The organism is Paraburkholderia aspalathi (assembly GCF_900116445.1).
Taxonomy (GTDB): domain Bacteria; phylum Pseudomonadota; class Gammaproteobacteria; order Burkholderiales; family Burkholderiaceae; genus Paraburkholderia; species Paraburkholderia aspalathi.
The window spans coordinates 401,965-452,180 of sequence record NZ_FPBH01000005.1; the positions used below are offsets into that span (position 1 = coordinate 401,965).

The 50,216-nt window shown below is 61.6% G+C and carries 42 protein-coding genes and 1 pseudogene (1 of these 43 running past the window's edge); 30 read left to right on the forward strand and 13 right to left on the reverse strand.

Features of this window, described 5'->3' with window-relative positions; translation table 11 throughout:
* From BM438_RS11565 to BM438_RS11605, 9 genes are all read left to right on the forward strand, one after another.
* On the forward strand, nt 1–215 hold the 3' portion of the coding sequence (locus BM438_RS11565) for a sugar ABC transporter substrate-binding protein (protein WP_093634395.1). Its footprint begins 835 nt before the window's first position; 215 of the gene's 1,050 nt are visible here — the last part of the coding sequence; the start codon falls outside the window, past its left edge; the stop codon is at nt 213–215.
* On the forward strand, nt 212–1,732 hold the full coding sequence (locus BM438_RS11570; RefSeq protein WP_093634396.1) for a sugar ABC transporter ATP-binding protein: 1,521 nt from the start codon (nt 212–214) through the stop codon (nt 1,730–1,732). Before BM438_RS11565 ends, BM438_RS11570 begins: the two co-directional genes overlap by 4 nt.
* A complete protein-coding gene (locus BM438_RS11575; protein WP_093634397.1) occupies nt 1,722–2,777 on the forward strand; it encodes an ABC transporter permease in 1,056 nt (351 codons plus the stop codon). Before BM438_RS11570 ends, BM438_RS11575 begins: the two co-directional genes overlap by 11 nt.
* A gap of 25 nt (nt 2,778–2,802) precedes the next feature.
* Entirely contained in the window at nt 2,803–3,156 is a 354-nt protein-coding gene (locus BM438_RS11580) for a UxaA family hydrolase (RefSeq protein ID WP_234487781.1), read from the forward strand.
* A 42-nt stretch (nt 3,157–3,198) separates the two neighbouring features.
* A complete protein-coding gene (locus BM438_RS11585; RefSeq protein ID WP_093634454.1) occupies nt 3,199–4,515 on the forward strand; it encodes a UxaA family hydrolase in 1,317 nt (438 codons plus the stop codon).
* A gap of 166 nt (nt 4,516–4,681) precedes the next feature.
* The gene (locus tag BM438_RS11590) at nt 4,682–5,722 is read left to right on the forward strand and encodes an aldo/keto reductase (RefSeq protein WP_093634398.1); all 1,041 of its coding nucleotides are present in this window, start codon (nt 4,682–4,684) and stop codon (nt 5,720–5,722) included.
* Between the two features lie 7 nt (nt 5,723–5,729).
* Nucleotides 5,730–6,560: an amidohydrolase family protein gene (locus BM438_RS11595; RefSeq protein ID WP_093634455.1), complete on the forward strand. Its 831-nt coding sequence runs from the start codon at nt 5,730–5,732 to the stop codon at nt 6,558–6,560.
* A gap of 55 nt (nt 6,561–6,615) precedes the next feature.
* Nucleotides 6,616–7,359, forward strand: a complete 744-nt coding sequence (locus BM438_RS11600) for an SDR family oxidoreductase (protein ID WP_093634399.1) — start codon at nt 6,616–6,618, stop codon at nt 7,357–7,359.
* A 62-nt stretch (nt 7,360–7,421) separates the two neighbouring features.
* Complete coding sequence (locus BM438_RS11605; RefSeq protein WP_093634400.1) at nt 7,422–8,270, forward strand: ureidoglycolate lyase; 849 nt, start codon at nt 7,422–7,424, stop codon at nt 8,268–8,270.
* A gap of 134 nt (nt 8,271–8,404) precedes the next feature.
* Here the strand turns inward: BM438_RS11605 and BM438_RS11610 are convergent, their stop codons facing one another.
* Nucleotides 8,405–8,839: a PaaI family thioesterase gene (locus BM438_RS11610; protein ID WP_054034920.1), complete on the reverse strand. Its 435-nt coding sequence runs from the start codon at nt 8,837–8,839 to the stop codon at nt 8,405–8,407.
* Between the two features lie 267 nt (nt 8,840–9,106).
* Between BM438_RS11610 and BM438_RS11615 the strand changes: the two genes are divergently transcribed.
* Nucleotides 9,107–10,729 (forward strand): methyl-accepting chemotaxis protein, encoded by a 1,623-nt coding sequence (locus tag BM438_RS11615; RefSeq protein ID WP_093634456.1) that lies wholly within the window; start codon nt 9,107–9,109, stop codon nt 10,727–10,729.
* Between the two features lie 112 nt (nt 10,730–10,841).
* Here the strand turns inward: BM438_RS11615 and BM438_RS11620 are convergent, their stop codons facing one another.
* On the reverse strand, nt 10,842–11,045 hold the full coding sequence (locus tag BM438_RS11620; protein ID WP_007178724.1) for a cold-shock protein: 204 nt from the start codon (nt 11,043–11,045) through the stop codon (nt 10,842–10,844).
* Nucleotides 11,046–11,263: 218 nt separating this feature from the next.
* Between BM438_RS11620 and BM438_RS11625 the strand changes: the two genes are divergently transcribed.
* Complete coding sequence (locus tag BM438_RS11625) at nt 11,264–11,539, forward strand: hypothetical protein (protein WP_054034765.1); 276 nt, start codon at nt 11,264–11,266, stop codon at nt 11,537–11,539.
* A gap of 54 nt (nt 11,540–11,593) precedes the next feature.
* Here BM438_RS11625 and BM438_RS11630 read toward each other — a convergent pair whose 3' ends face one another.
* Nucleotides 11,594–12,703, reverse strand: a complete 1,110-nt coding sequence (locus BM438_RS11630; RefSeq protein ID WP_093634401.1) for an AGE family epimerase/isomerase — start codon at nt 12,701–12,703, stop codon at nt 11,594–11,596.
* Nucleotides 12,704–12,870: 167 nt separating this feature from the next.
* On the opposite strand from BM438_RS11630, the gene BM438_RS11635 reads away from it, so the two are divergent.
* The 6 genes from BM438_RS11635 to BM438_RS11655 all read left to right on the forward strand — a co-directional run bounded on the left by BM438_RS11635 (nt 12,871) and on the right by BM438_RS11655 (nt 17,779).
* Nucleotides 12,871–13,557, forward strand: a complete 687-nt coding sequence (locus BM438_RS11635; protein ID WP_093634402.1) for an MgtC/SapB family protein — start codon at nt 12,871–12,873, stop codon at nt 13,555–13,557.
* 132 nt (nt 13,558–13,689) lie between these two features.
* Entirely contained in the window at nt 13,690–15,063 is a 1,374-nt protein-coding gene (locus BM438_RS11640; RefSeq protein ID WP_093634457.1) for a hypothetical protein, read from the forward strand.
* 255 nt (nt 15,064–15,318) lie between these two features.
* Complete coding sequence (locus tag BM438_RS11645) at nt 15,319–15,627, forward strand: hypothetical protein (RefSeq protein ID WP_093634403.1); 309 nt, start codon at nt 15,319–15,321, stop codon at nt 15,625–15,627.
* Between the two features lie 192 nt (nt 15,628–15,819).
* Nucleotides 15,820–15,978: a hypothetical protein gene (locus BM438_RS45465; protein ID WP_166618131.1), complete on the forward strand. Its 159-nt coding sequence runs from the start codon at nt 15,820–15,822 to the stop codon at nt 15,976–15,978.
* Nucleotides 15,979–16,413: 435 nt separating this feature from the next.
* Nucleotides 16,414–16,716: a hypothetical protein gene (locus BM438_RS11650; protein ID WP_093634404.1), complete on the forward strand. Its 303-nt coding sequence runs from the start codon at nt 16,414–16,416 to the stop codon at nt 16,714–16,716.
* Between the two features lie 109 nt (nt 16,717–16,825).
* Nucleotides 16,826–17,779, forward strand: a complete 954-nt coding sequence (locus BM438_RS11655) for a 3-hydroxyacyl-CoA dehydrogenase family protein (protein WP_208620648.1) — start codon at nt 16,826–16,828, stop codon at nt 17,777–17,779.
* A 14-nt stretch (nt 17,780–17,793) separates the two neighbouring features.
* On the opposite strand, the gene BM438_RS11660 is transcribed toward BM438_RS11655, so the two are convergent.
* Together BM438_RS11660 and BM438_RS11665 are read right to left on the reverse strand one after the other, a co-directional pair.
* Complete coding sequence (locus tag BM438_RS11660) at nt 17,794–19,170, reverse strand: type II toxin-antitoxin system HipA family toxin (protein ID WP_093634405.1); 1,377 nt, start codon at nt 19,168–19,170, stop codon at nt 17,794–17,796.
* Between the two features lie 2 nt (nt 19,171–19,172).
* Nucleotides 19,173–19,568, reverse strand: coding sequence for a helix-turn-helix transcriptional regulator (locus BM438_RS11665; protein WP_093634406.1), 396 nt, complete (start codon nt 19,566–19,568; stop codon nt 19,173–19,175).
* Between the two features lie 260 nt (nt 19,569–19,828).
* Here BM438_RS11665 and BM438_RS11670 point away from each other — a divergent pair, with 260 nt between their 5' ends.
* Together BM438_RS11670 and BM438_RS11675 are read left to right on the forward strand one after the other, a co-directional pair.
* Nucleotides 19,829–20,440: a flavin reductase family protein gene (locus BM438_RS11670; RefSeq protein ID WP_093634407.1), complete on the forward strand. Its 612-nt coding sequence runs from the start codon at nt 19,829–19,831 to the stop codon at nt 20,438–20,440.
* A gap of 182 nt (nt 20,441–20,622) precedes the next feature.
* The gene (locus BM438_RS11675) at nt 20,623–21,057 is read left to right on the forward strand and encodes a cupin domain-containing protein (RefSeq protein ID WP_093634459.1); all 435 of its coding nucleotides are present in this window, start codon (nt 20,623–20,625) and stop codon (nt 21,055–21,057) included.
* Nucleotide 21,058: 1 nt separating this feature from the next.
* On the opposite strand, the gene BM438_RS11680 is transcribed toward BM438_RS11675, so the two are convergent.
* Nucleotides 21,059–22,516 (reverse strand): polyhydroxyalkanoate depolymerase, encoded by a 1,458-nt coding sequence (locus BM438_RS11680; protein WP_093634408.1) that lies wholly within the window; start codon nt 22,514–22,516, stop codon nt 21,059–21,061.
* Nucleotides 22,517–22,735: 219 nt separating this feature from the next.
* Between BM438_RS11680 and BM438_RS11685 the strand changes: the two genes are divergently transcribed.
* Nucleotides 22,736–23,389, forward strand: coding sequence for a glutathione S-transferase family protein (locus tag BM438_RS11685; protein ID WP_054034774.1), 654 nt, complete (start codon nt 22,736–22,738; stop codon nt 23,387–23,389).
* 65 nt (nt 23,390–23,454) lie between these two features.
* Here BM438_RS11685 and BM438_RS11690 read toward each other — a convergent pair whose 3' ends face one another.
* A complete protein-coding gene (locus BM438_RS11690) occupies nt 23,455–25,428 on the reverse strand; it encodes a methyl-accepting chemotaxis protein (protein ID WP_093634409.1) in 1,974 nt (657 codons plus the stop codon).
* A gap of 141 nt (nt 25,429–25,569) precedes the next feature.
* The gene (locus tag BM438_RS11695) at nt 25,570–28,104 is read right to left on the reverse strand and encodes a heavy metal translocating P-type ATPase (RefSeq protein WP_093634410.1); all 2,535 of its coding nucleotides are present in this window, start codon (nt 28,102–28,104) and stop codon (nt 25,570–25,572) included.
* Nucleotides 28,105–28,471: 367 nt separating this feature from the next.
* On the opposite strand from BM438_RS11695, the gene BM438_RS11700 reads away from it, so the two are divergent.
* Together BM438_RS11700 and BM438_RS11705 are read left to right on the forward strand one after the other, a co-directional pair.
* Nucleotides 28,472–29,893 (forward strand): DUF1254 domain-containing protein, encoded by a 1,422-nt coding sequence (locus BM438_RS11700; protein ID WP_093634411.1) that lies wholly within the window; start codon nt 28,472–28,474, stop codon nt 29,891–29,893.
* 297 nt (nt 29,894–30,190) lie between these two features.
* Entirely contained in the window at nt 30,191–33,943 is a 3,753-nt protein-coding gene (locus tag BM438_RS11705) for a DUF748 domain-containing protein (RefSeq protein WP_093634412.1), read from the forward strand.
* 25 nt (nt 33,944–33,968) lie between these two features.
* Here the strand turns inward: BM438_RS11705 and pdxR are convergent, their stop codons facing one another.
* Complete coding sequence (gene pdxR, locus BM438_RS11710; RefSeq protein ID WP_093634413.1) at nt 33,969–35,522, reverse strand: MocR-like pyridoxine biosynthesis transcription factor PdxR; 1,554 nt, start codon at nt 35,520–35,522, stop codon at nt 33,969–33,971.
* A 130-nt stretch (nt 35,523–35,652) separates the two neighbouring features.
* Here pdxR and BM438_RS11715 point away from each other — a divergent pair, with 130 nt between their 5' ends.
* From BM438_RS11715 to BM438_RS11750, 8 genes and pseudogenes are all read left to right on the forward strand, one after another.
* On the forward strand, nt 35,653–36,750 hold the full coding sequence (locus BM438_RS11715; protein ID WP_093634414.1) for an ABC transporter ATP-binding protein: 1,098 nt from the start codon (nt 35,653–35,655) through the stop codon (nt 36,748–36,750).
* 123 nt (nt 36,751–36,873) lie between these two features.
* The gene (locus BM438_RS11720; protein ID WP_054034777.1) at nt 36,874–37,923 is read left to right on the forward strand and encodes an ABC transporter substrate-binding protein; all 1,050 of its coding nucleotides are present in this window, start codon (nt 36,874–36,876) and stop codon (nt 37,921–37,923) included.
* A 169-nt stretch (nt 37,924–38,092) separates the two neighbouring features.
* On the forward strand, nt 38,093–39,361 hold the full coding sequence (locus BM438_RS11725; RefSeq protein ID WP_200617752.1) for an ABC transporter permease: 1,269 nt from the start codon (nt 38,093–38,095) through the stop codon (nt 39,359–39,361).
* A 24-nt stretch (nt 39,362–39,385) separates the two neighbouring features.
* A complete protein-coding gene (locus tag BM438_RS11730) occupies nt 39,386–40,225 on the forward strand; it encodes an ABC transporter permease (RefSeq protein ID WP_093634416.1) in 840 nt (279 codons plus the stop codon).
* A gap of 150 nt (nt 40,226–40,375) precedes the next feature.
* Complete coding sequence (locus BM438_RS11735) at nt 40,376–41,437, forward strand: OmpA family protein (protein WP_093634417.1); 1,062 nt, start codon at nt 40,376–40,378, stop codon at nt 41,435–41,437.
* Nucleotides 41,438–41,730: 293 nt separating this feature from the next.
* Nucleotides 41,731–41,841 (forward strand): annotated as a pseudogene (locus BM438_RS11740) (LuxR C-terminal-related transcriptional regulator); the annotation flags it as partial.
* A gap of 645 nt (nt 41,842–42,486) precedes the next feature.
* The gene (locus tag BM438_RS11745) at nt 42,487–43,557 is read left to right on the forward strand and encodes a sensor histidine kinase (RefSeq protein ID WP_244179348.1); all 1,071 of its coding nucleotides are present in this window, start codon (nt 42,487–42,489) and stop codon (nt 43,555–43,557) included.
* Nucleotides 43,554–44,561 (forward strand): hypothetical protein, encoded by a 1,008-nt coding sequence (locus BM438_RS11750; RefSeq protein WP_093634418.1) that lies wholly within the window; start codon nt 43,554–43,556, stop codon nt 44,559–44,561. The genes BM438_RS11745 and BM438_RS11750 overlap by 4 nt, the downstream gene beginning before the upstream one ends.
* A 109-nt stretch (nt 44,562–44,670) precedes the next feature.
* Here the strand turns inward: BM438_RS11750 and acnA are convergent, their stop codons facing one another.
* The 4 genes from acnA to BM438_RS11770 form a co-directional block, all read right to left on the reverse strand.
* A complete protein-coding gene (gene acnA / locus BM438_RS11755; protein WP_054034783.1) occupies nt 44,671–47,388 on the reverse strand; it encodes an aconitate hydratase AcnA in 2,718 nt (905 codons plus the stop codon).
* 40 nt (nt 47,389–47,428) lie between these two features.
* Nucleotides 47,429–48,880, reverse strand: a complete 1,452-nt coding sequence (locus BM438_RS11760; protein WP_093634419.1) for a bifunctional 2-methylcitrate dehydratase/aconitate hydratase — start codon at nt 48,878–48,880, stop codon at nt 47,429–47,431.
* A gap of 25 nt (nt 48,881–48,905) precedes the next feature.
* Entirely contained in the window at nt 48,906–49,406 is a 501-nt protein-coding gene (locus BM438_RS11765; protein ID WP_093634420.1) for a hypothetical protein, read from the reverse strand.
* Between the two features lie 105 nt (nt 49,407–49,511).
* Nucleotides 49,512–50,216: citrate/2-methylcitrate synthase (locus tag BM438_RS11770; protein ID WP_279630546.1), on the reverse strand; the 705-nt coding region annotated here is incomplete at its 5' end.

Consider the following 50,216-nt stretch of genomic DNA (forward strand, 5'->3'; position numbering starts at 1 on the left):
CCACCATTTCGCAGCCTGCCGATTCCTACGCGAAATACGGTCTCTTCTACATCAAGGCAGCGTTGGCCGGACAGACCTTCAAGCCGGGCCCGACGGATCACGGCAGCAACATCGTCCAGTTGGCGCCGGGCATTCTCGAAGATCAATTGCCCGCACCGCTCGTCACGAAGGCGAATGTCGACGACAAAGCCTTGTGGGGCAATACCGTTAAATGAACGAGCCGACGCCCTCCGTGCCGGTCGTCGAAGCGTTTGAGGTCACCAAACGCTTCGGCTCCACGGCCGCGCTGAAAGACGTGAGCATCCGGGTGATGCCTGGCGAGTCGCATGCGCTCGTCGGGCGTAACGGTGCGGGCAAATCGACGCTGGTGTCGATCCTCACCGGCCTGCGCAAGCCCGATACCGGCGAGGTGCGTTTTGGCGGCACGGCCGCGCCGTCGATCGCGGACCGTGATGCGTGGCGCGAGCGTGTGGCCTGCGTTTATCAACATTCGACGATCATTCGCGATCTGAGCGTCGCGGAGAATCTGTTCATCAACCGGCAGCCGTCACGCGGGGGCGTGATCGATTGGCGCGCCATGCGCCGCGATGCACGTGAGTTGCTCGATCACTGGAAGATCGACGTACGCGAAGATGCGCGCGCCGGCGATCTGAGCGTGGAAGCACGGCAACTCGTGGAGATTGCGCGGGCGCTGTCGTACGGCGCGCGCTTCATCATTCTCGACGAACCGACCGCGCAACTCGACGGCGACGAAATCAAGCGCCTGTTCCGCCGCATCAGCGAGTTGCAGCGCGAAGGCGTGACGTTCCTCTTTATTTCTCATCATCTGCAAGAGGTCTATGAAATCTGTCAGGCGGTGACGGTGCTGCGCGACGCGCGACATATCGTCAGCGCGCCGGTTTCCGCGTTGCCGCGCGAGCAATTGATCGAAGCGATGACCGGCGAGCGCGGCGGCCTGGCCGTCGCTGACGCGGCGGCGCGCGATGCGTTGCCGGCGGACACCGCCATTGCGCTGGAAGTCAAAGATCTGGTGGGTTCCGATTACGAAGGTGTGTCGTTCACGGTGAAGCGCGGCGAAGTGGTCGGGCTGACCGGCGCAACGAGCAGCGGCCGCACCAGCGTGGCCGAAGCGATTGCCGGTTTGCGTGCGGCCAGGCGCGGCTCGATCAGCGTGGATGGCACGACGCTGCCACCCGGTGATGTACCCGCTGCGCTGGCTCACGGCATCGGCTGCGTGCCGAAGGATCGCCATCACGAAGGCCTGGTGCTGACGCAATCGGTTGCCGAAAACGCCTCGATGACGATCGCGCGCCTGCTCGGCAAATTCGGCATTGCGCCGCCGGCGAAGAAGAACGCCTTCGGTCAGAAGATGATCGACGCGCTCGGCATCGTCGCGCAAGGCCCCGAGCATGTCGTGTCAGGGCTCTCGGGCGGCAATCAGCAGAAGGTCGTCATGGCCCGCGCACTCGCCACCGATCCGAACGTGCTTGTATTGATCGACCCTACGGCAGGCGTCGATGTGAAATCGAAAGAAGCGTTGCTGTCAGTGGTGGATCGCGTGCGAGAGGAGGGCAAGGCCGTGCTGGTCGTGTCCGGCGAACTCGACGATCTGCGTACCTGTGACCGTGTGCTGGTCATGTTCCGTGGCCGTGTCGCGGCCGAATTTCCCGCGGGTTGGCAAGACCACGACCTGATCGCATCCGTTGAAGGAGTGAGTCTCCATGAAGAATAGTGTGCCCAGCCCTGCATTCGGCACCGCGCAAGCTCAAGCGCAACCGCAGCCGATCGCGGCGGCCTCAAGCGGCAAACGTGCCCGCAGCGAACTCGCCCGGCTGCGCGAACTGGCCTTGCTGCCCGCGCTTGCGTTGCTGCTCGTGGTCGGCGCGTTCGTCAGCCCGAGCTTTCTGACGAAGGCAAATCTGATCAGCGTGCTGGGGGCGTCCGCGGCATTGGCATTGGTTGTGCTCGCCGAATCGCTGATCGTGTTGACCGGCAAGTTCGATCTGTCGCTCGAATCGACGGTGGGCATTGCGCCGGCTATCGGCGCGATGCTGGTGATGCCGGCGGCGTCCGCGGGCTTCGGGTTGCAATGGCCGGCGGCGGCGGGTTTGCTGGCTATCCTCGTGGTTGGCGCGGTGATTGGCTTCGTCAACGGTTTCCTGGTGGTGCGTTTGCGATTGAACGCCTTCATCGTTACGCTGGCGATGCTGATCGTGCTGCGCGGCATGCTGGTCGGTGCGACCAAAGGCGGCACGCTGTTCGATATGCCGCCGTCGTTCTTCTCGCTCGCCACCACGATCGTGCTCGGTTTGCCGTTGTCGGTATGGCTTGCGGCGGCAGCGTTTGCCATCGCTGCGTTCGTGCTGCGCTATCACCGCCTGGGTCGCGCGTTGTACGCGATCGGCGGTAATCCGGAAGCGGCGCGCGCAGCTGGGATTCGCGTGGAGCGCATTACGTGGGGCGTATTCGTGCTCGGCAGTATGCTGGCCTCAGTGGGCGGTCTGATCGTGACTGGCTATGTTGGCGCGATCAACGCAAACCAGGGTAACGGCATGATTTTCACGGTGTTCGCGGCGGCGGTGATCGGCGGCATATCACTCGACGGCGGCAAGGGCTCGATGCTCGGTGCGCTCACCGGCGTGTTGCTGCTCGGCGTCGTGCAGAACCTGCTGACGCTGGCCCAGGTGCCGTCGTTCTGGATTCAGGCGATCTACGGCGCGATCATTTTGGGCTCGCTGATGGTGGCGCGGCTCGCCAGCGGCGAAGGCCAGAACTAATGCACACGCATCACGGAGAACGCACTTGACCAGCAGCTCAACGCAAACCGCGCAAACGCCCCAAACGTTGCAAACCGACCCACGCCTGATCCTGCTCAGCCCCGCGGACAACTGCCTGATCGCGGCGGCGCGTCTCGACGCAGGCACGCAAGTCGAGATCGAAGGTGAGCGCGTGACGCTCACCAAAACCATCGACCTCGGCCACAAGGTCGCGCGCCATGAACTCGCGAAAGACGACAAGGTGCTGCGTTACGGCGCAGTGATCGGTCACGTGACCGAGGCGGTGGCGCGCGGTGCGCATTTGCATACGCACAACCTCGAAAGCGATTACCTGCCCACGTATACGCACGACGCGGGCCACGAGTTCGTCCATCACTGAATTGAGCACATTGACGTGGCCTTGCGCCGCGCTGGAATGATCATGACTGACACTTCCGTAGCATCCGCCGCCGCGCAGCATCAGCCCTTGTTGCAGGGCTATCCGCGCAAGGATGGCCGCAAGGGCATCCGCAATGTGGTTGCGGTGGCGTATCTGGTCGAGTGCGCGCATCACGTCGCGCGCGAGATCGTCACGCAGTTCCGCGAACCGCTCGACGCGTTCGACGATCCTTCCGCCGAGCGCGAGCCGCCCGTGCATCTGATCGGCTTTCCCGGTTGCTATCCGAATGGGTACGCCGAAAAGATGCTCGAGCGCCTCACCACGCATCCCAACGTAGGCGCGGTGCTGTTTGTGTCGCTCGGGTGCGAGAGCATGAACAAGCATTACCTTGTGGACGTGGTGCGAGCGAGCGGTCGTCCTGTCGAAGTCCTGACGATCCAGGAAAAAGGCGGCACACGCAGCACGATTCAATACGGCGTCGACTGGATTCGCGACGCCCGCAAGCAACTTGCTGCGCAGCAGAAAGTGCCGATGGCGCTGAGCGAACTGGTGATCGGCACGATCTGCGGCGGCTCGGACGGAACCAGCGGCATCACCGCAAACCCGGCCGTGGGCCGTGCGTTCGATCATCTGATCGACGCCGGCGCGACCTGCATCTTCGAAGAAACCGGCGAACTGGTGGGCTGCGAGTTTCATATGAAAACGCGTGCCGCAAGGCCGGAACTCGGGGATGAAATTGTCGCGTGTGTTGCGAAGGCGGCGCGCTACTACTCGATCCTTGGGCATGGCAGTTTTGCGGTCGGCAATGCGGACGGTGGGCTCACCACGCAGGAAGAGAAATCGTTGGGCGCGTATGCGAAAAGCGGCGCGTCGCCGATTGTCGGCATTATCAAACCCGGCGACGTTCCGCCGACCGGTGGCCTCTATCTTCTCGACGTCGTCCCTGACGGCGAACCGCGCTTTGGCTTTCCGAACATCAGCGACAACGCGGAAATCGGCGAGCTGATCGCATGCGGCGCGCATGTGATTCTGTTCACGACCGGACGCGGATCGGTTGTCGGCTCGGCGATTTCGCCGGTCATCAAGGTGTGCGCGAATCCCGCGACCTACCGCAATCTCGTCGGCGATATGGACGTCGATGCAGGGCGCATTCTCGAAGGCCGCGGCACGCTCGACGAAGTCGGCCGCGAGGTGTTCGAGCAAACGGTGGCGGTGTCGCTCGGGGCGGCGTCGAAATCGGAAATGCTCGGTCATCAGGAATTCATCCTGACGTACAAGACTTTCGAACCGGTGGGCCCGGCTTGTTTGCCGTCGAGCGCTGCACCGCCGCATCGGGTTGTTGCGATCGAGCCGCACTGAGCGGGCTTAGCGTCCTCAGCGATCAGTACGACCGCAAGCCCGAGCCGTAATCGATTTAGCAACTTTCGGTGCAGCCATTAGCGTGCCAAGGCCGTCGCTAGTAGCGCGGCAGCGGGCAAACATCGCCGGCACGTGCTAAAACATTAACAAATGGGAGACGTGGTCCATGACGGCAAAGATCGGTTCGAAGATCGAACAGCGGCGCAATATCGGCCGTCGTGCATTGCAGGTATCCGGATTGGGGCTCGGTACGGCGCCGTTGGGTGGTCTGTACCGCGATCTGTCCGAAGAAGAAGCGCATGCGACTATCGCCGCCGCATGGGACGTCGGCGTGCGCTTTTTCGATACCGCGCCGCACTACGGTCACACGAAAGCCGAGCACCGTCTAGGCGACGCGTTGCGCGGCTACCCGCGTAGTGAATACGTGCTGTCCACCAAAGTCGGGCGCCGCTTCGTACCGCGCACCACGCCCTACGACGGCAGCGAAGGCTGGCAAGACCCGCTGCCGTTCCAGGCGATCTTCGACTACACGCACGACGGCATTCTGCGTTCGTTCGAAGACAGCCAGCAGCGCCTCGGCATGGTCGATATCGACATTCTGCTGGTGCACGATATCGGCGTTGTCACGCATGGCGACAAAAACCCCCATTACTGGCGGCAACTCACTGAAGGCGGCGGCTTTCGTGCGCTCGATGATCTGCGCTCCTCAGGCGCGGTCAAGGCTGTCGGGCTCGGTGTCAACGAAGGCGCGGCAATACTCGACGTGATGGCCGAATTCGATATCGATTGCGCGTTGCTCGCGGGCCGTTATACGCTCCTCGAACAGACCACGCTCAACGATCTGCTCCCAGCATGTGAACAACGCGGCGTCAGCATTCTGTTAGGCGGCGCGTTCAACTCAGGCATTCTGGCGCGCGGCGTCGCGGGCGATCTGAAATTTAATTACGGCGACGCGCCGAGCGAAATCATCGAACGCGTCGCGCGGCTGGAAGCGGTGTGCCGGGTGCATGGCGTGCCGCTTGCCGCCGCAGCTTTGCAGTTTCCGTATGCGCATCCGGCGGTCGCAACCGTGTTGACCGGCGCGCGCAGTGCCAATGAATTGCGCGAGAACGCCGCGTCGTTCGAGCAGCCGATCCCGGCGGATCTGTGGTCCGCGTTGCGTGACAAGGGCTTGCTCGACAGCCGCGCGCCCGCGCCGGAGGATTGATTTGACGATACGTATCGACGCCCACCAGCACTACTGGGACCCCGCTCGTGGCGACTACGAGTGGCTCACGCCGGAACTGAAAATCCTGTACCGGCTGTTCGGTCCCGACGATCTCAAACCACTGCGAGAAGCAGCGGGCGTCGAACGGACGGTGGTGGTCCAGGCAGCGCCGACCATCGATGAAACGCGCTACTTGCTGGACATCGCGCGGCATGAGCCATCGATTGCCGGTGTGGTCGGCTGGGTGCCGTTGCTGTTACCCACGGCGCCGGCCGTGATTGGAGCGCTGGCGCATGAGCCGAAGTTCAAAGGCGTGCGGCCGATGCTGCAGGATCTGCCCGACGATACGTGGATTGCGAATCCCGATCTCGCGCCCGCAATCGAAGCGCTGATCGAGCACGACCTCGCGTTCGACGCGTTGATTTACGCGCGGCACGTCGAGCCTTTCGAAACGTTCGCGGAGCGGTTCCCTACGCTGCGCATCGTTGTCGATCACGGTGCGAAGCCGCCAATCCGTTACGGTCGCGCGGGTTGGCAATCATGGGCCGACGCAATCACGCGGCTCGCAAAGTTGCCGCAAGTGCATTGCAAGCTGTCGGGACTCGTCACAGAAGCGTCGCCTGGCTGGAGCGAAGAAACGCTTCATCCGTATGTCGAGCATCTGCTGAAGTCATTCGGCCCCTCGCGTTTGATGTGGGGCAGCGACTGGCCCGTGCTCGATCTGAACGGCGACTATCAGGTCTGGCACTCGGTGGCGAACACCTTGCTCGCGTCCTTGAGCGACGCCGAGCGTGACGCGGTTTTCGGCGGCAACGCCGCTGCGTTTTATCGACTTTGATGTGACGAAGACGAGTTACGAAGACAAGAGAAAGCCCATTCAACTGGAGTCGTAGATGACACAAAGACTGGCCGGCAAGACGGCCCTGATCACCGCTGCAGGACAAGGTATCGGTCTCGCCACCGCGGAAATGTTCGCGCGCGAAGGCGCGCGCGTGATCGCCACCGATATCCGCATCGACGGACTCGCCGGCAAGCCGGTCGAAGCGCGCAAGCTCGACGTGCGCGACAACGCGGCGATCAAGGCGCTGGCCGCCGAGCTCGGCGCGATCGACGTGCTGTTCAACTGCGCGGGCTTCGTGCACGCAGGCTCGATTCTCGAATGCAGCGAAGAAGATTGGGACTTCGCCTTCGACCTGAACGCGAAGGCGATGTACCGCATGATCCGCGCGTTTTTGCCGGCCATGCTGGAGAAGGGCGGCGGTTCTATCATCAATATGTCGTCAGCGGCCTCTAGCGTGAAGGGCGTGCCGAACCGCTTTGCCTACAGCGCGTCGAAAGCCGCGGTGATCGGGCTGACCAAGTCCGTCGCTGCAGACTTCATCACACGTGGTGTACGCTGTAACGCGATCTGCCCGGGCACGGTGCATTCGCCGTCGCTCGAACAGCGGATCGTTGAGCAGGCCAAGGCGCAGGGCGCGACGCTCGACGTCGTGCAGGCGGCTTTTGTGGCGCGTCAGCCGATGGGCCGCATCGGCAAGCCGGAAGAGATCGCCGCATTGGCGCTGTATCTCGCGTCCGACGAATCGTCGTTCACCACCGGCCACGCGCATGTGATCGACGGCGGCTGGTCGAACTGACGCACACTGATCGACGCTGACACACGAACCGAATACCACTGAACGGAAAGGGAAGTGCAACGATGAAACTGCTTCGTTATGGGCCGAAAGGCCAGGAAAAGCCGGGCCTGCTCGACGCGCAAGGCAAGATTCGCGATCTGTCGAAGGTGGTTGGCGATATCGACGGCGCCGCGCTGACTGACGAAGGCCTCGCCAAGCTGCGCTCGCTCGATCCGGCTTCGCTGCCGTTGGTCGAAGGCAATCCGCGCATGGGACCGTGCGTCGGCAAGATCGGCAAGTTCATCTGCATCGGGTTGAACTACGCGGACCACGCCGCCGAATCGAATCTACCGGTGCCGGCGGAACCGGTGATTTTCAACAAGTGGACGAGCGCGATCAGCGGCCCGAACGACGACGTCGAAATTCCGCGTGGCTCGAAGAAGACCGACTGGGAAGTCGAACTGGGCGTGGTGATCGGCAAGCCCGCGAAATATATCGACGAAGCCAACGCGCTCGATTACGTTGCCGGCTACTGCGTGATCAACGACGTGTCGGAACGCGAGTGGCAGATCGAGAAGGGCGGCACGTGGGATAAGGGCAAGGGCTTCGATACCTTCGGCCCGATCGGCCCGTGGGTCGTGACGCGCGACGAAGTTGCCGATCCGCAGAACCTGAGCCTGTGGCTCGAAGTGGATGGCCATCGCTATCAGAACGGCAGCACGAAGACGATGGTGTTCGGCGTCGCGAAGCTGGTGTCGTATGTGTCGCAGTGCATGAGCCTGCAACCGGGCGATGTGATTTCGACCGGCACGCCGCCGGGCGTCGGCATGGGCGTGAAGCCGAATCCGGTGTATCTGAAGCCGGGCCAGACGATCCGCCTCGGTATTGAAGGTCTTGGCGAACAGACGCAGAAGACTTACGCGGCGGAATAAGCGATGCAGTAAGCCGCGCAATCAGCGCTGTTCAGAATGAAAAACCGCGCCTGCTTCCCAGCAGGCGCGGTTTTTTTATGTACCCTGGTGCGAGCCGCATGACTCGCCATCCCATCTCTAGTGCACGGTTCCGGTCAGCCCGCCGGCTCGTGCTCGCCGTTCTCGCTAATGCGATTGATCGTGCCTTGCGCAACGGCGACGAGTTTCTCGCGCTGGCCGTCCATCACATACACGTTGCACTGGCAGGTTGCCTGATGCCGCCCTGCGTAGACGACCTTCGCCCGTGCGATTAGCGTGCCGTTCATCACCGGCCGCAGATAGTTGATCTTGTACTCGCCGGTCACGACCTTCGGCCCCAGCGACAGCGCGCCGGCGAACGTCAGCGCATTGTCGGCGAGATAGCTGATGACACCGCCATGCACGAAGCCGTGTTGTTGCCGCAACTCGTCGCGGATCGGCAGACACAGCGTCAGTTCATTGGTGCCGGTGTGCATGAGTTCGGTGCCTAGCAGCATGCTGAACGGCTGGGCATGCAGTGCGCCGCGCGCCCGGTCGAGGATGTCGGTCATCGTGAGTCCTTCGGGCTTGGCCCGCAGTGGCATCTGCACCGGCGTCCATTGTGCAGTCCCTACCCACTCTAGGAAGCGCTGACGCATCGCGTCAAGGTGAATCCAAAATATCTGTGGAGCATTGTTGCGGAAAATGACGGGAATTGCGAAGTTGGCCGATGAAATGGGGACGTAAGACGATTTTTGGCGACATTGATCTCAAGCAAAGTTTGGCCTTGCCGTTAACCCGGACGTAGGTCCCGTCATTCTTTGCTTTAGGTGTTCACGATGTTCAGCAAGATCAAGGTCGCATCCGGCCTGTTGTGTGTTCTGGCCGCGTTCTGCGTTTTCCAGCTTGTCACGGTGGGTTTGGGGTTCTGGTCGCTCACACGCACGCATGACGACGTGGGGGATCTGTCGAATGTCGCCTTGAAGCAGGTGGACGCGGTCAATGAAACGACCCAGCACCTGATGGATGCGCGCATCAACCTGTCGCGCGCCAGTACGCGCATGGTGCGCGGCGGCGCCGAGCCGGCCGATATCGTGCAGCATGCCCGCGACCAGCTGACGGCAGCTGATCAGTCGTTCGGTGCGTTCATGAGCGCGCAGAAGACCAGCGACGAAAACAGCACCCGCGCCGCCGCGCTCGCCGAGCGCTACAAAAAGTTCCACGACGCGCTCGCGGAGCTGGTGCAGTTTCTTGACGCGAACAATATTCAGGCTTTTCTAGACCAGCCGACTCAGGGCTTCCAGGACGCCTATCTCGCCGAGTCGCACAACTTCGTGCAATTCGGCGCTGCTGCGAGCCAGGCATCGCTTGATTCGATCGACGCACGCATGGCCACATTCCGCGCCGTCAGCGTCGCGATCCTGCTGGTGCTGGTAGCGGGCACATTCGGCGTGTACGCGGCGCTCCGTAAGGGCGTGGTGGCGCCGCTGGAAGAAGCCGGTCGTCACTTCGACCGCATCGCGCAAGGGCGTCTCGACCAGCCGATCGCTTCGCGCGGCACCAATGAGATCGGCCGCCTGTTCTCGGGTCTCGCGAAAATGCAGGCGAGCGTGGCGCGCACCGTGCAAACCGTGCGCGAATCCGCTGACTCGATTCACCTCGGCGCGGACGAAATCGCCACCGGCAACGCCGATCTGTCGGCACGCACGGAAAACCAGGCGGCATCGCTCGAAGAAACCGCGTCGAGCATGGAGGAATTGACCGCCACGGTGCGCCAGAACGCCGATCACGCCCGTGAAGCCAATGCCCTCGCCGAAACCGCCTTGGAGGCGACCTCGCGCGGCAGCGAAGTGGTCAACGAGGTGGTCGACAAGATGCGCGGCATCGCGCAAAGCTCGGACAAGATCGCCGAGATCATTTCGGTGATCGACGGCATCGCGTTCCAGACCAATATCCTCGCGCTGAACGCGGCCGTCGAAGCGGCGCGTGCGGGCGAACAGGGCCGTGGCTTCGCCGTGGTGGCGGGCGAGGTGCGCGGGCTTGCCCAGCGCAGCGCGCAGTCGGCGAAGGAAATCAAGACGCTGATCAGCGAATCGGTCGCCGAGATTCAGGGCGGTTCGACGCTGGTCGAGCATGCCGGTGAGGCGATGAGGAACGTTTCCGCATCGATCTCCCGCGTCACGCAGATGATGGCGGAAATCAGCGCATCGTCGCTCGAGCAGAGCACGGGCATTGAGCAGGTCAACCAGGCGGTGGTGCAGATGGATGAGATGACGCAGCAGAATGCGGCGCTCGTCGAAGAAGCTGCCGCAGCGGCAGCCTCGCTGCATCAGCAGACGCAGCAATTGAAGGACGCCGTTTCTGTGTTCGAAATTTCTGAGACTGTGTTGCGAATGCAACAAATGGACGACCTGCACGGGCAAACGGCGGCGTTTGCGCTGTCAGGGATGCGGGCGATCTAGGCCGCGAACGTGCCCAAAAAGAGGGCATCTGCAATAGAAAATGGCCCGCCAAAGCGGGCCATTTTGCATTAGACGCAAGCGCCTAAGGGTGCCTCAACGTACCTGAAGGTACTTAGGCCGGCTGGATGTTCGCAGCTTGCTTGCCCTTCGGGCCTTGCTTGACTTCGAACGTCACTTTTTGGTTTTCCTGCAGGGACTTGAAGCCGCTGCCTTGAACTTCCGAAAAGTGTGCAAACAGGTCTTCGCCGCCGTCGTCCGGGGTGATGAAGCCAAAGCCCTTTGCATCGTTAAACCACTTCACAGTACCTGTTGCCATTTTTAATCCAGTAAATGTTGTGTGTTGCATTCGCGACCGCTATTTCTCAACACGAGATCGAGCGCGAAGTACGAGTTGTATCACGTCTTTATGATGGACGCCAATCAACAAGTATTCGGGTATTCCCCTGATTGGACCCTTTTGAGGTCCGGAAACCATTTTCCAAGGGGGCCCAGCCGGTAGGGTAAACTGCTTGTATTACTCTTCCAGGAAAAACATTGACACATTATTTGCAAGATGAACTTACCTCATTCTGGAGTCGTTTGACCCCCTATCTCGCGATATTGGAGTCGAAATCACCTCAAGAAGGCGCCCCGGATCCGGTCGGCCGAATCACGGTCGATACCGAAGAGCACCAGGCTTTCGCCCTTCACACCACCGATAAAAAACCGCACGGCGATACATCGGATACCCCCACCGGACACAGCGCGACCTACACGCGATTCAAAACTGCCGACGCCGATTGGGGACCCTGGCAACGCGAAGAATACTGATTGACCGGTCAGTCGGCTTTTGACGCCGATGCACGGGGAGACGGCGGCCGGCGCTTAGCCCGGCAAGGCGTCATAGGCGGTCGCGAGGTGATAGGGGGTGGTCGACGGCATGTCGGCACGCACCACGTCACCGGCGGCCGTTTTGCATTCGAACCAGCCTTGCGGACGCAGGAAGCGTTGCCGGAAGAGCTCAATTTGCCGCGGCAGCGCGGCGTGCGCAGCCGGGTCGTCATGGCTCGCCAGTGCGCGCAGATACTCGGTTTGCGCCCAGATCCGCTGGATGGGGTCCTTGATGCGTCCGGTTTCGTCGAGCGAGGCGTACACGCCGCCCGTTTGCGGGTCCACGCCATATTGCTGCGCGAAGCTGAACGCGCGCGTCAGCGATTCGTTGAGACCTGAGGCTTCGAACAATGCACCCGCCTGCTTGACCAGCCAGAACCATTCGAACTGATGCCCCGGTTCCAGACGGTTGTCGTCCGCGCCAATCGGCAATTCGGCGACGCAGCCGGTCGGCGCATGCACGAAGTGATGCGCGATGGCGCCGGCAAGACGGCCCAACGCGGCGTCGAAGGCGTTGTCGCGTGTGACTTCGCGGGCGGCCAGCCACGCTTCGGTGAGATGCATCAAGGGATTCTGGATGGGCGTGCCGGTCACACTGGCGAAGTCCGCGGTGAGCGCGGCGTTGAACAGATCACCGTCGGCCACGAAGTGCGACTGGATCAGTGCCGACGTGCGATGCACGACTTCCAACGCGTCGCGGTTGCCGGAACGGCCGGCATATTCCGCGCAGGCGAACACGACGAACGCGTGCGTGTACAGGTCTTTGGTCGTGTCGAGCGGCGCGCCCTGCGCATCCACGCTATAGAACCATCCGCCGTTGCGGGTGTCCTGAAAGGTGTGCATCAGCGAATCGAACAGCACCTGGGCATGCGCCGCATCGCCTGCTTGCGAGAACACGAACAATTGTCGCGCGCACGCCATCGCCCGGTAACGCTCCGCGGGCAACGGTTCAGGGCCCTCGGCGCTGACCGCTTCGTAGGGCAGCTTCAGCGCGGGGTTGAAACCGGGCCCGCGCCACAGCGGCAGCACCACGTGAGCGAAGTGGTCACGCAGTGTGTTGGCAAGCGGGATCGTGGAAGCGGTGAAAGGGGTCATGCTCTGCATAGTTCGGTTGGTCAAACGCGGTCATTCGAAGCGCCTGCGGATTTTGGCTCTCGCCGCAGCGAGGCCGCTGGCGACGTGCGGCCAAGCATAAAGCAAACGGCTGCCGCTGGCACTCCGTCACAGCTGCGAAATACGCTTCAAATAATTTCAGAAGAGGAGGAAAAACAATGTTGGGGAACCTTGAACTCATTTCCCGTCTGATGCTGGCCGCTGCGCTCGGCAGCGTCATCGGCTTCGAGCGCGAACGGCTTTCATGGGCCGCGGGCTTGCGCACGCATATGCTGGTCTGCGTCGGTTCGACGCTCATCATGATCGTGTCGGCCTATGGTTTTGCCGAAGTGCTGTCGGGCGATCACGTCGTGCTCGATCCGTCGCGGATGGCCGCGCAGGTGGTCTCCGGAATCGGCTTTCTCGGCGCCGGTTCGATCCTGCTGCGGGGCGAAATCGTGCGCGGGTTGACGACGGCGGCCAGCCTCTGGTCGGTCGCGGCGATCGGGCTGGCGGTTGGCGGTGGGCTGTACACGGCGTCGATCGCCGCGACTATCATCATTCTGATCATCCTCGCCGGGATCAAGCCACTCGAGCGCCGCTTCATCACCGTGAAGCAACGGCGCCAGCTGACCATGATCGTCGAGCGCGGCGCCATGACATTCCATTCGCTGCACGACGAACTCGGCGCCGCGAGCCCGCGCGTCAAACAATTCGTGATGCAGCAAAGCGATGACGCGCCGGAGTGCGACGAAGTGATAATCACGTTGCACCGCGTGTCGAATACCGAATATGAAGCGATCTGCTCGCGCTTGCGTCAGTTGCACGGCGTCAAGCAGTTCCGGCAGGACGAGGCGTCGTCTTAAAAACGGAAAAACCTCGGCGAATGGCTTCGGCAGGGGCGGGCGGCCATGCGACAATGCGGTCTCGAAAAATTCCAATGGCATTGACGAGCGGTGCTCGGCGCCCGCTTTCTGGCGACGACCGCTTTTTTCTCTATGGCAGATTCCGCAGCATCCACGCAGTCCCGGCCTCAGCGCGCCGCTTCGAAGAAGCGGCGCCAGGCCACCGTCTCGACCGAAACTGAAAACAAGCTGGCGCGCGCCGCGCGCTCGGCACAACGTCTCGCGCAACTGAGCGATGCCTCGCGCGACGACAGCACCCTCGACCTGTTCCCCGACGATCCCACCCGCGCCACGCTGGAGGCGATGAATATCGACGTCCGGCAAGGTACGCTGCATGGCTTTGAATTACCCGATGTCGTGCTGGCCGCGGTTGGCGTGATCGATGCCGACGGCATGTCGCCCGAGGCAAGGGCGGCGCGCCGCGCGCCTCGCGCTGCGAAATCCGATGAACCGGTGCCGGTGAATGCGCAATTGAGCGGGCTGGAGACGGAGGCCGTGGAGGCAGCGGCATCGCCGGTCGGCGAGTTGGCTTTCGGCGATGTGAAGGCGGCGGCAGAAGCGTCGGCCGAAGAGAAGCCGGCGGCATCGGCACGTGACGCGGCTGCGCCGCTTACGTCTGCGATGGCGGCCGCGACTGTGGCGCGCAGCGTGACTGCGCTGCGTCAGGCTGCTGAGCCGGGTGCAGCGACGGCGGATGCAGCGGTTGCGTCGACCTCGGGTGGTGCCAAACCGGCTGTGCCGCCGCAGCGTTTCGCGGCGACTTTTGCCAAGGCGACGACGGCTTCGAGAGAAGCGGCCGGCGTGGAAGGCTCGGATGCGGGAGCGGAGGGTGTTTCGTCTTCCTCTTCCTCCGAGTCTGGGGTTGATTCCGGTGCGGTGGTTGCTGAGCCGACGTCGGCCGTGAAGCCGTCGGGCAACGTGTCTGCATCCGCGTCGTCAGCGTCGGTATCCTCCGCGCACACAAACGCGTCTTTCTCTGCACCTTCTTTCCGCGAAGCCCAGCGTGCCGAAGCAGCCGCGGCAGCACTGCGCGCCGCGCCTGAGCTCGACCGCGCCCGTGCGACAGCCTTCGCCGATACCGTCGACGCCCTATACGGCGTGATCGCCGATCAACGCCTCGCCGCGACCGATCATTCACGCCGCATGAAATGGATGCTGTCGATCGTGGTGGGCGCGTTGCTGATGACGGTCGCGATCGGCATCACGCAGACCGTGCTTCTGATGCGCCTGACGCGTGAAACCACCGCCCAGCAACACCGCATCGAACAGATGATGCAGAACCAGCAGGCCGCCATGGCCAGCTTGCTCGACACGCACATCGCGATGGCCAACGCAGCGGCAGCCAATGCGGCTTCTGACGCAGCCGCAACCGCGGCGCCTCAGGCAGCCGCGGCCACGCCCGCTCATAGCAAACGCGGCACGCGCGCACAGCACGCGCACAAGCCGAAAGCTGCCAATTCGCACTGATTCTCAGTGACTGCCGCGCCGGCGTTAGCTGGCCGCGGCAACTCGTTTTGCCCGCGCAAACAAACAGCCGGGCGCCTACTTCCGCCCCCAGCTCCCCGGCTTCCAGTCTCACCCTCGCTCCCTGCCTCCCAGGATAGGCGCCGTAAGGAACCACCCGCCGCCAACGCCTCGCAAGCCAAACTTCACGTTTTAAACTCTCGTTGCTGTTGCGAAGCCGGAACGGATACGCCAGCGCATCTTCCGACGGGAGCCATCATGCCGACCAGCACGCACAAATATTCGATCGAGGACCTGCTAGCCGCGCTTCTGCGCGATCAGGGCATCCACGAAGGGCACTGGGCGTTGAATGTCGAGTTTTCGGCGACGGGCGCGTCCGTCAAGCCGCAAGAGAACCCCGCGCGGACCTTGCCGGGGCTGATCGTCTCCGTCAACAGCGCGACGCTGATGCGTGCGGACAGCACAGCAGAGGGCGCCGTCGATGCCGCCGTAGTGAACCCTCGCAAAACCACGACGAGCGCGAAACCCACGCGCAGCAGGAAGCCACAGTCGACCACGCTTCAGTAGACGGAAGCTTTTGACCCTGAAATATAAAAAACGGGGACGTTGTCATGGTGCGACGCACCATGGATAAAAACCCTGTGACAACACACCACACCCGAGAAATTGCTGCATTGCACTAGCTTTTGCCTAGGGAAAACCCTATAATTCTTCTTAAGGGAAAACCCTAGCTAATGCAGTAACCAACCGGGAGTCGCCATGAGCTTCATTTTTGCATTGTTCCAAAAGGTCAGCGACCTCTTTGCGTCGCCCCATCTGCCGCTGGATTCGGACTACTCGTACGCAGCACGTAGCCGCGAAGCAGAGCGCATGCGCAAAGCGCAATCCACGTTGTTCGGCATCAAGCTGAGCGACTAATAAAGCAAAGCTGTACGGCCTGAGCGCGGACCATCGCGCATGAGCACGCACGTCGAGTGCGTCCGCATCATTGAAGCCACTGCCCGCGAAACGCGTGCCGTGGCTTTTGTTTTTTGTGCGGTTACCGCCCAATTCCCCGTTTTTCCGAATATTTCCTGGCCGAAATGAATGTAACGGCAGCTCACACGGCGCCGTAGTGTCGTTCAGTTGATTCACCGCGCATGCGCAGTAGACGGGCGGCGAAGGTCCAAAACACGGCCATTCATCAGTCCCTTTCATTGAAATGTGCGCTTACAAGTGCTCACGTCTTCATGCGGTTTGCGCCGCTAAAGTTGGTCTCAAGCGTACGGCGTCTGGTCCGAACCCAAAATCGCGGTTCGATGTTGGCCGAACACGGGCGCTGGCTTGATACAAAACTTTGCATGGGAGGTCACTATGAAAACCTTTAACAAGACGTCGCGTTCGATCGTTGCAACCTTGTTGGCGGGCGGCGCGCTGCTCGCAGCCGGCAGTGCTTTCGCCCAGGAACGGGTGGTTATCGAGAATGGTCCGGGACCGGCGGTTTACGGTCAGCCGCACATGACGCCGGTGGGCGTGTCGATCAATATCGGCTGGCACGGCGATCGTTACTACGACGGCCACCGCTACTGGGCTCATGACGATTGGATGCGCCATCATCCGCACGACTACGATCCGCATCACCACGACGACCGTCGGCCGCCGCCCCCGCGCTACTAATGCGCGCATGACGGCGCCGCGTGACGCGGCGTGAGGTCCGCAAAGCCGGTCCCTCCTCACGGAAGACCGGCTTTGTTGCATTCGGTCTTCGAAAACGGCGCGCTGCGCTATGCTTGAACGCTTTCATCGACGGCAGCAGGAGAGCGGCGTGGACAAGGCAGTCATAGGCGTAGTGGGCACGGGATTGATGGGCGTCGGTATTGCGACGCAAAGCGCGTTGCACGGGCATCGGACGATCGTTCACGACGTCGACCCGGCGCGCCTCGCGAGCGTTGCGCCGAAGGCGGAGGCGGTGCTCGACGAACTGATCGACGCCGGACGCATCGACCACGCTGCCAAGCGGGCGGCGCTCGGGCGCATCGAGACACATGGGCAACTTGACGTCATGGCGTCGGCGCAATTCGTGATCGAGGCGATTCCCGAGGTGCTTGAACTGAAGCATCGCCTGTATGCGGCGCTGGCAGAGTTGATGGCAGACGATGCGATTCTCGCGAGCAACACCAGCGGTTTTCCGCCCGATCAACTGGTTGCTCCGCTGCGCGCGAAGGAGCGTTTTCTGATCGCGCATTTCTGGAATCCGCCGCACATGATCCCGCTCGTCGAAGTTGTGCCGGGTACCGCGACCGCACCGGAAGTCACCGAACATACCGCTGCGTTGATGAGCGCGATCGGTATGGAGCCGGTGGTGCTGGCGAAGGCGATTCCGGGTTTTGTCGGCAACCGGTTGCAGTTCGCGGTGCTCCGCGAGGCGTTGAACATCGTGCGTTCGGGAGCGGCGACGCCTGATGTGGTCGATCGGGTCATGAAGGCATCGCTCGGGCGCCGCTGGGGGATCGTCGGGTCGTTCGAGGGCGCGGACATGGGCGGCCTCGATACCTTCCTCGACATCTCCACGCATTTGATGCCGGAACTCGCCAAGGACGAAGACGTGCTCGATCTGCTGCGGGCGCAGGTAAACGCGGGGCGTGTTGGCGTGCGCAGCGGTGCTGGTTTCTATGAGTGGGACGAGGCTCATTTGGCGCGCGTCAAAGCTGGCCGCAAGCAGGTGATTAGTCGCGGTTAACTATGGCGCGGCAATCAACGATCAGACATAGAGGATTGCGGTAAGCATTGGCGGCGACCGACCGTCATCGCCAACTTATCCCGCTGCTTCGCAATCCCACCCAGAATCGATTCCGCCAATCCGTCCGGAAATCCCGAAGGAACCTGAGTGCCCACCGCACTGATCACATGATCAGTCGCGTCGACCACTTCAGCAATGATGTCTTGCGCCGTATCGCTTCCCGACCCAACCTGTCGAGCCTGTTCGATCCAGTGCCGCCGCTGAATCTTTTCGATGAGATAGTGATTGGTACTACCTCGAACAGCCATCGCCATCTTCACCTTCTGACGCGCAATCTGATTTCGCCCGGGGCCAATGATTGGATGCGCGGAGAGCACGTCATAAAGTGGCGTCGACCGGTACAAGCCGCCCGGCAGATGGAAAATACTGAAGTTCTTCGCATGCCCATCCGTTGCTGCCAATAGCCAGAACACAAGTTGAGTTTTGAAGAACTGCCGCCGATCCTGGTCCGCGTTTTCCGAGCCGAGCAACACGTCCATGATCTCTGCGATGCCCGGCCCGCCGTCGGCCTGGTACTTCAGATGTGAGGGCCTTCCGGTGGCCTGGCACATGTCTTCCTGCGGAAGGCGCACGATCCAGCTCGCGTCGCTCGACAATCTACGGTCGAAACGCTCGACCACGAGCGCTTTTTGATTCTCGAACGCTGCAATCTCGCAGTTCGCCGCGGGAAGTCCATACGCCGATACGATTTTCGAGCACAGCCATTCGTTCTCGATTGAGGTCCGCATGTCCGCCTGCATGTTTCCAACCAGCCCGAGCGGAAGCTTGAAGATATGCGTGGTCGGCGTGCTGCCAGTCGGGTAGATCCACTGTTCGTCGTGGCGCAGCAGCGCCGTTTTCTCCTGGGCTCCGGCAATCGATAACCTTAAATCCACCCCGTTATCGTATTGGCCGAGCGGCGCCGCTGAGGTGGCATTGCGCAGTAGCAGCGCGATCTGCGGCTCGGATAACGGCGTTCCGGAGATGTCGTAGAGGTCGGTGGGTTGTTCGTCAGGCGGGAGTAGTTGGATCGCACCGACGCAGTCCCGGCCAAGCGCTACCAGCAGATCGAATGCGTTCGTGCTGCCCGTGCGATGCCGTTGAGCCAATCGCCGGCGGATCGCATCGCTATCGGGAAGCAAATTGTCGAAGAATGCGCTGACCACGTCGCCGCGGTACGGTTGGTTCCCGGGCGTGAACGGCATCGATAGGGAAAGGGGACGCCCTTGTTCGTCTTCGATCCACTCGTCGAGATAACTCAGGCGGTCCCCTTCCCGTGCTTTTTCCCAGTAGCCTACGGGCAGCCCGTTCATCCAGATGTTGAGTCGTTGTGTCTGAGAGCGGCGCGCCATGATTACCAGTTTTCCCGTTTCTTTTTGGTCGTGATTGTCCCAAGGGATTGCCTCGAACTCGACGCCTTCTGAGTCCGGCCTGAGCGGTTGGCGACAGACGGAGATTTCGCTTTCTGGGCGGCAGGGACGTGTCGTTGAAGCTTTGGCGTTTCGGCCTGCGCTGGTTTACTGTCAGGCGCGGACGACGTCTGACTCATGCGCAACTCGACGTTGAGCAAACGCATGACCTTAAAAAGCCGCTCGACGCTTGCCGATGCCGGATTGGCTTCCAGCTGCGCGTAGCTTTGCTGCGTGATGCCTAGCAGTTCGGCCACCGCAGCTTGTGTGAGCCCTGCGGACTTGCGGAAGCCCAGCAGAATGGGGCGGAGCTGACTTAGCGTCTTGATAGCGTAATCCATTGGATTTTCTTCAGGCTCGTACAGTCTCTGGACTGTATCACGAAAATACAGTCAATAAGCTGTAAAGCAAATATACAGGTTGTAGACTGTATTTGTAATTTACAGCTTAAAGCCTGTTAATACGAGCGCGAACCCAACCGATGAACTGGAACTCACGGAAGCGCGAACAGCCGTAGTCCGCTTCACTGCTGCCTTCAGCAGCCCCAGCAAGTCTGCGGTATAAATACCTCCCGCCTCACCCGCAAACCCCAACACAAACCATGCCCCACTACTTCTACAACCCCGCCACCGGCCACGGCCTCCCGCACGACCCATTCAAGGCAATCGTCGCTCCGCGCCTGATCGGCTGGATTTCCTCACGCGCTACCGATGGCACTCTCAACCTCGCGCCCTACAGTTTCTTCGGCGCGTTCGCGAGCTTCCCGCCGATCATCGGCTTCTGCAGCGAAGGCCGTAAAGACAGCATCGCCAACATCGAGGCCACCGGCGAATTCGTCTGGAATCTGTCCAGCAAGCCACTCGCCGAGCAGATGAACCGCTCCTCCGCGCCAGTCCCGCCCCACGTCGACGAATTCGAACTCGCGGGCCTGACACCCGCGCCTGGTCGCAACGTAGCCGTGCCGCACGTCGCCGAATCGCCGGCCGCGCTCGAATGCAAGTTGCTGCAAGTGGTCCGTCTGCACACCCTCGACGGCAAGCCCATGGACAACTACCTGTCGCTAGGCCAAGTAGTCGGCGTCCACATTAACGAGGCCTATCTGAAAGACGGTCTGTTCGACACCCACGCTGCGCAGCCGATCATGCGCGCGGGCTATCGCGCCGACTACGCGGAAATCGGCGAGATGTTCCAGATGTTCCGCCCAACCGCATAAGTACCCAAAGTGGCACCCAAAGCGTTTGAATCATCTCGCGCCGCGCAATGCGGCGCGGCACTCACCTGATCACCTCCGCGAAACGCAAAGCCAGCGCCCCGCAAACTGGCCCGCTTGATGCTTGCAACCGACGCTCCAACGCGTCGTTTTCAACTGCCGGCTCACTCAAGAGGAGCGCGATCATGTCCACCGAATTCGCTACGCAGTTCAGCCATGTCCGTCCGCAAGACACGTCCTACGTGGATCAGGGCCTACGCGATTTTTTTCTTTACCGCGATTTAGGCATCGCGCAGGCAACCGGCGGCAAGGTGCTCGCGCAACTCGTCAAGGCGAATCACGCACCAGAGCAAGGCACCGGTTGGCACCGTCATGAGGCCGATTTCCATATTGTGATCATGTTGAAGGGCTGGGCGCGCTTCATGTACGGCGACAAGGAGACGCTCGTCGCCGCCGGCGATTGTGTGCATCAGGCGCCGGGCATCGTCCACTATCTGTTCGATTACTCCGAAGATATGGAGTACATCGAGATCGTGTCGCCGGCCGATTTCAAGTCGATTGAAGTCGAAGGTCCGTGCGAAGTCCCGGCGGTGCAGCCGTGGAAGAGCGCCGTGGCCTGACTCACGATTGCGTCGCGGGTGGCCGCCGGCGCGGTGCCCGTGACGCCTGCTGAGTCTTGGCGGTGGGGCCGGAGCCAACCCCGTTTGGCGAGGCAGTTACCGCCGCCGCCGAATCCACCTCGACGTCGACCACTGCAGCAGCAGCCGGGGCTGACGCGATCGCTTCCGAAGCCGCTGCCACCGACACCGGCTGAATCGTCCGCGCCCGCGAACTCACCACTACCGCACGCGGTTCGTTGTCGTAAATCACGGCCCGCACACGCGGATAAATCTGCCGCTCCCACCGGTGTCCATTGAACACGCCATAGTGCCCCACACCGGTCTGCACATGATGCGTCTTCAAATAAGGCCTCAACTTGTCGCACATATCCTGCGCAGCGAGCGTCTGACCAACCGCGCAGATATCGTCTTTTTCACCCTCTACGGTCAGCAGCGCAGTACGTCGAATTTTCGAAGGCTCCACAAGCCGTCCTTCCACCTCGAGTTCATGCAACGGCAGCGCGTGCCGCTGAAAAACCGTATCGACGGTCTCCAGATAAAAATCGGCCGTCAGGTCCATGGTCGCGAAGTATTCTTCGTAGAAAGTGCGAATCGTATCGGCCTTCGCCGGATCGCCTTTGGCGCGCTCGTAATGCATAGTCTCAAACGAGTCGAGATGGCGGTTGAGGTTCATCGCCATGAACGCGGTTAGTTGCACGAAGCCGGGATACACGCGACGGTGCGCACCCGCAAAACCGAACGGCACGGCGCTGATCAGGTTCTGCTCGAACCACTCGATCGGCTTGCTTTTAGCCAGTTCGTTGACGCGCGTCGGGTTAATGCGCGTGTCGAGCGGGCCGGCCATCAGCGTCATGCTGGCGGGCTGCGCGGGGTTGTCGTCGGCGGCCATTAGCGCGACTGCGGCCAAAGCGGCGACTGTCGGCTGACACACCGCGAGCAGATGCGCGCCCGGCCCGATCGTTTCGATGAAATCGATCACGTGCCGTACGTATTCGTTGAAGCCGAAACGGCCCTGGCTCAGCGGCACGTCACGCGGGTTGTGCCAATCGGTGATGTAGACATCGTGCTCGGCAAGCATCGTACGCACGGTGCCGCGCAGCAGCGTCGCGAAGTGGCCGGACATGGGCGCGATCACCAGCACGCGCGGTTGCGGATGAGAAGGCGCGGTGTCTTTACGGAAATGCAACAGCGAACAGAACGGCGTGTGCGCCGCGACTTCCTCGACGATCTGTACGGGTTTGCCTTCCGTCACCACGCTATCGATGCCGAACGGCGGCCTGACAGGCGTGAGTCCGGCAAGCGTCAGCAATTCGCAAGCCGCGCGTATCGAACGACCATGCGACGTATCGCCAAACGCGGGCCACGCGTCGAGCGAATGATTCACCAGCGCTGCGCCGTGCCGCATCGGCAGCATCATGTCGGCGAAAGCCTGGTATGTGGGATATGCGAACAGGTTCATAACCTTCGCACGAGTGCAGGAAAGGAAGGAACCCGAATAGAGGCAAGTCATGTGCCAATCGTGCAGTCGCACTGACGCCGCCGTCGCTGCACGTTGGCATAGCATTTGCGCCGGTCATGGGAGCGGGCCGAATTTGCCGCGCTTTGGTGCGCCCACGCACGGCAACGTGCATGCGCATCGTCAGGCGTCGGACGAACGCCTCATCTGGAGGAGAATCGTATGGCGAATACCACGCTCACCATCAGCAGCAAGAACTATTCGTCGTGGTCGCTGCGCGGTTGGCTGCTGACCAAATTTAGCGGCCTGCCGTTCGAAGAGATCGTGATGCCGATCGACGATCCCGCCGCGCGCGCCGAATTGTTGCTGCTGTCGCCGTCGATTCTGGTGCCATGTCTCTTTCACGACGGCATCAAGGTCTGGGACACCCTCGCGATCGCCGAATATCTGAACGAGCTGAAGCCGGAAGCGGCGCTATTGCCCAAAGACATCCGCGCGCGAGCGCATTGCCGCTCGATCTGCGGCGAGATGCATTCGGGTTTTGGTTCGCTGCGCTCGGCGTTGCCGATGAATCTGAAAGCGCATTTCCCGGGCTTCAAGGTGTGGGCGCGAGCGCAGTCGGATATCGACCGCATCGTGACGATCTGGAGCGAGTGCCTGAAGCAGTATGGCGGACCGTTTCTGTTCGGCGAGCGCAGTGCGGCGGATGCGATGTACGCACCCGTGGTGACGCGTTTCGTGACCTACGACGTCAAGCTGGATCCGGAGATCGTCGACTATGGGCAGCGCATCATGGCGCTGCCAGAGATGCAGCAATGGATCGCGGACGCGCAGCAGGAAGTGGAGGAGATCGACGAACTGGATGTGGAGTTTTGATCACGGCGCAGGGCGCACGGCGGCGCGGCAGGGCGCCGCGCCGTTACATCGACCTAGGCAACGCGTTAATCCCGCCCAGCCCCCAGCTTGAACACACTCACCACCTGCGCCAGCCGCGCAGCCTGATCGCGCAGCTCAGCCGCCGCGTGTTCGGCCTCGCCGACGATCGTCGCATTCTGTTGAGTCGCCTCGCCGATCTGCGTGACAGCGAGATTGACCTGCTCGATGCCACCCGATTGCTCGCGTGACGCAACGCTGATTTCCGCCATGATCGCGCGCACCTGGCCGACCTGTTGAACGATGCCCTGCATCGTCGAGCTCGCTTCCTCCGCGATCCGGAAACCGCTTTGCACGGTCGCCGTGGAGGCGGCGATCAGCCCGTCGATCTCCTTCACCGAAGCCGCACTGCGCTGCGCCAGCGCGCGCACTTCCGACGCCACCACCGCAAAGCCCCGGCCGTGTTCGCCGGCGCGCGCCGCTTCCACGGCGGCGTTCAACGCGAGGATATTGGTCTGGAACGCGATGCCTTCGATCACGCTGGTGATCTCGGCGATCTTCTGCGACGAGCGGCTGATCTCGCCCATTGTCGAGACCACGCGTTCGACGGCACGGCCGCCTTCGACTGCGGCGTCCGCGGCATTCGTGACGAGCGTGTTGGCCTGCGCGGCATGGTCGGCGTTCTGCTGCACGGTCGACGTGATCTGTTCCATGCTGGCCGCCGTTTCTTCAAGGCTGCTAGCCTGCGTGGCAATACGCGCGGCAATGTTGCCGCTGCCGGTAGCGATCTTTTCAGTCCCTCCCGATATATCCGTCGACGCATTGCGCACTTGCGAAACGATACGCGCGAGGCCTTGGCCGATGCCATCGATCGATTGCATCAGGCGGCCGATTTCGTCGGCACGCGCATTCGCACCCTTCCCCACGCGCACGCTCAGATCGCCCGACGCGAAGCGCTCGGACGCCTTCGCGGCTTCATCGAGTGGACGGCTCACGAGGCGGCGCACAGCGATCAGGAACACGATCGCGAACACGCCGACCAGCACGAAACCGATCACCAGGAATTGATCGCGCGTCGCGACGACGTCCGCCATCACTTCGTCGCGCGGTGCGACGCCGCCCACCAGCCATTGCCATTCCGGCACGGTGACGAACGACACGAATTTGTCGCGCGCGTTGCGCTCGCCCAGCGTCGCGTCGGCGGAACTGAATTCGAGTTGGCCTTCTTTCATGTCGAGCATCTGCTGGTACGGCGCGTTCGCGTTGTCCGCGTTCTGGCCGGCGGCGGCCGGATGCACGATCAGCTTGCCGCGATCCGCGCCCTTCGAGGCATTGACCACGAAGTAGTAGCCGGTGTCGCCGATTTTCAGTTTGCTGATGCCGTCCTGGACCGACTGGATTTCCTTGTCCACGTTCACGCCGACAAACAGCGCGCCGATCACGCGGCCGCTCGCGTCCGTGATCGGCCGATATTGCGTGATTAAACGTTTGCCAAACAGCGCGGCAAGTCCCGTGTAGGACTTGTTCGCCATGATCAGCCCGTAGGCCGGCGCTTTGCGGTCGAGCAACGTGCCGATCGCGCGCGAGCCGTCCTGTTTCTTCAGCGAAGTCGTCACGCGGACGAAATCGTCGCCGCTGCGTGCGAACACGGTAGCCACCGCGCCGCTGCGTTCGAGAAACTGGTCGGGAATCGAGAAGTCCATGTTCAGGACTTTGTCGCCGGCCTTGATGGTCGGGGTGGCGACGCCGTTGATGTCGACTTTCTGGGCGTCGTCGAGCGTGTAGCCGGTGGGAAGGAAGCTTGCGAACAGCGACATCGAGCGATCGACTTCGGCCGACAATGCCTTGTCGAACAGCGTGATCATTGCGGCGATCGAGCGGTCCTTATCGGCGATGCGTTCGAGCACCTGATCGCTGACCTGCTTGCCGGCGCTGCGCGTGAGCGCCCATGTAAAGGCGGCAAAAATCAATGCCACCAGCGCGCACGACAGTACGGCAAGCCGGGCGCCAACACTGGCGCGGCGCAAAGAGAGAAATTCCATGGGCGTTCGGAGTAAGGAGTGACATGAGGTGCGCAAACCGTGCGAATGCGTGGTTTACACCTATGTCAGGATTACGGCCGATTTGCCCATATCTTTAGTATTTTCGAAAGCCTTACGTAATACTGCCCCTTGCCCTGCCTTTCAGCGCGCCGACGCGCCGCGCCAGGTGCGCAGTAGTAGTGCATTGGTCACGACGCTCACACTCGAAAACGCCATCGCCGCGCCGGCCAGCATCGGATTCAACAAACCGAAGGCGGCAAGCGGAATGCCGATCAGGTTGTAGACGAACGCCCAGAAGAGGTTCTGCTGGATCTTGCGCCACGTCCGGCGCGAAATATCGAAGGCGTCGGCCACCAGCGCCGGATCGCCGCGCATCAGCGTGATGCCGGCCGCCTGCATCGCGACATCGGTGCCGGTCGCCATCGCGATGCCGATGTCGGCGGCAGCGAGCGCGGGAGCGTCGTTGATGCCGTCGCCCACCATCGCGACGATGCCGGCGCTGCGGATTTTCAGATCGCGGATCACCCGGGCTTTGTCGTCGGGCAGGACTTCGGCGTGGAATTCGTCGATGCCGAGCGCCTGGGCAACGCTCGCCGCGCTGCCGTGGTTGTCGCCGGTAACGAGCACGCTTTTGATGCCCATCTGGGCAAGCCGCTCGACGGCCGCGCGGGCGGTCGGCTTGACGGTGTCGCCGAAGGCGATCAAGGCGAGCGCGGTGGGCGCAAGCGGCGCGCGCTCCATCAGCCAGGAGACCGTGTTGCCGGCGGCTTCGAGCTGTTTTGCGCGCTCGGCGAGTTGCGGCGGCAACTGGATGCCGAGTTCGTTGAGCCAGCGCGTGCTGCCGAGCGCGAGGGTGCGGCCCTCGACGTCGGCTTCCACGCCGCGCCCGGGCACCGCACGAGCGGCGCTGGCCGTGAGCGTCGGAACTCGCGACTCCGCCGCGGCCGGCGACGCCACTTCATACGCCTTCACCACTGCCCGCGCCAACGGGTGATCGCTATGCCGCTGCATAGCCGCAGCGAGCGCCAGCGCCTCGTCGTGCCCAATGCCGCCGATCGCATCGAACGCCGTCACCGACGGTTGCCCGAGCGTCAGCGTGCCGGTTTTATCGAACGCGACGATATTCACCCGATGCGCGGTTTCCAGCGCCTCGGCGTCCTTGATCAGCACGCCGCGGCGCGCAGCGACGCCGGTGCCGGCCATGATGGCCGCGGGCGTCGCCAGTCCGAGCGCGCACGGGCAGGCGATCACCAGCACGGCGACCGCATTCAGAATCGAGGTTTCGCCACCCGCGCCGGCGATCAGCCAACCCACCAGCGTGAGCGCCGCAATCGCCAGAATCGCCGGCACGAAGATCTCGCTGACGCGGTCGACCAGCCTTTGGATCGGCGCTTTCTCGGCCTGCGCACTTTCAACGAGCCGGATGATTCGCGCGAGGGTCGTCTCCGCGCCGATCGCGGTGGTCGTCACCGCAATCGCGCCTTCACCGTTGATCGACCCGGCGGTAACCGGATCGGCTGCCTGCTTCGGCACCGGCAGGCTTTCGCCGGTAATCAGCGATTCGTCGATGTGAGTGCGGCCTTCGAGCATCGCGCCGTCCACCGGCACGCGCTCGCCCGGACGCACGATCACCACCGTGCCGACCCGCACTTGCGCGAGCGGTACTTCGCGTTCGTCCGTGCCGACGCGGATACGCGCGCGGTCGGGGCGCAGTGCGTTGAGCGCACGGATCGCATCCGTGGTCTGGCGCTTGGCGCGCGCTTCGAGCCATTTACCGAAACGCACCAGCGTAATCACGACCGCCGACGCTTCGAAATACAGATGCGTCATGTCGCCCGGATGGGTCGCCAGTTCGTAGACGCTGATTCCATAGGCTGCCGACGTGCCGAGCGCGACCAGCAAGTCCATGTTTCCGGCGCCGGCCCGCACCGCACGGAAGGCCGCGCGATAGAAACGCGCGCCGAATACGAACTGCACGATCGAGGCGAGGGCGAACTGCAGCCACGGGGAGAGCATCGCGTGCAAACCGAACCATTCGCCGACCATCGGCAGGACGAGCGGCAGCGTCAGCACGGCGGAGGCGAGCACGGCCGCCAGTTCGCGGCGCGTCTGGCTGCGTTTGCTGTCGGCAGAGGAGGCAAGGGCGGAATTTCCGGCCGCCGACGCCGGCGCGATCAGCGTTGCCTCGTAGCCGGCTTTCTTGACGGCTGCGATCAATGCGTCGGAGGCGACATCGTCATCCGAAGCCACGTCGCTGAGATTGACGGTCGCCGTTTCGGTCGCCAGATTCACCGACACGCCCGCGACGCCCGGCACCTTGGCGAGCGCCTTTTCCACGCGCATCGCGCATGAGGCGCAGGTCATCCCGCCGATCGCCAGTTCCGTCGCGTGCGAAGTTTGCGCCGGCGCAACGTCGGGCAGCGCCGACGGCGTCGCTTCGTAGCCCGCTTTACGCACGGCGCCAGCGAGCGTTTCGGGGTCGACGGCAGCGTCGCTGTCGATACTGGCTTTTTCTGTGGCGAGATTCACCGACGCGCGCGTGACCCCCGGCACTTTGGCCAGCGCCTTTTCGACACGCATCGCGCACGAGGCGCAGGTCATGCCGCCGATGTCGAGTTCGGTGGTTCTGGAGGGCGTGGCGTCCGCGGGACGCAGCGGTGTGGCAAGTTCGGTCATGGCAGGCAAGGCTCGTCGCGGCATTGGGCCGCATCATGAACCCAGTATTGACCTTCCCATGATGGGAAGGTCAAGGATGTTTTTGCGGTGCGCCTTGCCGGGCAGTCGCGTGACCTGGCCAGCAGGGCAAGAATCAGTGGGGGAGTGACAAAAATCGTCAACCGTACGCTAAATGATGGCCACGCGCGCATTGCCAGGCGCTATTCCTGCCTTTGCGCTTGCCTGGTGAGCAAGGATACGATACAACCCGATGTTGTCGGAATCGCGAGCCACCGCCTGGCTGCGCTGGGCTTTGGGAGGCCACGCAAACCGGTTTCGCTGCGCACCGACGTCTCCCTTAGGACCGCACGTTCTGCCACCTGAACGAATGATAAAAAATCGCCGAGAACTGTTTTCGCTTCACTGGACCTGCGCATCGCTCGTAGGCCTCGCATTTCTGGCTGGTTGTGCGTCGACTCCGTCCACGACGCAAAAAGCCGACAGCTGGGTCAAGGACGAAGTCGCCGATTCGTATGTATTCGGCTATCCGCTGGTGCTGATGGGCGTCGCGCGCGACGCGGCGGTCGGCACCGATCCAGGCCAGGCGCCGATCAACACGCTGCGTCACGCGCAGGCCTTGCCGCCGATCGGCGCGTCCAATCCGCTGCAGCCGAGTCTCGACACGCTCGACTCGACCGGCTGGCTGGACGTCGGCACTGAGCCGGTGATCGTGTCGCTGCCCGATTCGCGCGGCCGCTACGTGGACGCCCGCGTGCTCGACATGTGGACCAACGTGGTGTGGTCGACCAGCTCACAGTTCGCTACCCGCGCCGCGGGCATCAAGGCGCAAACGATTGCCTTCGTCGGCGCGGGCTGGCAGGGCGATCTGCCCAAGGGCGTGACGCGTGTCGACGTTCCGACCCGCAACGCCTGGGTGAGCGTACGCATCCAGTCGAACGGCACCCGCGACCTGACGGCGGTGCGCAAGCTGCAGCGCGCCATCCGTATTGCACCGTTGAGCGTCTACGCGGGCGACACGCGCTCGGCATCGATTACGCCGCCTAGCAGCAATGCCGCCGATGCTGCCGCCGCGGCCGCTTCCGGCACGCCGGCTGCGCAAGTCGCCGCGCTCGACGCGAACGGCTTCTTCAGCCGGCTCGCGCAGGCCTTGCCGGACAACCCGCCGGCGCCGGCCGATCCGCACGCGCTGAAAATCCTTTCGGACCTTGGTGTGACGCCTGGCGATCCGGTGAAGCTGCCGAGTCCACCCGAGGCGATCGCCGCGGGCCTGGCCGACGGTCACCTGCGTGTCGTCACGCCACCCTCCAATCTGCTGATCGGTAACGGCTGGAACTGGTTCGGCGACGGCGTGGGTAACTACGGCCCCGACTATGCAATGCGCGCCTACGCCGCAGCGACCCAGCCGGGTATCGGCACGAAGGACGATGAAGTGCGCGCGGTCGTCACCCAGGACAGCGACGGTCATGCGCTGAACGGCGCAAATCGCTACGTGATCCACTTCGCGCCGAACCAGTTGCCGCCGGTGCGCGGCTTCTGGTCGATCACCGCCTACACGAAGGACGGCGCGTTAGGGGAAAGCGCGCCGGCGCGTCTCGCAGTCGGCGATCGCAACGGTGCGCGCCGTAATCGCGACGGCTCGCTCGACGTGACGGTGTCGTCCACGCGCGGCAAGAGTGGCAACTGGCTGCCGGCGCCGCGCGCCGATTTGCAATTGATGCTGCGTTTGTACGCACCGAAGCCGCAAGCGACCGATGGCAGCTGGCAACCGCCGGCCGTCGTGCGTCAGTGAATTGCCGCCGACGTCGTTGAAGTTGGCTAGTGAAATGCCTCGGTGAAGCGGGGCAGCGAAGTGCTGGTGTGAAGTCCATGAATGTTATGCGTCACTGCTGTGACAGTGAGGTATGAGTGACGCATAGACCAACGCGTGTCCGCCGCTTCGTGCCGGCGGACATGCGCTGCAGTAGCGTGCAACAATGTGTAAGCCACGGCTTACATTTCTAGGCCGCGTAAGATTCACCACTTATACTGCCGCTTGCGGGATTTTCGTTTCGCGGCGGGCTTGCCGCCGCATTACCCAAGACCGAGCATGGCAAGCCTCAATAAAGCATCAATCGCCTCTTCCATGCAGACCGTGCGCGATGTCGCGCAGTCACGCCGCACCCGGCGTGTCATCACGGGTCTGCTGATCTTCCTCGGATTGTTCGGTCTGCTGGGCTTTTTCGCGGCGCCGCCGTTGATTCGCCACATTGCCGAGCAGCAACTCAGCAAGCAACTCGACCGGCCGGCTACGATCAGCCGCATCGCACTCAATCCGTACACGCTCAAGCTCGAAGCCGATAGCGTGCATATCGGCGAGCGCGGCGGCGCGGGCGACTTTGTCGATATTGCGCGGCTCATCGTGAAGCCGTCATGGAGCTCGCTGTTTCGTGGCGCGCCGATCGTCGATGAAGTGCAACTCGATTCACCACGCTTTCATATCGTTCGCTACGACGCGCAGCGCTTCAATTTCACCGACCTGATCGAGAAATTCTCGAAGCAGCCGGCCAAACCCGATAGCAAGCCGACGCTGTTTTCGGTGTCGAACATTCGCCTCGAAAACGGCCAGATTACGTTCGACGACAAATTGCTCGGCGCAACGCACGTGATCGATCAATGGAAGCTCGGCATTCCGTTCATCGCTACGCTGCCTTCGAAAACCGACATCTTTGTGGAGCCGTTGCTGCGTGCGCGTATCGACGGCAGTCCGCTTGCGGTCGACGGCAAGACCAAGCCGTTTGCCGCGTCGCGCGAATCGGAGGTGTCGCTGCGCTTCGACGGGCTCGACGTGCCGCAGCTCATCTCCTACGCGCCGACCAAGCTGCCTGTGGTTGTGCAGAGCGGCAAGCTATCCACCGATCTCAAGCTCAACTTCGTGGTCTCTAACGACGCTCCCTCGTTACGCGTGGCAGGCACCGTCGACTTGAACGATGTGGACGTGCGCGATCAGAGCAAGGCGCCGTTCTTCGCGGCGCGCGCGTTGCATGTGGCTGCCGGGACGCTGGAGCCGCTGAAGAACCTGTATCACATCGACGAGATCCGCATCGACGCGCCAAGCGCCAATCTTGCGCGTGATAAAGACGGCGTGTTGAGTGTCGAGCGGATGTTCGCGCCTGCGCCTGCTGCGGGGGCTTCGGCATCGGCGCCAGCGTCTGCGCCCGTTGCGGCGTCGGGTAGCGGCGCCACGGAAAAGGCCGTACAGCCTCTGGACCTGTCGATCAAGCGTTTCGTGCTCAACGACGGCACCGTGAACGTTCACGATGAAGCGGCCTCGCGTCCGGTTGACGCCGGCCTGCAGAAACTGGCCGTCACGCTGACCGATTTCTCGACGCTCGCTACCGCCCCCGCGCATTACACGCTCAATACCGATTTCAAGGACGGCGGCGGCTCGCTCGGCGTGGCCGGCGCGTTCGGCCTTGTTGCGAAGACCGCCAGCGCAAAGGTCGATTTGAAGTCACTGAAGTTGCCCTTGCTGCAACCGTACCTCGACACCGCGACCGCCGCGCAAGTGGTGGACGGCGCACTGTCCGCCAACGCGAATGTCGGCGCGAACTGGTCGAAGTCGCCGGTCGCAGTCATGGTCACCGATACACAACTCAATCTGCAGTCGCTCAAACTCGCAGCGCGCGGCAGCAAGGAACCGGTCGTCTCGCTCGCGCAAGGCCAGGTGACGGTCAAACAGGTGGACGTGGCGGGGCGTACTGCCGATATCACCGGCGTCGATACGACCGGCTTGGTGGTCAATGCGCAACGTCTGAAGGACGGCAGCATCGACCTCGCCGCGCTCGCGGGTCCGCATCAGGCCGAGCAACAGCGCACGGCGATCCATGCGGTGAAGAAGGCGGAGGCAGCGGGGCCCGCGTGGCACTACAAGATCGGCGAACTTAACCTGAAAGACGCGACCGCGAATTTCACTGACAACACGACGCCGAATCCAGTGAAGCTGAGCGTGACGCCGTTGCAATTGAAGGTGCAGCAGATCAGCGACGATCTGAGTAAGCCGTTGCCGGTCGATCTGCAAGCCACGCTCAACAAGAAAGGCACGCTTGGCGTAAAGGGCAATGTCACGGCGACGCCGCTCAAGGTGGCCGTCAAGGTGAACGCGAACCGCCTGGATGCGGCGGCCTTCGAACCGTACTTCGGCAGCAAGCTGAATGCGCTGATCGCGAGCGCGTTGCTCAATGCGAATGGCGATCTCGCGCTGAGTCAGGCGAAAGCGCTTAAGGCGACATACCGCGGCGATGTCGCGCTCGTCGACGTGCGGATGATCGACAAGGCGACTTCGGACCCGTTCGCAGGATGGAGTTCGCTCGCGCTGACCAATCTGAAGGCCGACTACGACGAACACGGCACTGTGGTCGATGCGGGCCGCGTTACGTTCACGAAGTTCTATGGGCGTGTGCTGCTCGACGCGCAAGGCAAGCTCAATCTCAAGGATGTGGTCGCGCATGAAAGCGGCGCCGCGCAATCGCTGACACGCGACAAGAGCGGCGGCCATGAGCCGGTGCCGTTGACGCCGCAGGCTGCGTCGGCGCCAGAGTTGGCTTCCGCGCCGGTACCGGCGTCGTCGGCAACGCCGGCCACAGTGACGGCCGCCACGCCGCCGCAAAGCCCCGTCAAACTGCACTTCGGCCAACTGGTGCTGCAACAGGGCCGCGTGACGTACACCGACAACTTCATCAAGCCGAACTTCACCGCGAACCTGGTTAGCATTCAAGGCACGGTCGGCGCGTTCGGCACGCAGTCGACTACGCCTGCGCCCGTGGACATCGCCGCGAAGCTGGCGGCGAATGGTCCGCTATCGATTCGCGGTACGGTCAATCCGCTGATTGCGAAGCCGGCACTCGACCTGACTGCGAGCGCGCACGATATTGAGCTCACCAATCTCACGCCGTATTCGGCGAAATACGCTGGCTATCCGATCACCAAAGGCAAGCTGAACGTCGATCTGCACTACAAGCTCGATAACGATCAGTTGAATGCCAACAATCATATTTTCATCGATCAGCTTACGTTCGGTGACCACGTCGAGAATGATACGGCGACCAAGCTGCCAGTGCGTCTCGCGATTTCGCTGCTGAAAAACTCACGCGGTGAAATCGATGTGAATCTGCCGGTGTCGGGTTCGTTGTCGAATCCGGAGTTCAGCATCGGCGGCCTCATCTGGCATGCGGTGCTCAATCTGCTGCAGAAGGCGGTAACGGCGCCGTTCTCGCTGATCGCCAACGCCTTCGGTGGCGGTGGCGAGGAGTTGGGCTATGTCGAGTTCGAGCCCGGGTCGGCGCAACTGTCCGACGCTGCGGACAAGAAGCTCGACACTATCGTGAAGGCGCTGGCAGACAAGAGCTCGATTCGTATCGATCTGATTGGCCGCGTCGATCCGGCGATCGACGGACCGGGCCTGCGGGCGCAGTACGTCGACCGCCAGGTCAAGCAACAGAAGATCAAGGACGTGGTGGGCAATGGCGAAAGCGTGGATCTGTCGACCGTTACCGTGGATCCGAAGGAATACGACAAGTACTTGACCAAGGCCTACAAGGCGGCCGACTTCAAGAAGCCGCGCAATTTTGTCGGTTTGACCAAGAGCCTGCCGGACGACGACATGAAGGCGGCAATGGCTGCCAATGCTCCGATCGACGACGCCAGCTTGCGTCAGCTCGCCCAGCAACGGGCGCAAGCCGTGCAGCAGTATTTCGAGGGCAAGATCGACAGCAGCCGCGTGTTTATCGTCGCGCCGAAGCTGGACGCTGATGGCATCAAGGACAAGGGTGCCACGACGCGGGTGGACTTTGGATTGAAGTGATGCGTTGTGTGGCGATGCGAGCCGGTTAAGCGGCTCGCGTCGGCACCTTCTTCAACGCCGTCTGCTCGATCACGCGCGCGAGCGTGTCGAATGCCGGACCGATCTTCTCGTTCGGCACGCAGGCGTAGCCCAGCAACAGTCCGCGTCGCGCGGGCGTCTCGCTGCTGTAGTAAGCGGCGAGCGGTCGCACGATCACGCCGGCATCGTAAGCGGCTGCCGTGACGGCGCGATCGTTCGCATGATCGGGCAGCCCAAGCACCAGATGCAGCCCGGCCTCGTCGCCCATCACCGGCAGTTCGTTGCCGAAACGCGCGGTGATCGCGTCGATCAGAATCTGCCGGCGCTCGCCATAGAGCGCGCGCATACGGCGTACGTGCGATGTGAGATGGCCGTCCATGATGAAGTCGGTCATCACCGCCTGCTGCATTAACTGTCCCTCGCGATACAGCTCGGCCACGCCCGTGCGGAACGTATCCACCAGATGTTCCGGCGCGATCATGTAGCCGATCCGCAAACCCGGAAACAGCATCTTCCCCAAACTTCCCACGTAGATCACCTGGCCGGCGTCGTCGAGTCCTTGCAACGACGCGAGCGGACGGCTGCCGTAGCGGAATTCGCTGTCGTAGTCGTCCTCGATGATCCAGACGTTGTGTTGGCGTGCGTATTCGAGCAGCGTGCGGCGCCGCGCGAGACTCATCACCATGCCGAGCGGATATTGATGCGACGGCGTGACGAGCGCCAACCGCGGCGGCTGTTGCAGATCCTGCTCGCGCGGATTGAGGCCCTCGTCATCCACCGGCACCGGCACTAGCGTAATCCCCGACGATTGCAGCACGCTGCGCGCGCCCCAATAGCACGGCTCTTCTACCCACGCGCGATCGCCGACGTCGGTCAATAAACGCACGGCCAGATCGATCGACTGATGAATACCCGTCGTGATGATGATCTGATCGGGCGTGCAATTCACCGAGCGCGCGACGCGCAGGTAATCGGACAGCGCCCGCCTTAACGGCCGATAGCCGCCGCCCGGCGCATAGGTCAGCAGATCGGGATTGGCTTCCTTCCACAACCTTGCTTGTAAGCGGCTCCATGTGCGCGCCGGAAACTCAGCGACGTCGGGCACGCCCGGCATGAACGCGCCCCATTGCTTGGCGGACACGCCTGCCTGATCGATGAGCCTGCGTCCGCGCATGGAGAGGTCGCCTAGATCGCGTTTGGGCGGCTTCAAGGCCTCGGCGGCTTGATCGGCGCTGTCAACATTGACACTCGCCACTGTCGGCTTCTTGCGTGCATTCACTGCTGCCGTGTCCGGCCGCGTGTCGGCGACATAGGTGCCGCTGCCGGTGGTCGAGATCACATAGCCTTCGGCGGTAAGCTGGTCGTAGACGTGCAGCACGGTGTTGCGCGCGATGCCGAGGTCCTCGGCGAGCGTGCGCGAACTGGGCAGCTTGGTGCCAGGCGGTAGCTGACCGGTCAGGATGGCCTGCTGCATCAGCCGCAACGTCTGTCTGTAGACCGGTTCGGCGGCGGCGCGGTCGAGTCGCGCGGCAAGCCAATCCGACAAGATCACGGTGTCCAAGTGGTTCTATCCGGAATAATGAAATGGTTCCATATTGTAGAACCGTAAGGGACTATAGTGAGCCACGCAATTAATGCAATCCCGCTGCTTTGCAGGGGGAGCCAGCCGGACCGCAGAGGAGACTAGTGCGATGAAAACCGATGACGTGATCGTCAGCTTTCGGGGTGTGCGCAAGACGTACGACGGCGAAACGCTGGTCGTCAAACAACTCGATCTGGATATTTACCAGGGCGAATTCCTGACGCTGCTCGGGCCGTCCGGATCAGGGAAAACCACATGTCTGATGATGCTGGCGGGCTTCGAATTTCCCACCGGCGGTGAGATTTGGCTCGACGGCACGCTGCTCAATACCGTGCCGCCGCACAAGCGCAACATCGGCATGGTGTTTCAGAACTACGCGCTGTTCCCGCATCTGACGGTCGAGCAGAACGTCGCGTATCCGCTCACGGTGCGCAAACTGTCGGCGGAAGAGCGTGCGCATCGCACGAATAACGCGCTGAAGATGGTGCGCATGGAAAGCTTCGCAAAGCGCTACCCGGCGCAGCTTTCCGGCGGCCAGCAGCAACGTATTGCGTTGGCGCGGGCGCTCGTGTTCGAGCCGAAGCTCGTGCTGATGGACGAGCCGCTCGGCGCACTCGACAAGCAGTTGCGCGAACACATGCAGTACGAACTTAAATCATTGCACGAGCAGCTCGGCGTCACGTTCGTGTATGTCACGCACGATCAGGGCGAAGCGCTGACCATGTCCGACCGCGTTGCCGTGTTCGATAAGGGCATCGTGCAGCAACTCGATACCGTGGATCGTCTCTATGAATCGCCGTGCAACGAGTTCGTTGCGAACTTCATCGGTGACAGCAACAAGCTGCGCGGCACGATTGCGAACGTCGACGGCGAGTACTGCGAGTTTCATCTGATTGACGGCACGCGACTCACGGGACGCAATATTGGCGGTGCGCGGGCGGGCACGCCGGCGGTCGCGTGCATCCGTCCTGAGCGTATGAAACTCGCCAACGGCGTGTCACGGCCTGGCGCTAATGCACTAAGCGGCGAAGCGCGCGGGCTAATCTATTTCGGCGACCACGTGCGGATGCGTTGTGGTTTGCCGGAGCAGGACGAGTGCTTCGTGAAGGTGCCGCTCGGCACCGATGCACTCGAAACCTTCGCACCTGGCGCGCCCGTCGCGCTCGAGTTTGCGCCCGAGCATCTGCGAGTGTTTGCAGGCGCGTGAGCGCGTGCAATGCACGGGTTGCAGGTCGTCGACGCAGGCAAAAGAAGCAGTTCACCTAAGCAGCACATAACAAGTCGCACTGTACGTAGCTTGAAGCACACCACCAAAGGAGAGCAACACACCATGAGCAAGATCGGGAAATCGCGCTGCGCCATCGCTGTCGGTGCTGTGGCGCTCGCGCTGGGCGCCGCGCAAGTCAATGCAGCTGAACTGACGGTCGTCAATTTCGGCGGCGCGAATGGCGACGCGCAAAAGGTCGCATTCAACCAGCCGTTCGAAACGCAAACCAGCAATAAAGTGACCGCCGTTGAATACAACGGTGAGCAGGCCAAAGTGAAGGCGATGGTCGAAGCCAAACACGTGAATTGGGACGTGGTGGAAGTTGAATCGGGCGACATCGGCCGTGGTTGCGACGAAGGCCTGTACGAGAAGCTCGACTGGTCGAAGATCGGCAAGAAGTCGGACCTGATTCCGGAAGCACCGCAAACCTGCGGCGTGGGCTTCTTCGTGTGGTCGACGGCACTCGCGTACAACGCCGACAAGCTGAAAACCGCGCCGGCTGGCTGGGCCGACTTCTGGGACGTGAAGAAATTCCCGGGCAAGCGCGCGATGCGCAAGGGCGCGCGTTACAACCTCGAATTCGCGCTGATGGCCGACGGCGTGCCGCCGAAGGACGTCTACAAGGTGCTCGCCACCAAGGAAGGCCAGGACCGCGCGTTCAAGAAGCTCGACGAACTGAAGCCGAACATCCAGTGGTGGGAAGCGGGCGCGCAGCCGCCGCAATTCCTGGTCGCGGGTGACGTGGTGATGTCCACTGCGTACAACGGCCGTATCGATGCCGCGCAGAAGGAAGGCAAGAACCTCAAGGTGGTGTGGAACGGCAGCATTTACGACCTCGACTACTGGGCGATTCCGAAGGGCACGCCGAACAAGGCGCTGGCTGAGAAGTACATCGCGTATTCGATCTCGTCGAAGCCGCAGCAGGACTACGCGCACAACATTGCGTATGGTCCGGTGAACGTGGCGGCCATCAAGGCGCTCGATCCGAAGACGCTGTCCAATCTGCCGAACTCGCCGGCTAACGGCAAGAACGCCGTGCTGCAGAACCTCTCGTTCTGGACCGACCATGGCGATGAGCTGGAGCAACGTTTTTCGTCTTGGGCTTCGAAGTAATTAGCCAGGTGTGAGAAGGCGCGGCTTTTATGGTGAAGCCGCGCCGCGTCAATGCAATGAAACAAACGCAAACGCATGTCTTCGCGATGTGCGCGAGCGGCCGGATGCATGGGATCGGAGTAAGGGCTAGCGCGCTAACTCCGGATCGAGGAGACGAGGTGTGACTACGATGACGATCGCCGCCGATTCGACGCCTGAGTCGAATGTTCGACTTAAGCGAGAACTGAAGGCCGCAGAAGCAAAGAAGCGCGCAATGGCGCTGTTGCTGATTGCACCGCTCGCCATTTTTCTGCTGCTGATTTTTGTCGTGCCGATCGGTGCGCTATTGACGCGGGCCGCGCAGAATCCGGAAGTGATGAACGCCCTGCCGCATACGCTGAATGCGTTGAGCGGTTGGGATCGCAAGGCGCTGCCGCCTGACGCCGCATACTCCGCGCTAGCTGTGGACCTGACTGCGATTGCCGATAGCGATGGCATGGGCGCGCTGGCGCGGCGGCTGAACGTGGAAATTCCAGGCTATCGCTCGCTGGTCGCAAAATCGGCTCACGCCATGCCGTTCGTCGACGACAACAGCAAACCGCTAACGCTCACGCCGGCCCAGATGCACGCGAAGTTCGTCGAACTCGACGAACGCTGGAACAACGTCGCGTACTGGCAGGCGATCGCGAAGAATTCCGGTGCCTACTCGCCGTTTTATCTGCTGGCCTCTTTGGACCACAAGCAGGACGGATTCGGTCACATCATCGAGACGGATCCGGAGCAACAGATTTATCTCCACGTATTCAGCCGCACCTTCGTGATCGGCGCAGTCGTGACATTCTTTGCGCTGCTGCTCGGTTATCCGCTCGCTTACTGGATTTCGACGCTCTCCGACCGCCGCGCGAATCTTGTGATGATCCTCGTGCTGATTCCGTTCTGGACTTCGATCCTCGTACGCGTTGCTGCATGGATCGTGATTCTGCAAAGCGAAGGGCTGGTGAACAAGGCGCTGATTGCGAGTGGCATTTTGCACGATCCGTTGTCGTTGCTGTTCAACCGCACCGGCGTGTACATCTCGATGACGCACATTCTGCTGCCGTTCATGATCCTGCCGCTGTATAGCGTGATGAAGTCGATCCCGCCGACCTATCAACGTGCCGCGATCTCGCTCGGCAGTCATCCATTCGCCGCGTTCTGGCGCGTGTATGTGCCGCAAACTTATCCGGGTATCGGGGCGGGCGCACTGCTTGTGTTCATTCTTGCGATCGGCTACTACATCACGCCGGCATTGCTCGGCGGACCGAATGATCAGATGGTCAGCTACTACGTCGCGTACTTCACCAACGTGACGATCAACTGGGGTATGGCGTGCGCACTCGGCGGTTTGCTGCTTGCCGCGACGCTCGTGCTGTATGTCATCTATGGACGCTTCACGCGTTCGTCCCTGAGCCTCGGCTGATTGGCTGAACGGAGCTTACTCGCGATGAAACTTGCCAAGCCCTTGTTTGCGCCGCATACGTCCTTGATCGAGCGCGTGTGGTATTTCGCGTTGCGCGCGCTTGCCGTGCTGACGCTGCTGTATTTGATCCTGCCGGTGCTGGCGATTGTGCCGTTGTCGTTTTCGTCCAGCACGTTCCTGGTGTATCCGATTCCGGGCTGGTCGATGCGCTGGTATGCGAACCTGATCGGCTCCGATGAATGGCGCATGGCGGCGAAGAATAGCTTTATCGTGGCGCCGTCGGCGACTGTCGTGGCGACTGTGCTCGGCACGTTGGCTGCGATTGGCCTGACCAAAGCGAATTTCCGCGGCAAGGCATTGCTGATGGCGGTTCTGATTTCGCCGATGATCGTGCCGGTGGTGGTGGTCGGCGTCGGCATGTATCTGTTTTTTGCGCCGCTTGGTTTGGCGAATACGTATATCGGGCTGATTCTCGCGCACGCGTCGCTCGGTGTGCCGTTTGTGGTGACGACGGTCGCGGCGACGTTGCAAGGCTTTAACTACAACCTGGTGCGCGCGAGTTTGTCGCTAGGAGCGAATCCGGTGAAGACGTTCTTCCGTATCACGCTGCCGGTGATTGCGCCGGGGGTGATTTCGGGTGCGCTGTTTGCGTTTGCTACTTCGTTTGATGAAGTGGTCGTGACGCTGTTCCTGGCTGGGGCGGATCAGACTACCTTGCCGCGTCAGATGTTCACTGGTATTCGCGAGAACATCAGCCCGACTATCGCGGCGCTGGCGACGATTTTGATTGTGTTCTCGACTTGTCTGTTGCTTGCGTTGGAATGGCTGCGGGGGAGGAATGCGGCGCGGGCGGTGGCGGCGTAAGCGTCGCGCCCGATGACAGCTGTTATGCCACACGAATGCAAAAGCGTGGATTTTCCGACATGATTCTAAGAATGTTCCCATTCCGTCTCGTGCTGCGTCTCTTCATACTCGGAGCCTTCTTAAAGAAGATGCGCTCGACGCAGAAGAGCAATGAAATTTCAGCTAACGCTGCTAGCTTTTGCACTGGCCTTGTCAGGCTGCGCGGATCACGCCGCGCGTGAACGTCTCGGGATTGAAGATGCCACGGTGCTGAAAGCGGGAATCGGCACATCGCAGGACGAGGCAGCAGGCGCGGCAAACGCGCAATGGGTTGGCGCCTATGCGTCAATCGTCAGCAGTCGCACCGCGCTGGCATCGTTGCAACAGCGGATCGATCAATTGCCCGGCGACAAGAGCGGCTACTTCCACGCGAAGGCCCAGTGCTGGATCGATGCCGGTCAGCAGACGCAGCAGGCTAACGATCACTGGGGCTTCGTTGAGGAAGCGATCGGCCAGGCTGCGGTCATCACAATGAGCCTCGAAAACGGCACGCCGTTGTCCGCTGCTAACCCGGTCTTACGCACGGTGTCCACGGTGCGTCCTGATCTGTGGAAAATCGTCAATACCATCAAAGGCGATCCTGCCTTCGCCCAGTGTCCCCAGGCACAACAACCTCTTGCATGTGCTGAAGTCGAACTGCTGCAAGCAGGCCATGACGCTTGGGCGCGTAGATTCTCCGCTGCTGAACAGCGCTTACCCGAGGTTCAGGATAATTTGCGGAAGTCGGCGGAAACGGCGTTGCAATGCTCGCAGGCGAAAGCGACGCCTGCATCGGCACCCGCAGTACAGGTGCCTCAAAAGATTACGCTGCGGGCCGACTCCCTGTTCCGTTTCGACGGCAGCAGCGAGGCTGCGATCCTGCCGGCTGGCAAGCGACAACTCGACGGGGTGGTCACGGGCTTGAAGCGGGCCCCAACGGTACGCGAGCTAAAGATCACCGGGTTTGCCGACCGACTCGGAAGCGATACCCACAACCAGAGTCTATCGTTGCAGCGTGCGCAGACAGTCAGGCAGTATCTGCGCAACCACGGCGTGACGTTGCCTATGACCGCGCAAGGCCAAGGCAGTGCGAATCAGTTAGTCACCTGCCAGCAAACAAAGCGCGATGAACTGGTGCGGTGTCTTGAGCCAAACCGGCGCGTCGAAATCGAATTTGTGCTGGCCGAGTCGTAGCGTGCACATGCATCAAGAATCACCGTCGGTATCTATGGACGCCAACGTCGCGCAGCAGCTGGTCGATATTTCGACTCGCACATGTTGTGTCCCGGCTCCGTTGTGAGCCTCCTGTAATCTCAATTCTCCATAGTCTCTCACCGCAAAGCAGAAGTGCATTTGTGTGCACATCTGGCAAGAATACTTACCGGCGGCCTGCCTTCTCATTTTTAGGGCGCATGGGGTTTCTTCTCGATCGATTCAGATTTTGGGGCTCGCGCATGGTGACAATTGACGTGATAAGGGGATTTTTAATGAGCGACAAGACCGTGAGCACGTACAAGAGCCGCATTCAGGAAAAGCTTGGGCTGTCGTCGTTGGCCGCGCTAATCGAGTTTGCGACATTGCACAGACTGATCGACTGAGTTTTTCGGGTTATGAAAAAAATGAGTCGGCTTGGTTCTCCAGCGGACACGCGTAGTCGTGCATCACGCTTCTCGCAGAATGCGGGACTTACGTCAATCCGCTTTGCGGCGGTTTTGGGCGGCCTTTGTGCGTTTGCGCTGCTGTGTATGTTCTCGCTACGGGCCAATGCGGCACTGCTAGCCGACGGTGCGCCACGCATGCTGTACCACAACAATTCGCGTCCGGCTGTTGTGCTGGCCGCGCGAGATGCGGTGGCCCAACTCGGGCAACCGGCTCACGGCACTCATTCGCGCAACGAGACTGTCGCCAGCGCGCCCTTCGTGCTTGCATCGCGTGATAGTCGCTATGTCACGGGCCAACCGGCAACTGGCGCACGTGACACCGAGATCGATCGGCAAACGTGGGTATTGGAGCTCGCTGCCCCCGCGGTTGTAGCGCTTGCCGGTGCGTGCTTGTCTCGCGCCGCGCTGAGGCGCGCTGCGGAGAAATGGCGTCGCGCTGAAGATGAATGGGCACGCCGGTGCGATGCAGCCGAAGCACGGGAGCAGGCTGCGCGTGTCAAGGCATCCATCCAGGCACATGCCGCCGCAAAGCAGGAGCAGCTCTGGCTGCTCGGCGCGATGCGTCTCTATACGGAAGCTCCGTTGACCGCCGTAACGGGTCTGTTTGAATCGCTCGAAACCGCAGCGATGCCGTCTGCTCAACGCACGCAGATGTTGATGATCCAGTCCGCGATGCGTACGTGGGCCCAAACGCTTCACGATCTGATGGATATTTCGCCGTTGGAGTCACGAACCATCGTTCTAGACGAAAGTGTGACGAATCCGCGGGAGGTCATCGACGGTGTCATCGCGCTGTTGGCTCCTGCTGCCGCGCAGCGAGGCTTGCGTCCGAGTGTGAGCTTTGACCAAGCGGTGGCGACGCTGATACTCGCCGATAGTGCGCGGCTTGGTCAGATTTTCTTCCACCTGCTAAACCACGTGATTCAACTCGGCACACAGGGCGAGATTGCCGTCGTTGTGCAGGCGGAACTACTGAATGCTGGTTCGCAGCGTATTTCTATCAAATTGATGGATACCGGACGTGATGCAGTTCACGTTGCCCAATTGCCACTGTTCGAGCCGATCGTTGATCTAGCGTTCGCCGGAGAATGGCCCGCCAACTTGGACGCTTGCTTGTCGCTTTGCCAGATACTGGCGCAGCGTATGCAAGGCGAACTTTTAGTCACGAGCGATTCAAAATCCGCCACTCGTGTGAGCTTCAGTGCGCCGTTCAGCGTCGAGCAATGGGGGCCATCCGCGGAATTGACGAGCAACGCACGGGCGCCCCTGTTCACCATCGCCGCGCAGTCGCGGGACGTTGCCACGAGCTCCTCATTTGAACCCTTCGAACGTCGCTATCTCGACGCGCTGTCGGAAGAGGGTATCAATCTCTACACATTTCTAAGTGCCTGGCGTCGTTCGATGACGGACGATCTGGAGCGCCTAGGCGGCTTGCATCACCAGCATGACATCGATGGGTTACGCACCTTGCTGCACAGATTGAGTGGGGCCGTGGGCCTCGTCGGTGCAGGCAGTCTGATGGAAGCGCTACGGAGCGCTAGTACGGCACCGGAGCACGAGACCAGTGCAATCGACTCGCTCATCGAGCGCAGCAGGACTTTGGTCACGCAACTCGACACCGCGATCGACCCACACCGGAGCATCATGCAATGAACCGACCTCTGGCCTTGATTGAAGGTGCTCTGGCGATTCCGAAACCGCGCCCATTCGACGGCTTGCCGCCTCCTTTCGGCTCGCGACGACGTACCGCGCGAGCCGCGACACAAGACGCCACGCAACCTATCGCTCAAACCGAAGCACAGCGGGCGCTGCAGGACGCAGTGCAACGCCGGCCGCAGCAGGCACGACCGGGTCCGTTTCCTCCGGGCGCGAAGCTTTTCTTCTATAAAGTGCCGCCGCGACGCGTGGCTTCCCACGGCTTTGACGCGGCGCTGGCTGAAGCAAAGCGCTACCTTGAGGCAGGCAGGGTACGTCCGCGCTCGTCGCGGTCGGACCACATCCTCGGTGGGGCGATCTTCGTGGGTTGCAGTATCGCGCTGGCCTGGTTGCTGGCGACATGCGCGATGCGAGACGCCAATAAGGCGAGCGAACTGGCTCTGAGACCAGCGGTTCCGCCGGCCGTCAGCAGTCCACACGTTGTCGATCCACAAGAACCGATTGAGCTGGCTCAGTTGGCAGTTGAAGAGATGCAGACGATTTCGGGGAGTGTGCCTTCAGCAGCTAGCGCGGTGCCAAAGACAAGCACCGTTGCAGCGCCACCGTCCGCAAGCTTTGCAAAGCGCTATGCGGCGGCAGATGTCGTGCCAGCACCTTCCCGCGAGACCACGACAACCCGCCTAGCAAAGACGGAACGCAAAGTCGCGGTCGCACGTATGACCGAAGGGCATGTCAACGAGCGGCTCGCGCTGAGCCGTGCCGTTCGCCCAGCCGCGGGGCCTGCCGTGTCGAAACAGCCAGAATGGACCACGCGTCTGTCGGCCGAAAACGACACAGTCGACCAGGCAGCGTTGCTCAACTGGGCCAAGCAGTCACGCGCGCATGTCACCACGCGCGCCACCGTACCGGTCTCGGGCGGCGTCGACTGGAACGCCCACATGACCCAGCGCCGCATCACCGACGATCCCGCCGCCTTCCACACCGACCGCAGCGACAAATAAAAAAAGCCCGGCCAAAGCCGGGCTCTCAAATCGGCTGCGTCCTTCCACAAGGACGCAGCACCTGCAAAACAGCTTGCAGTTACTGCATGCGTTACCTAATACCTTAACCTCAAGCAGCCAGCAGCGAACGCAACACGAACGGCAGAATCCCGCCGTGCTTGTAGTAGTCCACTTCGATCGGCGTATCGATACGCAGCAGAACCTGCACGCGCTTCTCCTTGCCGTCCTTGCCGCGAATTACCAGCGTCACTTCCTGTTGCGGCTTGAAGTCAGCGCCCAGGCCTTCGATGTCGTACGTCTCTTCGCCGGTAATACCCAGCGACTGAACGCTATCCGACCCCTTGAACTGCAGCGGCAGAACGCCCATGCCCACCAAATTCGAACGGTGAATCCGCTCGAAGCTGCGAGCAACCACAGCCTTCACGCCCAACAGTTGCGTACCCTTCGCAGCCCAGTCACGCGACGAGCCCGTGCCGTACTCTTCACCCGCAAACACAACCGTCGGCGTGCCCGCGTCGATGTACTTCATCGCTGCGTCATAGATCGACTCTTGTTCGCCGCTCGGCTGGTGAATCGTCAGGCCGCCTTCCACACGCGTACCGTCTGCCTTCGCCGGGATCATCAGGTTCTTGATCCGGACGTTCGCGAAGGTGCCGCGCATCATCACGTCGTGGTTGCCGCGGCGCGAGCCGTAGCTGTTGAAGTCGGCCTTCTGCACGCCGTTTGCCTTCAGCCACTTGCCTGCCGGCGAGTCTTCCTTGATCGAGCCTGCCGGGCTGATGTGGTCGGTCGTGACCGAGTCACCGAAGATGCCCAGTGCGCGTGCGCCCTTGACCGGAGCGATGCTGTCGGCCGGCGTCATCGAGAAGTCCTTGCCGAAGAACGGCGGCTCAGCGATGTAGGTCGACTTCGGCCAGTCGTAGACTTGACCTTCTTCGCCTTCGATCTTGCTCCACAGGTCGCCCTTCTTGGTCAGCGACGCGTAGTTCTTGCGGAACGCGTCTGCGTCCAGCGCGAACTTGAGCAGCTCGTTGACTTCTTCGCTGGTCGGCCAAATGTCGCCCAGGTAGATGTCCTTGCCGCCCTTGCCCTTGCCGACCGGTTCGGTCATCAGGTCGCGCGTGATGTTGCCGGCGATTGCGTAAGCCACAACCAGCGGCGGCGAGGCCAGGAAGTTCGCGCGGATGTTCGGATGGATACGCGCTTCGAAGTTACGGTTGCCCGACAGAACCGCTGCCGCGACGATGTCGTTCTTCGTGATCGCTTCGTTCAGTTCCGGCGTCAGGTCGCCTGCGTTGCCGATACAGGTCGTGCAACCGTAAGCGGCCAGCGTGAAACCGAGCTTGTCGAGGTACTTCATCAAGTCGGTCTTCGTCAGGTATTCCGTGACGATGCGCGATCCCGGCGCCAGCGAGGTCTTGATGTGCGGCGCGACCGTCAGGCCAGCTTCCACAGCCTTCTTGGCCAGCAGACCAGCAGCCAGCAGCACGCTCGGGTTCGACGTGTTCGTGCACGACGTGATCGCGGCGATCAGGATGTCGCCGTTCTTCACGTCGACGCCGTTGCTCGTCGTGTATTGCGCGTCCAGATCTTCCGACTTCTTCGCAAAGCCGTTTTCTGCCACCGGCTTCGAGAACAGGTCGCTGAAGGTCGACTTCACGTGACCAATTTCGATACGGTCTTGCGGGCGCTTCGGACCTGCCAGCGACGGCGTCACCGTGCCGAGATCCAGCGTGACGACCTTGGTGTAGTCGATCTGGCCAGCCTTCGGAATACCGAACAGACCCTGCGCCTTGAAGTAGTTTTCGAAGGCGGAGATTTCTGCGTCGGTGCGGCCCGTGCCCTTGAAGTAGTCGATGGTTTTTTCGTCGACCGGGAAGAAGCCCATCGTTGCGCCGTATTCCGGCGCCATGTTGCCGATCGTCGCACGATCCGGCAGCGACAGCGACTTCGTGCCTTCGCCGAAGAACTCGACGAACTTGCCGACAACCTTTTCCTTACGCAGCAGTTCGGTGACGGTCAGGACCAGGTCGGTCGCCGTCAGGCCTTCGCGCAGCTTGCCCTTCAGTTCGACGCCCACCACGTCCGGCGTCAGGAAGTACACCGGCTGGCCGAGCATGCCGGCTTCAGCTTCGATACCGCCCACGCCCCAGCCCACCACACCGATACCGTTGATCATGGTGGTGTGGCTGTCGGTGCCGACCAGCGAATCCGGGTAGTACACGGTGTCCGCGCCTTCGGCCTTCTTGTGCACGCCGCGTGCGAGGTATTCCAGGTTCACCTGGTGAACGATACCGACGCCCGGCGGCACGACCTTGAACGTGTCGAATGCCTGCATGCCCCACTTCATGAACTGGTAGCGCTCGTTGTTGCGCTGGAATTCCAGTTTCATGTTCAGATCGAGCGCGTTTTTTTCGCGGAAGTGATCGATCTGCACCGAGTGGTCGACCACCAGATCAACCGGGACCAGCGGTTCGATCGACTTCGGATCCTTGCCCATGTGTTTCGCGACACCGCGCATTGCAGCGATGTCAGCGAGCAGCGGAACGCCGGTAAAGTCCTGCAGCACGACGCGCGACACCACGAACGGGATTTCGTCGACGCGCGCTGCGGTCGGCTTCCAGTTCGCGAGTTGCTCGATGTGTTCTTCGGCGATCTTCTTGCCGTCGTAGTTACGCAGCACCGATTCCAGCACGATACGGATCGAAACCGGCAGGCGGTCGATCTTGATGTTCAGTGCCTTGCCGAGTTGCGGCAGGGAGTAGAACTTGCCTTTGCCGGAACCGCTGTCGAATTCCTTGAGCGTTTTGTGGAGGTTGTGGGCCATGGTGTTTTCCTTGGTTTGATCGCGGAACTACTGTACTTAACTAGATGACGTACAAATCGACGTATTCATTGACCGGCATGGCTTCGAGCCTTGCCTGATCGAGCGACACGTCGAGAATCGCCAGTTGTTGCTTGACCGGAAAGCGGCGCGCGAGATTGGTCTTGAACTTCTCGACCAGCAACGGTATCCCGTCTTCGCGACGACGCTTATGACCGATCGGGTATTCGACTACAACTTCGTCGAACGTCGACCCATCGTTGAATTCGACCGTCAGTGCATTGGCGATCGAACGCTTCTCCGGATCGTGGTAATCCTTCGTGAACTGCGCGTCTTCGACGCATTCCATCCTGGCGCGCAGCACATCGATACGCGCGTCCTGCGCGATCGAATCTTCATAATCCGCGGCCGTCAGGCGGCCATGGATCAACGGCACGGCGATCATGTATTGAATGCAATGATCGCGGTCGGCCGGATTGTTCAGGGGGCCCTTCTTGTCGATGATACGGATCGCGGCTTCGTGTGTGCGGATCGTGATCTTCTTGATGTCTTCCACTCGCTTGCCTGCTGCATTGAGTTGCGCATGCAGCGTCATTGCCGCTTCCACCGCCGTCTGCGCGTGGAATTCAGCCGGGAACGAGATCTTGAACAACACGTTTTCCATCACGTACGAGCCATACGGACGCTGGAACTTGAACGCATTGCCTTTGAACAGGACATCGTAAAAGCCCCACGTCTTCGCGGTCAGCACCGACGGATAGCCCATCTCGCCAGTCTTCGCGATCAGCGCAAGACGTACGGCGCGCGAAGTCGCATCGCCTGCCGCCCACGACTTGCGCGAACCCGTGTTCGGCGCGTGACGGTAGGTGCGCAGCGCATGCCCATCGACAAACGCCTGCGATACCGCGTTGATTAACTCTTCGCGCGTCAAACCGATCAGTTGGCCGACCACGGCGGTGGAAGCCAGCTTCACCAGCAATACGTGATCGAGCCCGACCTTGTTGAACGAGTTTTCGAGCGCGATACAGCCTTGAATTTCGTGCGCCTTGATCATGCCGATCAACACGTCTTTCATCGTCAGTGGCTTTTTGCCTGCTGCGATGGCACTGCGCGAGAGCCAGTCGGCCGTCGCCAGAATCCCGCCGAGGTTATCCGACGGATGGCCCCATTCGGCGGCCAGCCATGTGTCGTTGAAGTCCAGCCAGCGGATCATTGCGCCGATGTTGAAGGCGGCTTGAACCGGGTCCAGCTGGAACGACGTGCCCGGCACCTTCGCGCCGTTGGGGACGATCGTGCCCGGCACAATCGGTCCCATCAGCTTGGTGCAGGCAGGATAGGTGAGCGCCTCGAGTCCGCAGCCGAGCGTATCGATCAGGCAGTTACGCGCGGTGTCCAGCGCGAGCGTGCTGTCGATCGGAAATTCCAGTACGTAATCGACGATATCGACCAGGACTGAGTCCGGGTCGGGTCGCACGTTGGAAATCGGAGCGGACATCGGGGAGCTTTCCTGATGTAACTGATTAGTTGCTGGTCTTGTCGATCGCGTTCGATTGCGTCGGAGCCGGTGCGCCTTGTTGCATCGCTGCCGTCTTGCACTCGTCGGCCAGACGCGAGCTGTCCTTATCCGAGAACAGCATTGCCTTCGTTGGGATCACGACCAGGTCCATACCCGATGCTGCGTCGTGGAAGCGGTCTGCGCCGGTGGTGGTCGATTCGCGCGGCAGATTGTAGTTTTTGTTCGCCCAGTGAACCGTGACGATCTGGTCACGCTTCATGTCGCCCTTCAGGTCGAATGCCAGACCTTCGTTGCACGACCACTTTTCCGAACCTTCCGGCACCGGATCAACCTTCGCTTCCTTGGCCGGATTGGCCTTGCGCTTGATCAGGCGCTTCGGTTGCGGCTTCTTCGGCACAGCCTTGGCAGCCGGCGTGGTGGTGGTTTGTGCAGCGGCGTCCGTCGCAACGGTCAGCATCGTCGTGGACAAAGCGCCGATTACGGCGGCGATCAACAGCTTATTCATGGAGGAGAACCTTTCTATCTAGTTTCAGTTGAACAGTACGCGGGCTACCGGTCCTGGCAACCGCGAGGGTTGAACTGCACGCGCTTCGAAAGCGCACAGCGACCGCTATTTTCTCCTATTTAGCGCCACGAACTTCAAATTCTCTGGACCGGTGTAATTCGCACTCGGACGGATGATCTTGTTGTCGATCCGTTGCTCGATAATGTGCGCACTCCAGCCTGCCGTACGGGCGATCACGAACAGCGGCGTGAACATCGCCGTCGGCACGCCCATCATGTGATACGAAACCGCGCTGAACCAGTCGAGATTTGGAAACATCTTTTTCACATCTGCCATCACTGTTTCAAGTCGCTCGGCGATATTGAACAGCTTCAGGTTGCCCGCTTCCTTCGACAGCTTCTTCGCGACTTCCTTGATGACCTTGTTGCGCGGGTCGGAGATCGTGTACACCGGGTGACCGAAACCGATCACCACTTCCTTGTTCTCGACACGCTTGCGGATATCGGCCTCGGCCTCATCCGGCGTTTGATAGCGCGACTGGATTTCGAACGCGACTTCGTTGGCGCCGCCGTGCTTCGGGCCGCGCAGTGCGCCGATTGCACCGGTAATCGCCGAGTAGATGTCCGAACCCGTGCCCGCGATCACACGGCCGGTGAACGTCGACGCGTTGAATTCATGCTCGGCGTACAGGTTCAGCGACACATGCATTGCATCAACCCATGCCTTCGACGGTTCCACACCGTGCAGCAGATGCAGGAAGTGACCGCCGATCGAATCGTCGTCGGTTTCGACTTCGATGCGCTTGCCGTT

Excerpts from the sequence above, each read along its gene's own strand:
- BM438_RS11615 (WP_093634456.1), top strand. The coding sequence starts at position 9,107 with ATGTTCAGCAAGATCAAGGTCGCATCCGGCCTGTTGTGTGTTCTGGCC.
- BM438_RS11650 (WP_093634404.1), top strand. The coding sequence starts at position 16,414 with ATGAAAACCTTTAACAAGACGTCGCGTTCGATCGTTGCAACCTTGTTG.
- BM438_RS11575 (WP_093634397.1), top strand. The coding sequence starts at position 1,722 with ATGAAGAATAGTGTGCCCAGCCCTGCATTCGGCACCGCGCAAGCTCAA.
- BM438_RS11675 (WP_093634459.1), top strand. The coding sequence starts at position 20,623 with ATGTCCACCGAATTCGCTACGCAGTTCAGCCATGTCCGTCCGCAAGAC.
- BM438_RS11685 (WP_054034774.1), top strand. The coding sequence starts at position 22,736 with ATGGCGAATACCACGCTCACCATCAGCAGCAAGAACTATTCGTCGTGG.
- BM438_RS11735 (WP_093634417.1), top strand. The coding sequence starts at position 40,376 with ATGAAATTTCAGCTAACGCTGCTAGCTTTTGCACTGGCCTTGTCAGGC.
- BM438_RS11620 (WP_007178724.1), bottom strand. The coding sequence starts at position 11,045 with ATGGCAACAGGTACTGTGAAGTGGTTTAACGATGCAAAGGGCTTTGGC.
- BM438_RS11680 (WP_093634408.1), bottom strand. The coding sequence starts at position 22,516 with ATGAACCTGTTCGCATATCCCACATACCAGGCTTTCGCCGACATGATG.
- BM438_RS11655 (WP_208620648.1), top strand. The coding sequence starts at position 16,826 with ATGCTTGAACGCTTTCATCGACGGCAGCAGGAGAGCGGCGTGGACAAG.
- BM438_RS11750 (WP_093634418.1), top strand. The coding sequence starts at position 43,554 with ATGAACCGACCTCTGGCCTTGATTGAAGGTGCTCTGGCGATTCCGAAA.
- BM438_RS45465 (WP_166618131.1), top strand. The coding sequence starts at position 15,820 with ATGAGCTTCATTTTTGCATTGTTCCAAAAGGTCAGCGACCTCTTTGCG.
- BM438_RS11590 (WP_093634398.1), top strand. The coding sequence starts at position 4,682 with ATGACGGCAAAGATCGGTTCGAAGATCGAACAGCGGCGCAATATCGGC.
- BM438_RS11660 (WP_093634405.1), bottom strand. The coding sequence starts at position 19,170 with ATGGCGCGCCGCTCTCAGACACAACGACTCAACATCTGGATGAACGGG.
- BM438_RS11730 (WP_093634416.1), top strand. The coding sequence starts at position 39,386 with ATGAAACTTGCCAAGCCCTTGTTTGCGCCGCATACGTCCTTGATCGAG.
- BM438_RS11610 (WP_054034920.1), bottom strand. The coding sequence starts at position 8,839 with ATGACCGACATCCTCGACCGGGCGCGCGGCGCACTGCATGCCCAGCCG.
- BM438_RS11695 (WP_093634410.1), bottom strand. The coding sequence starts at position 28,104 with ATGACCGAACTTGCCACACCGCTGCGTCCCGCGGACGCCACGCCCTCC.
- BM438_RS11585 (WP_093634454.1), top strand. The coding sequence starts at position 3,199 with ATGACTGACACTTCCGTAGCATCCGCCGCCGCGCAGCATCAGCCCTTG.
- BM438_RS11645 (WP_093634403.1), top strand. The coding sequence starts at position 15,319 with ATGCCGACCAGCACGCACAAATATTCGATCGAGGACCTGCTAGCCGCG.
- BM438_RS11725 (WP_200617752.1), top strand. The coding sequence starts at position 38,093 with ATGACGATCGCCGCCGATTCGACGCCTGAGTCGAATGTTCGACTTAAG.
- acnA (WP_054034783.1), bottom strand. The coding sequence starts at position 47,388 with ATGGCCCACAACCTCCACAAAACGCTCAAGGAATTCGACAGCGGTTCC.
- BM438_RS11600 (WP_093634399.1), top strand. The coding sequence starts at position 6,616 with ATGACACAAAGACTGGCCGGCAAGACGGCCCTGATCACCGCTGCAGGA.
- BM438_RS11570 (WP_093634396.1), top strand. The coding sequence starts at position 212 with ATGAACGAGCCGACGCCCTCCGTGCCGGTCGTCGAAGCGTTTGAGGTC.
- BM438_RS11665 (WP_093634406.1), bottom strand. The coding sequence starts at position 19,568 with ATGGATTACGCTATCAAGACGCTAAGTCAGCTCCGCCCCATTCTGCTG.
- BM438_RS11605 (WP_093634400.1), top strand. The coding sequence starts at position 7,422 with ATGAAACTGCTTCGTTATGGGCCGAAAGGCCAGGAAAAGCCGGGCCTG.
- BM438_RS11715 (WP_093634414.1), top strand. The coding sequence starts at position 35,653 with ATGAAAACCGATGACGTGATCGTCAGCTTTCGGGGTGTGCGCAAGACG.
- BM438_RS11760 (WP_093634419.1), bottom strand. The coding sequence starts at position 48,880 with ATGTCCGCTCCGATTTCCAACGTGCGACCCGACCCGGACTCAGTCCTG.
- BM438_RS11720 (WP_054034777.1), top strand. The coding sequence starts at position 36,874 with ATGAGCAAGATCGGGAAATCGCGCTGCGCCATCGCTGTCGGTGCTGTG.
- BM438_RS11630 (WP_093634401.1), bottom strand. The coding sequence starts at position 12,703 with ATGCAGAGCATGACCCCTTTCACCGCTTCCACGATCCCGCTTGCCAAC.
- BM438_RS11700 (WP_093634411.1), top strand. The coding sequence starts at position 28,472 with ATGATAAAAAATCGCCGAGAACTGTTTTCGCTTCACTGGACCTGCGCA.
- BM438_RS11640 (WP_093634457.1), top strand. The coding sequence starts at position 13,690 with ATGGCAGATTCCGCAGCATCCACGCAGTCCCGGCCTCAGCGCGCCGCT.
- BM438_RS11765 (WP_093634420.1), bottom strand. The coding sequence starts at position 49,406 with ATGAATAAGCTGTTGATCGCCGCCGTAATCGGCGCTTTGTCCACGACG.
- BM438_RS11690 (WP_093634409.1), bottom strand. The coding sequence starts at position 25,428 with ATGGAATTTCTCTCTTTGCGCCGCGCCAGTGTTGGCGCCCGGCTTGCC.
- BM438_RS11670 (WP_093634407.1), top strand. The coding sequence starts at position 19,829 with ATGCCCCACTACTTCTACAACCCCGCCACCGGCCACGGCCTCCCGCAC.
- BM438_RS11635 (WP_093634402.1), top strand. The coding sequence starts at position 12,871 with ATGTTGGGGAACCTTGAACTCATTTCCCGTCTGATGCTGGCCGCTGCG.
- BM438_RS11705 (WP_093634412.1), top strand. The coding sequence starts at position 30,191 with ATGGCAAGCCTCAATAAAGCATCAATCGCCTCTTCCATGCAGACCGTG.